Raw genomic sequence first — 57,671 nt, 5'->3', positions numbered from 1 at the left:
GCAGGGGGTATCCCTGGTATCGGCAAAAGCCTTGATACGGGCAAAGGTCTCGGCGTCGTAGTAATCAGAGAGGATGGCGTTGGCAGACTCGGTCATGGATCGTGTTTCCCTCCACGGGCAAACAGACAAAAAAAGGCACCACAACAACGCTGCAGTACCCGTCAATCGCGCGATCATCGGTTCTTTTCCCGGGGCAGGATATGAGCATATCTACCCATAAACACTCGCCGCTCAATCGCTCAGGATCGTGACGATGGTTTCAACCGTGTCGCATTCATCGGTGGTTTTGTTACGGTCTGCTACGGGTGGCTGGAAGCGCCAAATCGATGTGGTAGAGTGACTACTTAATCACCAGACTGTTGGAGGCCCCTATGTCTGATGTCGCATCCCTGGCGGCCAGCGCTACCCAGATGAGCCAGCAGAATGTGCGCGAGCAGGCGCAGATCGCTGTGCTGAAACAGTCCATCGATATGGCCAGTCAAGGTGCCCTTCAACTACTCGAAGGCGTGACGGACACCGCTGTCGCCACCACTGGCGCGAATCCGTCGGACAATGTCGGTAGCATGGTCGACGTCAGGGCCTGAACCCCAAGCCCCCGATCCCCACCAAAAGCCCCAGTCCTATCTATAGCCAACGACCAGAACCAGACTCATCGAACAGGACGCTTCTTAGTCCCCTGACTCGCATCCGCCGTCAGGGGATCTTCCGGCCAGGGATGCTTGGGATAACGACCGCGCATGTCCTTGCGGACGTCCGGGTAGGCGTTCTGCCAGAAGCTCGCCAGGTCGGCCGTAACAGCCAGCGGGCGTTGGGCCGGAGATAGCAGGTGGATGACCACCGGCACCTGGCCTCGGGCAACCGTAGGGGTTCTGGTCCAGCCAAACAGAGCCTGGAGTTTGGCCGCCAGTACAGGGCCGTTTTCTGCGGTGTAATCCAGCGCCACGGACTGGCCGGTGGGAATCGTCAGGCGGGTGGGAGCCAGTTCTTCCAGAGCCTGTTGTTGCGGGTAATCCAGCAGGCTGGCAAGGGACTGGTTCAGATTGAGTTTGTCCAGGTCACGCCAGCGGGTCATCCCTGCCAGGAACGGACCCAGCCAGGTTTCCAGGTTGTCTGTCAGCCAGCGCTCGCTAACCGTTGGCCATTCGCCGGGAAAGCGTTCCGCCAGCAGGGTGATGCGGGCCAGCCATTGCTCCGCCGCCGACGTCCACGGCAGGCTCCCAAGGCCTTTTTTGCGCACGGCTGCCAGCAACCCCTGCTGTACCAGTTCCGGTGGCGGGGCCGGCAGAGCTGTTTCTTCCAGTACCAGTTGCCCCAGTGTTCGCAAGCGACGGGCCACGACGGTTCCGCGTCGTTCGTCCCAGATGGCCTCTTCATACTCTTCAATGTGACCAACCAAATCCTGTTCCAGCATCGCTGGATCAACCGGCGCGGCAAGATAAATCGTGGCCTCCCTGGCTTTGCCGTCCAGTTCAGCAGCAACCAGCCATTCATAGCGAGCCAGCCGGTCGGCATGACGAAGGGCTGCGCCGCGACCGTTACTGAGCAGGTATCGAGGTGCCTCGCCCTGTCGTTTACGGGCGATCCGGTCCGGATACGCCAGTGCCAGTATGCGTCCTACCTCATCGTCGGTGGGCAATGCCTGTGGTCGCTCAAGACCGGCCGCCAGGCGGGACACCGATTTGGCGATGGATGTCACCCTGGCGGCGTCCACACCCGGCCTGGCTCCCAAGCCCCGCAGTATCCGGACACGCTCCTGCATGTCCGCCCCAGCTGATCGGCCAGCCAGATCACGCTCTTCCAGCAGGGCCGCGAGCTCGGCTGCAAGATAGCCCTGGCCGATATCGCGCCCACGAAGAATCATGTGCGCCAGCCGTGGGTGAACACCCATATCCCGGGCCGCCTTGCCATGGTCGGTGATCACACTGTCGGCATCCAGCATGTCCAGCCACTGCAACAACGCCACAGCTTGCTGCCAGTGCGCGACGGGAGGTAGGTCAATCCAGTCGAGCTGCTCTGGTGACCGCGCGCCCCATTGCGCCAGTTCCAGCACCAGGGGTGCCAGGTCCGCTTCCTGTATTTCCGGCGGGGTGAACTCGGCCAGACCGAACTGGGCGGATTCACTCCACAACCGGTAACAGATGCCAGGTTCAATACGCCCGGCCCGCCCCTTACGCTGCTCCGCAGACGCTTTCGAGACCCAGCCCGTCACCAGCCGTGTCATACCACTGTTGGCATCAAACACCGCTCGGCGTTGCTGGCCGCTGTCGATGACGACGCGCACGCCTTCAATGGTGAGGCTGGATTCCGCAATAGCGGTGGCCAGGACCACTTTGCGATAGCCTTCAGGTGCCGGCGCGATGGCCCGGTCCTGCTCCTCGCTCTTCAGGTTTCCATACAGTGGCGCCACAACCACATGGCTGTCTGTCTGGTCCTGAAGCTGGCGCTCTACCCTGCGGATCTCGCCAGCACCTGGAAGAAACACCAGCAACGACCCGGTCTGCTGCTCCAGCGCCTCATGAATAACGGATACCACCTGTTCCTCAACCCGGCCATTGCGAGGAACGGGGCGGTAGGCCACCTCGACGGGAAACGCCCGGCCTTCGCTACTCAGCACAGGCACATCACCCAGTAACCGGGCAATGGGGGCGGTATCCAGCGTGGCAGACATCACGATGACCCGCAGATCCTCCCGCAATGCCTCGCGAGATTCCCGCACCAGCGCCAGACCAAGATCAGCCTGCAGTGACCGTTCGTGAAACTCATCAAAAATCACAACGGCGTAGTCTTCCAGCGCCGGATCGTTCTGAATCAACCGCGTGAGAATGCCTTCAGTGACCACTTCGACCACCGTCTCCGACGTCACCCGGGTATCCAGCCGCGTGCGGTAACCCACCGTCTGGCCCGGCTTCTCTCCCATCTGCCCGGCCATGTACCTTGCCGCCGACCTCGCCGCCAACCGTCTTGGCTCCAACATCAGGATCTTGCGACCTTCACGCCAGGGAGCATCCATCAGAGCCAGTGGCACCCTGGTGGTTTTACCGGCGCCCGGTGGTGCCTGTAGCAGGATGGTTGTTTGGGACTCCAGGTTGTTCAGGAGGTCCGGGATGATGTTGTTGATTGGGAGCATTTGTTTGCTTTGTTTAGGACTGGTCGGGTTGGGGGAGGGGCGTGGTGGGATATTTTATCCGCCAGGAATGGGTGTCTGAGCGCAGCGAGTTCCATTCCCAAGGAAAAATATCCCACCACCCCGCTCATGCACCCTAACGATCAGTCCTGCCAGGATCTCCAGGCAAAGGCACAAAGAACGCAAACACCGCTCCAAGAGCCAACGCCACCACCCCGATGCCAAAGGCCGTAGTCAGGGTACCACCGGCGTCCAGCCATTGCTTGGTGAGCCAGGGGCCGGCCATCTGGGTGAAGCCGTAGACCGACACCATTGCCGCTGACAGTCGCGGCCCCTGGTGCGGATGCAGGGCCCGGCCAATGCGTTGGGTGAGCATTACCGTACCCACGAACGTGCTGCCCACCAGCGCTGCGCAAACAGCCAGACCTAAGGCACCGGGCAAGACCACCGCAGCCAGGACGCCGGCAAGCTGTACAACGAAGTTCAGCCGTAATGCAGGAAGATCGCCGATTTTCGCACCCAGATGGTTCCAGATCGATGGCGCCAGGATCGTCGCCAGGGCCGCCAGGAACCAGGCGCCATCCAGCAGCCAGTGGTCGGCCGGTAACTGGTCCTTGGCCAGCAATGGCAGGAACGTCATCGGCAGTATGTAACCGAGACCAGCCCCGGCGTATGAGAGAAACAGGGGCACACTTGCCCGGTCAAACAGGGGCGATTTTCCCGGAGGGGTTTCACCGTCGCTTTGTGCCCTCACCGGTACGTCCAGTCGGAGCAACCGCGCCGTGGCCCACCAGGCCAGGGGAATCGAGAGAACCACCGCCGGCCACCAGCGCTCAGTCCCTTCAAGCCAGTGGGCGCTGGAGCTGACCAGGCCACTTGATACCAGGAGGCCCAGACCTACACCGATATAGAGATGCCCACTCAGGGTTGCGCGGTTGCGCAGTACCAGCCACTCCAGAATCAAGGCCGGGGCCTGGACAAAGACAATGCCGTTGGCGATGCCATTGAACAGGCGGGCGGTGGACATGGCGACAAGATTGTCTGTCTGAGTCATCGCGAGGGTGGTCAACAAGTGAACTGCCAGGGAGGCGGGCAGCAGCATGCGAATGTGGCTGATGGTGTGCCAGCGGATGGCCAACAAGGCACCGAGCAGATAGCCAAGGTAATTCCAGGTGGCCACAGCAGCACCCTGCCCGGCGCTGATCTGGCCATCGTCCACCAGATATGGCATCAGTGGCGTATAGATAAAGCGGCCCAGGCCATGGGTGACCAGCAACAGGATGGCACCCGCTACCACGACCAGATAAAGATCCCGCGGCGGAGTGCAGGAAGGGTGGGAATTTGGCATCACAGAACCCCAAGGGAAAGCCGGTGGGCAGTCTAAGCCAGCATGAGCAGGAAGTCAGCCGTACTTAAGGCGCAGGAGTATAATGTTAAGACTGGGACGCCCTTGGATGATTTTCCCGGGCCCACTGATAGATCTCACGATAGGCCTCAACCAGATTTTCCGGTTTGTGGGGCGGCTGAAGGACGGCGGCCATTTCTCCATCCGGGTTGATCAGTGTGAAGTGCCCGCTGTGTTCTACCAGCCGCTCACCATCCACTTCACGATGGGAGAATACCGCGTTCATGTTTCTGGCAAGTTCTCTCAGTGTTTCAATGTCGCCAGTCAGGCCGTGAAAGTCGTCGCCGAAAAAACCCACATAGTCGTTCAGTCTCTGGGGTGTATCGTGCTCGGGATCGGCGGAAATCAGCAGGAACTCTGGCTGTGGCAGCTCCTCCGGCAGCATCTTGTCGGTTTTGCGCAGGGTCGCCATGGCGGCGGGGCAAATATCCGGGCAGTTGGTGTAGCCTACGAAGGCGAACGTCCATTTGCCCTGAAGGCTCTCCCGAGTGACGGTTTCGCCCTTTTCGTTAAGTAACTCGAAGTCGGCGAGTTTACGACTTTTTTCATACACGTAGGCATTGATCTCGCTGAGTTCCGGCGGGGGTGAAGGCTGGTCATTTTCGACCAAAAACGTCTGCCGCCCAACCACCAGCCCGAAGACCAGCACGACAACCAATAGCAGCAGGATCAGCGTCAGGCGAATTGAACGGTTCATGAAATCTCCGGTAAATCAGCATTCAGAAAAACACAAAGTGGTCGACCAGCAGCACCACAAACAGGGCCATCAGATAGGTGATGGAATATTTGAAAGTCTTGAGTGCAACCCGGCGGTCGTCCCCCCTGAGCAAACGTACGGCATACTGCAGGAAACGCAGGCCAAGGGCCAGTGCACCTGCCAGATAGATAATGCCGGACATGCCGGTGACAAACGGCAACAGGCTGACGGCGAGCAACATCAGGGTGTAGAGCAGAATATGCAGCTCAGTGTACTTGTTGCCATGGGTCACGGGCAGCATGGGAATACCGGCCTTGGCGTACTCTTCCTTGCGATGGATTGCCAGCGCCCAGAAGTGTGGCGGTGTCCAGGCGAAGATAATCAACACCAGCAGCAGGGCGTGGCCTTCCACCTGTCCGGTGACCGCGGTCCAGCCCAGCAGTGGCGGCATGGCGCCGGCCAGGCCACCGATAACAATGTTTTGGGGAGTCATACGCTTGAGAAACAGGGTGTAGACACCCGCGTATCCCACCAGCGAAGCCAGGGTCAGCCAGGCCGTTAACGTATTCACCTGCCATACCAGAATCACCATGCCGGCAACCGCCAGCGTGGTGGCGAAGAGCAGCGCGTCCAGCGGCGAGATTTTCCCGGTGGCTACGGGCCGCTTGCGGGTGCGGGCCATGACGGTGTCGATTTTCTGGTCCACCACGTGATTGACAACCGCAGCCGCGCCAGCCAACAGGGCGATGCCCAGGTTGCCGTAGAGCATCACTTCCCAGCCTGGAACCCCCGGCGTGGCCAGCAGCATGCCAATGACCGAGGTGAGAATCATCATCGCCACCACGGTGGGCTTGGTCAATTCCAGAAAGTCCCGCCAGGAAATGCCCGCAGCTGCGGACTCATCGGTCGTTCCCTGCGCCGGCAGTGCCTTTACATGCTCGCTCATGCCGTCACCTCTCGCTCGGTTATTGTTGTAGGTTTTGTTCTCGCTGCCTCTGGCAGGGCTTGTTGGTGAAATCGCCAGAGCAGGTTGATCACTGCCAGCAAAAGCCCTGCGCCCATCGCGTTGTGCGCCACCGCCACTGACAGGGGTATGTGAAACACAATGTTGGCCAGGCCCAGCGCAATCTGCGCAATCAGGGCCATGGCCACCAGCTGCACATGCCACGCCAGTGGTGTTCGTCGTGTCCTGCGCCACAGTAATGCCAGAAAAACCGTGAAGTACGCAAGCACTATCATCGCACCCAGCCGGTGACTGACATGAATGGCGACACGACCATCAGCTGTCAGCTGCCCGCCCAGATAATTCGGCCCCACATGCTGGGTCACATCGAACCCATGCTGAAAGTCCATGTCAGCCGGCCACCATTCACCCTGGCAGGTGGGCAGGTCGGTACAGGCCACGGCCGCGTAGTTGGCCGCGGTCCAGGCACCCAGGGCGATCTGTATAACAATCAGAGCCAAGCCACCGTATAGCCACGGCCGGAAACGGCCCAGCCCGGGGGGGCGGTGATCTGTGCCGGACACGGCCCCGTTGAGTTGTCGTTTACCGCGCAGACGAAGCGTGAGCAACGTCAGCAGGCTCAGGGTGGTAAAGCCTCCTAACAGGTGCAAGGCAACCACTTGTGGCCAGAGCTTCAGGGTGACGGTCCACATGCCAAAGGCGCCCTGGAGCAGAATGAAGGCCGCAATAAACAGGGGCAGCCGAAGAGGTACACCTTCACGACGATGTCGGAACGCGTATATTGCCAGGCCAAATACCACCAGCCCCAGCGTGCCGGCGGCGTAGCGGTGGATCATCTCAGGCCAGCCTTTCTCCACGTCAACCGGTGTGTCGGGAAAGCGCGCGTTGGCGATGGCCATCCGCGACTCATCATGGGGCACCGTCAGAAACCCGTAACAACCAGGCCAGTCCGGACAGCCAAGACCCGCGTCCACCAGTCGGGTCCAGGCCCCAAGCATGATGACAACCACCGCCAGCAGGGTTGCCAATACCGACCAGCGCGCCATGCGGTGGGCAGGGCGGAAAAGACGGGTTTGGGTGGTGTTCAACGAGGCGCCTCCGGTTACTGATCGTCAGCCGATCTGTGACAGCTTCAACAGGTGTTTCAGATCTTTCAGCATATCCTTTCCCGTGTGTTCAGTGCCGTAGTGCATGATCACGTTACCAAAGGGATCCACCAGCAGTATCCGTGGCTGATGCTCCGGGTTAATGCCGGACGGCCATTTCGGAGCACCGCCCTCCATGACACTCAGCCGTTCCATGGAACTGTATTCGTTGCTCCATCGGGCCGAAAGCTCGTCAGGGACGGTGCCAAGCCAGGCGGAACGATTTACCCGGTTAGCGTTCTTGCCCAGGGCAATATTGACCTGGCGCGCCAGATACAGAAGTTCTTCACACTCCGAGGCGCATTTGTCGGAAACCACCACCATCATCCATTCAGCGTCAGGGTCGTCGGGGCCAAAACGGTCGACAAACGGGTTGCCGCTGGCTCCCTGAAGCTGCATTTGGGCCAGAGGTGCCGGCGGCTGGATCAGTTCGCCATGATTGCTATTGCCGGAGGGATTCAGCCAGCCGGTGTAGTACATGATGGTAGCGAAGATCATCGGGCCAAAACCGATGGCAAACAGCAAAAGAGCGGTTCGCCTGCCGCGACGTACCTGCTCGGGAGAAACGTTGTCGTCCGGGTCTTTCTGGTCCATGCGTTCAGCCGTTGTCATTGTGGTTACGGGTTCCTGTTTTGCGATAGCTCGCTACGACCGTCAATATAACCAGCGCGATGGCCAGTGAAAACCATTGCACCGCATATCCGTAATGGGTTTGTGGCCCCATCCTGTCTGGAGTCCAGTCGGCGCGGTAGGCACCTGATTGTTCCGGCCCGGAAAGCCTGAGTACCAGACTGGCGACATTTCTTTCGATTTCCCGAGCCTGGGCGTGGGACAGGGACTGCGCTCGCTTCGGCCAGCCCGCTTGATCGGATGGCACGGACTTAAGCACCGGGGGTTCCGGAAACTCACTCAAACGCCCCTCAATGCGAAGCTCTCCGGACGGATGACCAACATCGGGCAGTTGATCACGGCGCCGGGGCGCTTGCACCCAGCCGCGATTCACAACCACCGGGCGCCCCTGAACCGGGTAGAACAGGGTCAATACCTCATAACCCGGCGCGCCATCGCGTGTGCGGTTATCGAGGAGCCAGGATACCTCGCTGAAACGGCCCGACAATGTCACCGGTTGCCCCGCTTCAAGGCCTGCCGCCAGATGTTGCGACCAATCCAGATTTCCTGCCTGTTGCTGCCACTGTTCAAGCTGGACCTGCTTCTCTTCAGCCCGCTCCAGCTGCCAGACGCCCAACCCCACCAGTACAGGCAGAAAGAAACCGGCAAACACCAACAGACGCCAGTCAAAATGCCATTGGCGACGAGAACGGCCGGTCGGATCAGACATGCTCTGCTATAGTGGGCTCTGAATCTACATTCCCGTTTACAGGATTTCCCATGCTGAAAATTCTCATCGTCGTACTCATGCTGGCCGTTCTGGTGAGCCTGTTCAGCGGTCTGTTCTTCCTGATCCGGGATGGCGGGAAAACGAACCGGGTCCTGAATTCCCTGGCGTTGCGGGTCGCTCTGAGTGTAATGCTGCTGGCAGTCATTCTGATTGCATTGTGGCAAGGGGGCCTGACCCTGAATCCGACCCCCTGACGCGCACCGTCAGAGCACGTAAACGAAGACGAACAGCCCGAGCCAAACCACATCCACGAAGTGCCAGTACCACGCCGACGCTTCGAATCCGAAGTGATAGTCGCCCGTGAAATGGCCTTTATTTATGCGGATTAACATGATTGTGAGCATCAAGGTACCCAGTATCACGTGAGCGCCGTGAAAACCGGTCAACATGAAGAAGGTGCTGCCATAGATGCCCGACTGCAGGGTCAGGTTCAGGTCCTGATAGGCATGAGCGTATTCATAACCCTGGACACAAACAAAGACCAGGGCCAGAGCGATGGTGGCGCCCAGCCAGAGTTTGACCTTTTTACGGTTGTCTTCCTTGAGGGCGTGGTGGGCAACCGTGACCGTGAAGGACGACGTCACCAGCAGAATGGTGTTAATCAGCGGCAAACCCCAGGGACCGATTATGCCTTCCGGTGCCGGATAGGCATCGGGGTCAGGGTTGTTGATCAGCGGCCATGTCGCCTGGAAACCTTCCCAAAGCATGTTGGAACTGCCACGGTCGCCTTCACCCCCAAGCCAGGGCACCGCGAACATCCGGGTGTAGAACAGAGCCCCGAAAAAAGCCGCAAAGAACATCACCTCGGAAAAAATGAACCAGCTCATGCCCCAGCGGAAGGAACGATCCATCTGTGGGCTGTACAGGCCTGAACGGCTTTCCTTGATGACCGTGCCGAACCATCCGAACAGCATGTAGGCCATTATCAGGGAACCTATCAGGAACATCACCCAGGAACCGGTGGTGCTCTCACCCTGCTGGCCGTTCACCATAATGGCAGCCGCGCCGTAGAGGGTAACCCCCAGGCCAACGGTGGCGACAATCGGCCACTTGCTCTGTTCCGGAACGTAGTACGTCTGGTTTTCCGCCATGACAATCTCCGATGGCTTATCCGTTATCGTTTGTTGTTGTGGGCGCCAGTCAGCCTCTGTTTCACTTCACTTCCGGCGGCGTGGCAAAGGTGTGGTAGGGCGCCGGAGAAGGCACCGTCCACTCAAGGCCTTCGGCACCATCCCACGGCTGGGCAGAGGCCTTTTCACCACCTTTCACGCACTTGACCACAATTACCAGGAACAGGATCTGACTGGCACCAAACATGAATGCGCCAATACTGGACACCATGTTGAAATCGGCAAATTGCAACGCGTAATCCGGAATACGCCGCGGCATACCCGCCAGCCCGAGGAAGTGCATCGGGAAGAACGCCAGGTTCATGCCAATGAACGACAACCAGAAATGCGTCTTACCCAGTGTTTCGTCGTACATATGACCGGTCCACTTGGGCAGCCAGAAATACGCCGAGGCAAAAATGCCGAAGATGGCGCCCGGCACCAGCACATAGTGGAAGTGGGCGACCACGAAATAAGTGTCGTGATATTGGAAATCAGCCGGTGCAATGGCCAGCATCAGGCCTGAGAATCCGCCAATGGTGAACAGGATGACAAACGCCACCGCAAACAACATCGGCGCTTCGAAGGTCAACGATCCCCGGAACATGGTCGCCACCCAGTTGAACACCTTCACCCCCGTGGGCACGGCAATCAGCATGGTGGCGTACATGAAGAACAGCTGGCCGGCGATGGGGATACCCACAGTGAACATGTGGTGGGCCCAGACCACGAATGACAGCAGAGCAATGGCGCCCACCGCATAAACCATAGAGGCGTAACCGAACAGGGGCTTACGGGAAAACGCCGGAATGATGTGAGACACCGCGCCGAACGCCGGCAGAATCATGATGTAGACCTCGGGATGCCCGAAGAACCAGAACACATGCTGGAATAGTACCGGATCACCACCACCGGAAGCGTCGAAGAAGCTGGTGCCGAAGTTGATGTCCATCAGCATCATGGTGACCACACCCGCCAGAACTGGCATCACGGCGATCAACAGGAACGCGGTGATCAGCCAGGTCCAGACGAACAGAGGCATTTTCATCAGGGTCATGCCGGGGGCACGCATATTCAGGATAGTGGCAATTACGTTGATGGCCCCCATGATCGACGACACACCCATGATGTGAATGGCGAAAATAAAGAACGTGGTGCTTGGCGGGCCATAGGTCGTCGACAACGGCGCGTAGAAAGTCCAGCCAAAGTTGGGCGCACCACCCTGCATGAACAGTGTGGATACCAGAATCAGGAAGGCGCAGGGCAGGAGCCAGAAGCTCCAGTTATTCATTCGTGGCAGCGCCATGTCCGGGGCGCCCACCATCAGCGGAATCATCCAGTTGGCAAGGCCAACGAAGGCCGGCATTACTGCACCAAACACCATGATAAGACCATGCATGGTGGTCATCTGGTTGAAGAATTCCGGTTCCACAATCTGCAGACCAGGCTGGAACAGTTCGGCCCGGATCACCATGGCCATGGTGCCGCCGAGCAGGAACATCGTGAAACTGAATATCAGGTACATGGTCCCGATATCTTTGTGGTTGGTCGTCAGCAGCCACCGAGAAAAACCCTTTGCGGGGCCGTGGTGATGATCGTCCTGGGCGTGGGTATCTGCAACCGCACTCATGAAAAACCCCCGTTACCGCCGTATATTCAGGCTGGTGATGTCATTAATCTGGCGTCATTGGATAGGGTGCGCTGAAGCCTTCGCTCCAACCCACCCGGTTCATCATTCCTGATTCTTGTACTCAAAGACTTCTTTTGGCGTCACCATTTCACCGGTGTCATTACCCCAGGCATTCCGCTCATAGGTGATGACCGCAGCGAGATCGACTTCGCTCAGCTGTCCGCCAAACGCTTGCATGGCAGTGCCGGAAACGCCGTTTACAACAATGTCCAGATGCGCCTGCATGTCCTCAGTCGCGACTTTGCTTCCCTTCAAGGCCGGGAACGCTGGCGGCGCACCGCTACCATCCGCCTGGTGGCAGGCAGCACACGCGCTGGCGTATGCTTTCTCGCCACGTGCCATCAACTCTTCGAGGGTCCAGTCCTTCTCGGTCAGTTCACGCTCACGCTGGGCCGCTTCCTTCTGTTCAGCCACCCAGGCGTCGTACTCGTCCTGCGGAACCGCCTTCACAACCACCGGCATGAAACCGTGTTTTACGCCACACAGCTCGGTGCATTGACCACGATAGATGCCCGGCTCGTCGACCCTGGTCCAGGTTTCGTTTACAAAGCCAGGAATAGCGTCTTTCTTAACGCCAAAGGCAGGCACCCACCAGGAGTGAATAACGTCATTGGCAGTGACCAACAGGCGGATCTTAGCCCCTACGGGCACTACCATCGGATTGTCCACTTCCAGCAGATAGTTTTCGGTTTTCTCGGTGCGGTTGTAGATTTCGTCGTCGCTGGTAGTGATGTTCGAGAAATAGCCGAACTCCTCATCGACGTAATCATACTTCCAGCGCCACTGATAGCCGGTGACCTTGATATCGACGTCAGCCTCAGTGGTGTCGTACATGTCCACCAGCGTCGCGGTGGCAGGAATGGCCATCACGACGAGTATGACGAGGGGAATGATGGTCCAGAGAATCTCGACCAGGGTATTTTCGTGGAAGTTTGCCGGTTTCCGGCCCGGGGACTTGCGATGGGCGAAAATTGACCAGAACATGACCCCGAATACCACGATGCCGATGACAACGCAGATCCAGAAGATCGTCATGTGAAGGCTGAAGATTTCATTACTGGTACCGGTGACCCCGGGACTCATGTTCAGCGTCCAGTCCGCCATGGACAACGCTGGCGTCATAAGCCCGCCCAAGAGGACACCTGCCCGCTTAGCGTGCACGCGCATAATACTGTGTCTCCACAGAGTGTTATTCTTGTCGGATTTTGCGTTCAATCCCCCCTGATCAAGATAGTGCTCGCACACACTATTCAAGCTAGGGTGGAAGTCTGCTATGGATAATACACGACCCAGTATAGACACAGATCAAAAAAATGCGAAAGTCCGTCCACCCATAAATGTACTAAAGAAGGAAGACTGCTCATCCCCATAGAATCCACTCCGCAACTCGCCACCACCGATCGCAGGCTCTGGGCGCTGGCCTGGCCACTGATGCTCACCAATCTTACGGTGCCGCTTTTGGGGCTTGTGGATACCGCTGTGCTGGGGCACCTCGATACACCGGAATATCTGGGTGCTGTCGCGGTGGGTGCAAACCTGTTCAGTATTCTCTACTGGACCTTCGGCTTCATGCGCATGGGCACAACAGGGCTGGCCGCCCAGGCCTGGGGCAAGCGCGATGAATTCGCGCAGATTGCCCTGCTGCTGCGCTCGGTGCTGCTGGCCTTCGGTATCGGCCTGTTGCTGATTCTGTTTCATCAGCCACTGATCAAACTGGGCCTGACCCTGATGAACCCCAGTGAACGTGTTGCCGCGCTGGCGGCGGAGTACGCCAGCATTCGTATCTGGAGCGCTCCGGCCGTGCTCTGCCAATACACGCTGGTGGGCTGGCTGATAGGAACCCAGTATGCGCGGGGTCCCATGGTCATGTTGATTGTGGCCAACGGGCTCAACATTGTTCTCGATGTGCTCTTTGTGAGTGGTTTTGGCTGGAACAGTCGTGGCGTCGCCATGGCAACAGTGATAGCGGAGTACTCGGCGGCCATCATCGGATTTTACATGGTGCTGAAACGGATGCCGGACGGCCAGGGGTTCGAACGTGCATTGTTCGGGCAGTTGCGGGATTACCTCAGGATACTGCAAGTGAACCGCTATATTATGGTGCGCACCATTGCCCTGCTTCTGGTGCTGGCCTTCTTCACCGCTCAGGGCGCGCGACAGGGCGACACCATACTGGCCGCCAACGCGGTGCTGATTACCTTTCTACTGATCATTTCCAACGGCCTTGACGGCTTTGCCAATGCCGCAGAAGCGTTGGTTGGTGAGGCCGTGGGGAAAAACAGTCGGCGCCAGTTCAAAAACGTATTCCGGGTAGCGTTCCGGTGGTCGTTGTGGGGCTCGGTGCTGTTTACCGTCGCCTTTGTTCTGGGCGGACGCTTTCTGATTGGCTTGCTAACAGGTATCGAGGAAGTGCGCGCAACCGCGTGGGATTATCTACCGTGGCTGTGGATGCTACCGCTGGCCTCGGTGTGGGGCTTCCTTCTGGATGGCGTGTTTATCGGCGCAACCCGAACACGGGACATGCAGAACACCATGCTGTTTTCGGCGCTGGTGGTCTTCCTGCCAGTCTGGTGGCTGACGACCGGGTGGGGTAATCATGGACTGTGGTTCTCGCTGATCTGCCTGATGCTGGCACGGGCAATTTCCATGGGTTGGCTGTTTGTGAGCCATTCACGGCACGATCGCTGGTTTTCAGAACAGTGAGGGCGTCCGCGGGTAGGCCGGCTACAACCTGTTCAGGTTTAATGTGCACACCACAGCAGCCTGTCAAAACTCGTCTACACTTGTGAGAAAAGGCAGGCATGTTGCGGTAGCCAGCCGCTTCCCCATGCCCCTGACGATCCCAAGCGTATAACGGGAGGCGCCTTGCGACCCCATTCCGTTCAGAGACCGGCATCTCCTGAAATGACACCAAAGGTAGTTCTCGACATCATTGATCAGGCCCGAAGGCAGGAAGCTCGCTCCGGCACCTTTCTCAAACAGATGCGGGAAAGGGCCTCGTCGTTGCCTGCCACCATCACCATTGACGGCTACCAGCCGGCGACCTGCCTGTTCCAGTTCACCATTGAGTACATCGAAATGGCGCCCCGACTGATTGAGTGCGTGGAAGCCTGCGCGAGAGAAGCCGGCAAGGCCGAGCTGTTTGCGCCTTTTGTGAATGCAGCAATCGGCTACTTTACCCAACCATCGGTTCTTCTGGTACGTTATGATGGCCTCGACGGGCTTCTTATACGGGCCTACCTCTGTCACCGGCTGATGGAGGAGATGTGCGAGAACAACCGCTCCACCCGCGCCAGCGAACTGGTCGATGTGGAGGCAACACGGGCAAACCTGCTGGCGCATCAGTTGATTGGCGAACCGTTCGCCAACGAACTGGACCAGTCCATCACCGTCACCATGTTGCAGATCGCCGGTTCACCGGACTATTACGAACTGAATCTGGATCCGTTCGTAGAACAGACAAGGAACGCTGCATGGGACTGGATGAGACACTATTGGGAAAACCTGCTAGTCCGTAACCACATACATTTGTCGTTGGGAGCGGGTCTGTAGAAAACACGGATGAACAACATTGATGTACAAGCTGACCGTTACCCTGTTTCTGTTGCTTGCAGGCTCTCTCTGCGACGGCGCCGAGACCAACACAATGCCTCTTCAACTGACCGACAGCCTGTCAGGAGAACCGGTCGTCAATGCCGTGGTGATTCTGGAAAACGGCCTCTCGGAAGCCCCCATAGAAACTGAAATTGTTCAAAAAAATCGCAATTTTCACCCCCACACGTTGATCATACCCAAACATTCCAAGGTAAATTTTCCCAACCAGGACAACACTCAGCACCACGTCTACTCATTCTCACCCGCCAAGGCCTTCAACATCGAGCTTTACGCCGGACGTCCGACGGAACCGGTTGTCTTCGACAAGACCGGTGTGGTGGAAATTGGCTGCAACATCCATGACCACATGCAGGCGTTTATCCTGGTCACCGACAGTACTCCCTCCGGCCGAACCGATGAACAGGGCCGATTGCCGATTGAGATTCCACCGTCGGCAGACAGTGATTCGGGTAAAGAGATCGAGTTGCTGGTCTGGCACCCGCGACTGAGAGACAACACCCGTATGGCTCGATTCACCGTTGAGCAACCTTATCCAGAATCGCTCGAACTGTCGGTGGAGTTGTCTCCTGAACCCGCGAGTGATGACAGGCTGGATGGCCTGCAAGAACGATTCCGGGAGCTTTGATGGCGGTCGCTAGCCGAATAGGGTTTCGTGGACGCCTGGTGACGGTCATGGTCACCATGGTCGCCATCGTCAGCGTGAGCATCGGCGCACTGTTGATGCTTTACCTGTTCGAGGATGAAAAAGCGCGCGCGCTTGAACAGCTGAGTCTCGGTGAGCGAGTTGCAGAGGAGGTGCTGGAGCGTCGCACCAGCCTGATTCTTTCCCGGCTGGATGTTGTGGTCCGTGATTTTGGCTTCCGCTCCGCCGTTGCCAGTGGCGACCGCACCACCGCAGACAGCGCATTGACCAATCAGGCCCAGCGGGTGAATGCCGATTTCGCACTCTTACTTGGTAGCGACGGCCATATCCTTGCCGACACCTCCGGGCTGCCCGATTCGTTAACCAATAGCCCACTGGCAACAGAGTTGCTGTCCGAGGCGCGACAATCAGGCTTTGCCCGCCAGATGAGCGTGTTCGGTGCCGACGGCTTTGAATTGCTCACCATTCCGGTGGAAGCACCCGGATTAAGGGCATGGTTGATTGCCGGTTTCAACATCAACAGTGATCTTACCAACCTTATCGGTCGGCTAAGCGGAACCGAAGTGTTGTTCCGGGCCTCCTCCGGTATGGGCGATGGCTATCAGATTCTTACCGGTCCGGGTGCCATCAACCCGTCCAGGCTGGACGAACTGAACAGTGCCATGGCCAGGACCTCCGGCAAGGACCAGTTTCTTGAGAGTAAACACTACTTCACCCGCATCATAAGCCTGACCGGAGACGAAACGCCGGCCCTGCAGCTGCTGCTATTAATCAACCGCGAGGCCCGTCTCAGCAACTACTATGAGCGTGCTTTGGAGATTCTGCTTCTGGTCAGTGCCGTTCTTGTACTGGCTGCCCTGATTGCGCTGATTATCGCTCGCAACATGGGGCGACCGGTGTTGCAACTGGCCGATTATGCAAAGGCCATCGGCGATGGCGATACGCCTACACCTCCCCACATTCGTGCCGGCGGTGAACTGGCCGAATTGCGCCAGGCGCTCGGCGACATGCTGAGTAAACTGCGGGACCGCGAAAACCAGATACACTACGCCGCCAGCCACGACGAAATTACCGGGCTACCCAATCGAAATGCCTTCCTGGCGTGTCTGCGGGAGCAATTCAACAACCGCCGCCCCTGCAGTCTGATGGGCCTGCGCCTCAACGATATCTCTGACGTCAATGACACCCTTGGGCTCGAGTTCGGAGACAAGGTTCTACGGGCGGTATCGGCAAGACTGGAGGAATCACTGCCCGGCAGCTCGACACTGGCGAGGACCGGCGGCGCCGAATTCCTGATGATGGCCGAGCCAAGGTCACAATCCGAACTTGATAAACTTGCCATGAGACTCAGTGCCATCGTGGAGTCGCCCTTATTCATCGACAACACTCCGTTCTCCCTTCGTTGCACCATGGTGACGCTACAGCTACCCCAGGACGCCATCGACACTGATCAGGTTCGCAGGCGACTGAATCTAACGTTCGAACAGGCGCAGAAAAGCCGGCTGCCCGTGACTCACTATCAGCCAGGACATGATGAAAACCACCTGAGAGAGCTTCAGCTAATCTCTGATCTGCATCACGCCATTGCCAGCAATGGCTTGCATATGAACTATCAGCCCAAACTTGATATGGCCTCCGCCAGCTTCCATCAGGCCGAAGCGCTGGTGCGATGGATTCACCCGGACCTGGGCTTCATTTCGCCGGAGGAATTTATTTTCCTGGCAGAGCAATCCGGCCAGATCACCGACCTGACCCGACACATACTCCGCCGTGTTGCCAACGATGCGGGCAAGTGGCACGCCGCTGGCTTGAATATCGGGGTTGCCATCAACCTGTCAGCGCTCGACCTGACTCGCCCGGAACTCGCTAAGGAAGTTGCAGAGGCGTTTTCCCAATGGCAATTACCCATGTCCAGCATCACCTTGGAGGTGACCGAGAGTGCCCTGATGGAAGAGCCCGAAACAGCCTTTGAAACCCTGAGGCGCTTACGCCAGCTCGGCGTCACACTGTCGGTGGACGACTTTGGCACGGGCTATTCCTCGCTGTCGCAATTGCGCAATCTGCCGGTGCAGGAACTCAAGATCGACAAATCCTTCGTCCTGCGCCTGAATACCGAACCCCAGGACCAGCTCATCGTTCGTTCCACCATTGATATGGCCCACGGCCTGGGGTTACGGGTTGTCGCGGAAGGGATCGAGAATGCAGAGAGCTGGGCGTTGCTGCGGGACTGGGGCTGTGAGATCGGGCAGGGGTTCTTCCTCAGCCGCCCCGTCGCCGCAGGCGACCTGAAGGATACAGCACAGTCGTTGATGAGCCGTCAGCAGGAACTCAGATACACAGGAGAAACAACGTCATGACACGCATGGCCCGAGTACTCAGCACCGGTTTACTGGCATTAACGGTATCGGCGAACCTGTCCGCAGACACGGGCAGCAGGCTCTGGGCCACAGGCGGGGTGACCTCCGTCGGGGGCGGCGCCGGTGGCGGTCTGTCACCCTGGGCCCTGCTTGGCGGCTATGCCAGCGATGAAGAGTGGGGGGGCACACTGACCCTATCCCGCGCCGAAACCGACGATTATACCCTGTCGGTGGTCGGGGCCGGCGTCACCTGGAACAATCGTGTCGAGCTGACATTTGCACGCCAGACCCTGGATCTGGACAGCCTGGTGTTCACCCTGAAAAACGGCTTTGGCCTTGAAGAGGACGAATTGGTGCAGGACGTTTTCGGCCTCAAGGTGAGGCTCGCCGGCGACGCCCTCTACAGCCCCTGGGGGCAATGGTCAGCCGGGCTTCTGCACAAGCGCAACCGCGAGTTCACGGTACCCGACGCCATCGGCGCCAAAGACGACAGTGGCACGGACTTTTACGTTGGCGGCAGCAAACTCTTCTTCGCAGCGGTGATGGACCGGAATCTTCTGGTCAATGCCACCGTTCGCGGGACCAAAGCCAATCAGGGCGGTCTTTTGGGTTTCGGTGGCGATCGCAACGACAGCTACGAGGCCATGTTTGAAGGTAGCGTGGGGTTGTTTTTAACCCGCCAGTGGCTGGTGGGCACCGAGTATCGCCAGAAGCCGGACAACCTGGGTTTTGCCACCGAGGACGACTGGTGGGACGTCTTCGTTGCCTGGGTACCCGACAGGCGCTTGTCAGTCACGGCCGCCCTGGTCAATCTTGGTGATGTCGCCACTCTGGAAAACCAGCGCGGCGCCTACCTTTCACTGCAGGCCAGTTTCTGACACCCGGGAGGATACTATGAAACATTCCGTCATCATCATGGTTCTGTTACCCCTGCTGGCTCTCTCCGGTTGCCAATCCATGACTGAAACCAACCAACAGAACTCATCTCTCTATCAACAGCTGGGGGAACGTTCCGGCATTGCCGATATCGTCGAAGACCTGCTCTACCGGATCGTCGACGACGAGCGCATCAACGAACAGTTTCGCGGCATTGACGTGCGCCAGTTCCACACCAACCTTACGGATCAACTCTGTGAACTCAGTGGTGGCCCTTGCACCTATTCCGGCCGCGGAATGCGCGAAAGCCACGCCGATATGAATGTGACAGACACCCAGTTCAATGCCCTGGCTGAAAACCTCATCCTGGCCATGGAAGAAAACGGCATTCCCACCGGTGCACAGAACCGGCTGATCAAAAAACTGGTGCCGCTTTACCCCCAGATCCGCAACCTTTGAGCCAGGCGATAAACCGGTTAAGCTTGCCCGCCTACTGATACACCTTAACTGACGGGAGAAAAACCTTGATCGACAACCCGGATCTGGGAAAACTGATTGTTCGACTGACTCTTGGTGGCCTGCTGCTGTTTCATGGCATCGCCAAGCTGTTCCATGGCGTGGGCTTCATCGAAGGACAGTTAGCCAGCCATGGGATTCCCGCCTTTTTCGCGTGGGGCGTGTTCATTGGTGAGTTGCTGGCACCACTGATGGTAATCCTGGGCTACCAGACTCGTATTGGTGCCTTGCTGATCGCCTTCAACATGCTGGTGGCCATTGCACTGGTACACAGCCACGAACTGTTGTCACTGGGTGGCAGTGGCGGCTGGGCGCTTGAGCTTCAGGGTTTCTTCCTGTTCATCGCGGTGGCCGTTATCTTCCTCGGCCCTGGCCGCTACAAGCTCAAAAGCTGACGCTACGAACTGGCGATGACCTGGGCGCCGGATTCCCGGAATACCATCACCTGGTTACGTCCGGCGCCCTTAGCGGCATACAAAGCCTCATCGGCCCTACTGATGAGCTCCGCAGGCCGGCTGCCCGGTTCGGGCAGGATGGTGGCTACCCCCGCGCTCACCGACAGATTCACCGGGCTGACGTGGTCACCAACGTAAACCGGTGTGCCCGCCACCACCACCCGCAGACGTTCGGCGACACTGGCGGCCCCGGCTTCCGGTGTCGCTGGCAGGAGCACACTGAATTCCTCACCGCCGTATCGCGCCAGTAAATCTCCTGAACGCTGGATTTCGGAAGCACAGACCCACGCGACACTGACCAGGCAGTCGTCCCCCGCCAGATGGCCGAAGTTGTCGTTTACCCGTTTGAAGTAATCAATATCCAACAAAACCAGACTGAGAGGATGTCCATGTCGCAGCGCGCGGTGCCATTCTGCCTCTAGCTTTTCGTCAAACTGGCGGCGATTGGCAATCCCCGTCAGGCCGTCGGTAACAGAAACCGCCTTGAGTTGTTCGTTGACTTGCTCCAGTTCTTCGGTGCGTGCCTGAACGCGGGCTTCCAACGTCTGGTTGGCCTGCCGATGTATGTCCAGGGCATGATCCTGAGCCTCAATTCTGAGCTGACGTTCAAGGTTGATCCTATATGCCAGGGCAAACGACATCAGAATGACCTCTAACGCCACACCGGTCTGGGGCGCTAGCTCCGTTAACGTGCTGATAGGGATAAGGCCGATTTTACTGATCGACATCACCAGATGCCCGAGCAGCAACGGGGTCCATGCCACCACGTAGAACCCCGCCAGTACCTGGCCCTTTCGCCAGATGATCAAGCCAAGAATCCACGTAAGGGGAGTGATCACCGCCCCGAATACGCTGATAATGACTGTCGAACTCTGGTACGACCCGAAAAGGCCGTACACAAAACTGCACCCACTGACCAATGCCACCAGTTGCAACACGCGGTACGACACCCGGCTGAACTTCCTGACGACCAGAAAGTTCAGTGCAAACATGACCGCAAACAGGATATTTGCCGCTATGGCCGGCGTCGGGAAGTAACGGTTCAGAATCGGTACATCCGGCCAGAGCCACTGGAACACCAGACCGTTGAAGTTCAGCAACACCAGCGCGGAAGCAACCACGGTCAACACGTACCACAGATAGGCCTGCTGCCGGACGATAACGAATACAAACAGGTTGTACAGGGCCATGGCGATCATGATGCCCAGGAAAACCGCCTGCCAGCCGTAGTCCAGTTGCTCACGCGCCAGAAAGTCCGCTGACTCGATGACCTGCGTTGGGACCTGCACCGCCCCCTCACTCTGGACACGGACATACGCTGTGGTGGGCTCGCTGTTCGAGGGCACCGGGAAAACAAAGTTACGGTGGTAAATCGGGCGGGAGCCGAACTTGCGACTGTCCCCGGTGGAGTGACTTTCCACCTGTTCACCCCCGACAAACCAGTAGACCCGCACATCGTCCAACAGGGGATAGCCAATTTCCAGCACCCGGTTAACCGGCTTGGCAGGCACTTCAACTCGTAGCCAATAGGTGCTTTTGGTGAAACCAAAGTTCAGAGTTTGTTTACGGGCAACCGGTTGCCATTGCGCTTCCGCCAGACCACGGATATCCTCCACATCCGTCTCTGGGCCCGACGCTTCAAACCAGGCAAACGATGCGCTTTCACCGTAGGCCGGGCCAGTTGCCATGGCCAACGCCAGCAACAGTATCCGCACCCACCGGCAAGTAAAAAAAACGCTCATAGTAGCCATGTTACCCGGAACAGGAAAACTCAACTAAACTGTCGACGCCAACAGTCACTCCCAATGCCTCCTTGCGCTCACTTCCTACCAGTCTAGACGTTTATAGGGAGTAAGTCCGCCCCCAAAAATACGTAGTAATCAAGTACGTATGGAGAAGAATACGATGACCGATAAAAAATCAGAGCTACGGCCAGGCCGTTACCGCCACTACAAAGGCAGGGACTATGACGTCATCGGCGTGGCCCGTCACAGCGAAACCGAGGAACCGATGGTTGTTTATCGCTGCCTGTACGGTGACTACAGCCTATGGGTGCGACCATTGGCGATGTTCCAGGAGACGGTGGAAGTCGCTGGCGAGGATGTTCCCCGGTTTACCTACGTGGCGGACGACCACCGGTAAGCACGATTTTTGACTGCAGCACGCGTTTCCGGCACATTAGCGCGCTTTCCTGAACCGCCCCACCTCCGGGGCGCTGAAAGTCATCCCCGAAATCCCGGAGTTTGCCATGAATGCCGTTGTTGCTGCGGTGGCGATCATGCTCGTGCTGAGCTTGTGCCGCATCCACGTAGTTGTTGCCCTGATTGTTGGCGCCGTCGCCGGCGGCCTGCTCAGCGGGCTATCACTGGACGCGACCATTGCCGCGTTTAACGAGGGCCTAGGGGGCGGTGCTACCGTCGCCCTGTCCTACGCCACCCTAGGCGCCTTCGCCGTCGCCATCGGCAAATCCGGCCTCGCCCACGCCCTGGCCGACAAAGCCCTGAACCTGGTGGGTCGGCAGGACGATGGCAAAGCCGCTGGTGGAATCCGCCTGCTGATCGTTGGCCTGCTACTGGCCATCGCCATGTCGTCCCAGAACATCCTGCCGATTCACATCGCCTTCATCCCGCTGGTGGTACCGCCACTGCTGTACGTGATGGCCAAACTGAACATGGACCGACGCCTGGTAGCCTGCGTGCTGACGTTCGGCCTGATCACACCCTACATGTTCCTGCCTGTAGGCTTCGGCGGTATCTATCTCAACGAAATCCTGCTGGCGAATGTCGGCGAGAACGGCATCGACGCCACCAACCTCAATGTCATGTCCGCCATGGCACTGCCGGCGCTCGGCATGCTCTGTGGTCTTCTCATTGCGGTCTTTTTCAGCTATCGCGGCGACCGACACTACAACCTGGATGCCATCGCCCGCACGGAACGGGTGGATGTTACCTACAACAGCGGAACGCTGCTCATGGCCCTGGTCGCCATCGTGGCAGCGTTCGTGGTCCAGCTATGGCTGGGCTCAATGATTCTCGGCGCATTGGCGGGCTTTGTACTGTTCAACCTGTCCGGCGTGGTGAAATGGAAAGAAGCCGACGATCTGTTCACCGAAGGCATGAAAATGCTGGCAATGATCGGCTTCATCATGATCACCGCCTCCGGGTTTGCGGAAGTCATGCGCGAAACCGGTGACATTGCCACCCTGGTGGAAGGCTCCGTCTCCGCCATCGGCGACAACAAGGCCCTGGCAGCACTACTGATGCTGGTCGTCGGCCTGCTGATCACCATGGGCATCGGTTCGTCGTTCTCCACCATCCCCATTATCGCCGCCCTCTATGTGCCTCTGGCTCTGGAGTTGGGCTTCAGCCCCCTGGCCATCGTGGCCCTGGTAGGCACCGCCGGCGCCCTGGGCGATGCCGGCTCCCCGGCCTCGGATTCCACCCTCGGCCCCACCGCCGGCCTCAACGTCGACGGCCAGCACAACCACATCTGGGATACGGTGGTGCCGACGTTCCTGCACTACAACCTGCCGTTGTTGGGCTTTGGGTGGTTGGCGGCTATGGTTCTTTGAGGCTGGGAGTTGCCTGCTTTTTTGTAGCCTGCTGGTTTGTGGGGGCCTGGACGGCGTCGTGATGCTTTCTTCTGGGAAAAAGAACTCGCTGCGCTCAGACACCTTTTCCCGGCAGAAAGCACCCCAACACCCTCCGGATTAAACCAGAAAGATATCGCCGTGCGGGACGAGCCCTCGGCGTTTGCCTGGCGATATCGACGTGGTTCGTTCGTGAGGGGGTAGGGGGATTTTTACTCGCCAGAAATGGGTGTCTGAGCGCAGCGAGTTCCATTTCAAGAGTAAAAACTCCCCCTGCCCCCTCGCAGCCCCAATCCAGACAGGCTACAAAAAGAGGGCAAACTCCCGACCATCAGTCGTCCTTGGAAGAAAAGAACACCACCTGCTTAACGGTATGATCATCTTCGTTGTCGCGCTTGTTCACGCGGGTTTCCAGCTCAGGGTTGGTCGGCTCCGGGGTATCAGACACCGCATCCGTGAAACCGCAGGCCACGCACTCGCGAACCTGATCATCGTCGTCGGTGGTAAACATCATGATCTTGTCCATCTCCGCACAACGGGGACAAACAGCGCCGGCGATAAAACGTTTGGGGGTCGCCATGGTAAAGACTCCAACAATTCGAAAGCCCGGCCGATCCGAAGACGGCCGGGCAGTAGCGGATTACGCCGCGTCTTCAGTGATACCTGTCTGTTTCAGCAAAGCACCCACCTCCGGTTCACGACCACGGAACGCCTTGAACAGTTCCATCGGTTCCTGGGAACCGCCTTTTTCAAGGATGCTCTGCAGGAACGCCCTGCCAGTTTGCGGATCGAAGATACCGTTTTCCTCGAACAGCGAAAACGCATCCGCCGCCAGCACCTCGGCCCATTTGTAACTGTAATAGCCCGCTGCGTAACCGCCGGCGAAGATATGGGAGAAACTGTTGGGGAAGCGGTTGAATGGCGGCGCTTCCACCACAGCGATTTCGCTCCGTACCGTGCGGTGCATGTCCAGCGGGTTGGTGGGGGCATCCGGGGTGAATTCCGCGTGTAGGCGGAAATCAAACAGCGAGAACTCCAGCTGCCGCACCATCGCCATGCCGGACTGGAAGTTCTTGGCCGCCAGCAGCTTTTGCAGCAGGTCATCCGGCAACGGCTCACCGGTTTCATGGTGCGAGGCGATCAGGGCCAGGGACTCCGGATTCCAGCACCAGTTTTCCAGGAACTGACTGGGCAGTTCCACCGCATCCCAGGCAACGCCGTTGATACCGGATACATCCAGCACGTCCACTTGGGTCAGCATGTGGTGCAGGCCGTGGCCGAATTCGTGAAACAGCGTGGTGACTTCGTCGTGGGTCAGCAGTGACGGCTTACCGTTTACTGGCGGCGTGAAGTTACAGGTCAGGAAGGCCACCGGCAGCTGTAGCTGGCCACGCAGGTTGCGCCAACGCACCCGGCAGTCGGCCATCCAGGCCCCACCACGCTTGCCCTGGCGTGCAAACAGGTCAAGATAGAACCAGGCCAACGGCTCGCCATTGCGGCTGATGCAATAGGCGGTCGCGTCCGGGTGCCAGGTTTCCACCTCCTGTTTGGCTTCAATCTGTACGTCGAACAGCTTCTCGGCCACGGCAAACAGGCCCGGAATCACCTTGTCGACTGGGAACCACGGGCGCAGGGTTTCCGGGGAAATGTCGTAGCGTTCCTGGCGCAGTTTCTCGCTGTAATACCCGATATCCCAAGCCTGCAGGTCGTCAACACCGTGGGTGTCCTTGGCGAACGCCTTCAACTCGGCAAATTCCCGCTCAGCGATGGGTTTGGACTTGGCCGCCAGCTGGTTCAGGAAGTCCAGCACCTCGTCCACATTGCGGGCCATCTTGGTCGCCAGCGAACGCTCGGCGTAGTTGTTGAATCCGAGCAACTGAGCCATTGCATGACGACGCTTGAGGATTTCCGCCATCACCGGGGTGTTGTCCCAGGTGCCGGCATCCGGGCCCATGTCGGAAGCACGGGTTACAAAGGCTTCGTAGACTTCACGACGCAGGTCGCGGTTGTCACCGTAAGTCATGACCGGATAGAAACTGGGAAAATCCAGGGTGATGACGTAGCCATCCAGATCTTTCTGCTGCGCCGCCTGCTTCGCACCCTCGATCGCGGATTCAGGAACACCCGCCAGTTCGTCCACATCGGTGATATGCTTGAACCAGTGCTGGGTAGCATCCAGGACGTTGTCACTGAAGCGGTTGGACAGCTCAGACAGCTCCATGGACAAGTTAGCATACTGCTCTTTCTTCTCCTGCGGCAGATCGACACCACCAAGGTGGAAATCCCGCAGTGTGTTGTCCACGGATTTACGCTGAGCCTCGTTCAGCTCGTTAAATTGGTCGCTTGCCGCCAGCTTCTTATACGCTTCGCAAAGTTCAGCATTCTGGCTCAGCTCGGTGCTGTACTCGGTGAGCTTTTCCAGGCAGTTCTTGTACACCTTACGCAGGTCATCGCTGTTCATCACACCATTCAGGTGCGAGATCACGGACCATGCTCTTTCCAACCGGTCCTCGGTTGCCTGCATCGGTTGCGCCAGGGTTTCCCACGTGGGCTCGTCCTGCTGCGCCAGTTGTGAGATTTTCACGCGGTTTTCGCTGAGAATCTGGTCGATTGCCGGTTCCATGTGCTCGGTGCGAACATGGTCAAACTTCGGCAACAGGTCGTCGGTCAATAACGGGTTATTCATAAGTCCCCTTCTCAGCTCCGGATGTCTGATGTAATTTGAAGTAACTCCAACGCTTGGGGAGTCTCTGGGGGAGGTCTTTCCAAAACTGTGCGGAGCCATGGATGGCGGAGCTCAAGCGTCACATGGATGTGCTTGAGCGTGTTTTGGAAAGACCTCCCCCAGAGACTCCTTCCCCACAAGCTTTAATCCACTTAAAGAGTATATGTAATGTCGAATGTACGAACACACAAGGGTAACACGCCAAAATTTGGAGAACGCGCCTGGATTGATCCCAGTGCGGTGGTCATTGGGGATGTTCAGACAGGGGATGATGTCTCAATCTGGCCAATGACGGTCGTGCGCGGTGACATGCACAAAATCCGCATTGGCAATCGCTGCAGTATCCAGGATGGGTCAGTACTCCACATCACCCACGCCAGTGATTATAACCCGGGCGGCTATCCACTGCTGATAGGGGACGACGTGACCGTTGGCCACAAGGCGTTGCTGCACGGCTGCACCGTAGGCAACCGGGTGCTGGTGGGTATGGGCTGCATCATCATGGACGGCGCCGTGGTGGAGGACGAGGTGATTGTCGCCGCTGGTTGCCTGGTACCACCGGGAAAAACATTGGAGTCCGGGTACCTGTACGTTGGGTCGCCCTGCAAACAGGCCCGGGCGTTATCGGATAAGGAAAAGACCTTCTTCAAGTACACAGCGGCCAATTACGTCAAACTCAAGGACGACTATCTGAATGAAGTTTAGTGGAGAGATTCGCCATTGAAGCGACTGCTGTTCACCACCATCCTGCTGAACGTTTTGTTTCTGGCGTTGCTGCTACCTCACTATTCCCAGGCACCCTGGTTGGCAGCGGAAGCTCTATTGGTAAGTGGACTGTTTGCCCTGCTGCCTGAGAGCACAGGAAAGCGTGTCGGAGCAGCAATTGTCGGTTCTCTCTTCAGCTTGCTCGCATTCTTTGCATTAAGTGATGTCCTGGTTCGCCACAGTCTCGGACGGCCTTTCAATCTCTATCTCGAGTTGGGCCTTGCCAGTTCGGTGTTTAACCTGTTGCAGAGCAACCTGGGAATGACGCTGTCGCTGACGCTGATCGTCATGGCCCTGGCTATCTTCGTGGGGTTGGGCATCTGCGTAAGCCGGTTACTCCGGCAGGTTGACTCAAACCGCTCCCGTACCTCGGCAACGGCTGTTGCGACCCTGGGCGTCGTTGCCATTGGGATAGCGTTTCTGCCGCAACCATTCGTGGGGCTGACAGCAGCCCGAGCAGCCACCCAGCAGGCTGAACTGGCCGCTGATACCTATCAGTCAACGGCTTCTTTCCAGCAGCACTTGATGGATAACCCGGACGCCAGGCAATCCAGACCACTGCAGGCATTTGCGCAAACCGACGTGATCCTGGGGTTCATTGAGTCCTATGGCATCTCTTCAGTCACCAACCCGCGGTATCGGCCCCTGATTCAGTCTCGGCTCCAGCAAATGGAGCAGGTGCTGGCGACCGCAGGCCTTCATATTGTCACGGGCCGCTTGCAATCCCCCGTTCAGGGTGGCCAATCCTGGCTGGCGCATACCACGCTGCTCAGCGGCCAATGGATCGACACCCAGCTCGATTACGACACTTTCCTGGCCAGTGACTATCCCACACTGATTGATGATATGGGCGCGACTGGCCATGACACGGTGGCCGTTATGCCCGCCATTACCCAGGAGTGGCCGGAGGGTCTTGCGTTCGGCTACAACCGGATCTATCACTCCACCACCATGGGGTATCGTGGACCCACCCTGAACTGGGTCACCATGCCGGACCAATACACCTGGTCATGGTTTCAGCGCCAGGTACGAGAACGGTCGGAGAAACCGGTCTTCACGGAAGTGGCACTGATCAGCAGTCACGCGCCCTGGGTGCCGATATTGCCGGTGCTGGAGGACTGGGACAAGATTGGGAACGGAGAAACCTTCAACCGTTGGAAGGGGGCAGGCGAAGCACCCGCAAGCCTGTGGCGAGATCCTGACCGCGTACGCGATCACTACGCACGCTCGCTGGATTATGCGCTGAACGTGGCCACCGAATACGCCAAACGTCATGTGGACGACCAGACACTGCTAGTGCTGACAGGCGATCATCAAGCGGCTCCGTTGATCACAGGCGACGACGCCAGCCGCGACGTCATCGTTCATTTGATCAGTGCCGACCCTGACTTACTGAGTCCGTTTGTTAGCGACAGAAACAAACTGGGTGGACTTCATGGGTTTCGCTGGGGCGCGCACCCCCATTCGGATCAACAGGGGCCTTCAATGGCCCGCTTCAGGCCATTTCTTCATCGGTCTTTCAGCCCTGTTCGCATCCCGGTAAAAATTTCGGCTTCGGGCGACATTGAGCAGTAACCGGTAAGAAGGAGAGTGATGGGCCTCAGTTCCCGGTCTCTGCGGTTGTTTTTGCGCCCGCTTTCCGAAGTGTTTCTATGTATGCGGTGCTGCGACGGTGCCGCGACACCAGGTCCAGGATGGTCTCACCATTTTCATCGACAGCGTTGAGATCCCGCCCCGCTTCCACAAAGAAACCGACGAAACGGTCAAAGTCTTCGGCAATCATGGCCTGGTAGGCCTTAATCAGGGCGTTGAAGTCGGCATTGATACGGCTGTCGTAGGGTGTGATGGCCAGAAACCCCTTTACCCGTTCATCACTCCACTCCTCACCAATGACTTTCGGCTTGTCTGGTCCACTCATAATCGCTCTCTGATCCTGTTAATTCGGCATATGTGTTGGCGTTGGGCTGCACAGTATAAAGATCTAAAAGCGTCGGGGTTATATAAATTGACTATGAGGAGCTTCCCGGCAGGTATATGCGCGTTTCAGGGGTTAATTTCCACCGGTAGCTGGTCCGTCTCCACGCTGTCGTCGCATTGCGGGTTGCGGATGGAAATCTCCACCCTCCGGTTCTTGGCCCGGTTCTCCGGGCTGTCGTTGGGCGCCAGTGGGTTCGTTTCCGCCCGGCCCGCCGCGACGACCCGCTCCGCCGGCACCTGACGATTCAACACCAGCTCGTGCACCACCGACACGGCACGCGCAGCGGACAGATCCCAGTTGGAGCGATAGCGGCCACTGGCAATCGGGCGGTCATCCGTGTAACCCGCCACCAGAACATCACCGGTGCAACCGGACAGCACCTCTACCACCCGCTCGATGATCGGCACCATTCCCGGCTTGATTGCCGCTTCTCCTGAGCGGAATGTGGCTTCTTCCGAAAATCGGATCACCACCCGGCTTTCATCGTAGTTGACGCTCAATGCGTCAGAAGCCACTTCCGGTTCAAGCTCTTCGATCATTCGGCTGGCCAGATCGATCACACCCGCCGGAATCTTGGTCGGGGCATCCGCTTCCGCGCGCTCATCAATGAATTCTGGCTCGTCGGTCTCTGTATCCATCGGCTCCGGCAGGGAAACCGTATCCGACTCTATCAGTGTCAGCGGCGAGCCCCCAACCGCATCGCCGAGCACCTGGTTGCTGCCAAAGGCCACCGCCATGGAGTTGGCCATGGCACGGTACTTTTCAACATCCATTTCCGCGAAGGACAACAACAGGATAAAAAAGGTCAGCAGCAGGGTGGCCAGATCGGCAAAGGTGACGATCCAGGCCGGGGAGCCACGGCCATGCTTCTTCTTTTTGACGGGCTGGCGGACCACCAAAACTTACGACTCCCGCTCCGGCGTAAGACCATTGCGCTGTTCCGGCGTCACAAAAGAAGACAGCAGTTCAGTCATCACCCGGGGATTCTCGCCGCGCATGATAGTGCGCATGGACGTGGTGATCAGCACCTGGTTGCGTGCCTCATCTTCGGCTTTGAGCTGCAGCTTGTCGGCCAGGGGCAGGGCGATCAGTTGGGCGATGAAGGCCCCATAGAGCGTGGTCAGCAGGGCGATCGCCATGGCCGGGCCAATGGAGGACGGATCGTCGAGGGTGTTGAGCATCTGCACCAGGCCAACCAGTGTGCCCAGCATACCGATGGCCGGGGCGGATTCACCAATACCGCGAAATACCCGTTCTGAGACTTCGTAGCGCTCGGCCGTCTGCTGGGTTTCCTGGGCCAGAGCTTCTTCAACCAACTCGGGTGGGTGGCCGTCCACACACAGATTGATGGCTTTTTGCAGAAACTCGTTCTTGGCGGTGTGGTTTTCCAGGCCCAGGATACCTTCCTTGCGAACTACAAGAGCCAGTGTACCAACTTCGCGGATCAGCTCCGCAGGCCGTTCGACACGATCTTTAAACGCCGCTGCAAACGCCAGCCTAAAAGCACTCATCACCGAAGACAGACGAAACTTGATCAGGGTGACGGCAAAAGTGCCACCCAGCACAATCGCCAGCCCCGGAAGGTTGAAAAAGGTAAGTATCGACGCGTTGGCTAGCATCGCGAGCACGACAATCAGTACGCCTGCCACCAGCCCGACAAGGGTGAGAATATCCATCAGAGACCTTTAATCAGCGACCTTCGGGAACCGTTTACACCTGCGAAGCATAGCCCATTCATCCGGGTTGGGCTCAGTCGTTTCGCAATTCTTCAATGACCGGACGGGTGTCCGGGGTTTTTCCACGCCATATCCGGAACGCCTCCGCCGCCTGTTCCACCAGCATGCCCAGGCCGTCGAACACCCGGGTGGCCCCCTGTTCCAGCGCCCATTCGTTGAAGGTGGTGGTCTGCAGAGAATACATCATGTCGTAAATCACCGTGTCGGCACCGATCACACTTGCGGAGATTGGTGGCAAATCTCCCTGCAGGCTGGCACTGGTGCCATTGATGATGACGTCGAAAGCGTCGGCCGGCTGTTCGAACCCGCAGGCCTCCAGGTACGTATCGCCGGCCACGGGTTCGAAAAAACTGACCAGCCCCTCAGCTTTCGCCAGGGTGCGGTTGGCAATCGTCAGAGCGGCAGGTTCTTCTGCGAGAATCGGCCCCAGAACACCACGAACGGCCCCGCCGGCGCCCAACACCAGCAGGCGCTTACCCGCCAGGCGAACGCCATGGTTGATCATGAGGTCGGTAACCAGTCCTTTGCCATCCGTGTTGTCGGCGGTAAGTGAGCCTTTACTGTCCTTGTAGAGCGTGTTCGCCGCACCCGCTCGCTCGGCGCGTTGGGTTCGCAGGTCCGCCAGCTGCCAGGCCTGCTCCTTGAAAGGCACGGTGACATTCAACCCCTTACCACCGCGCTCGAAAAAGCCTTTGACGGTACCCGCAAAATCGTCTTCTGGCGCCTGTATGGCCGTGTATTCCAGCTGCTCGCCGGTCTGGCGGGCAAACAGGCTATGAATGCGGGGGGACTTGCTGTGACTGATGGGGTTACCCACCACGGCGTAAAGATCGTTATGCATCGGCACTCTCCATCCCCTTCCCCAGCCGATCCCCCAGCCAATCCCTTCCGGTAAGAAAGTAGTCCGTCAACCGTGCCTCTTCCGAGCCGGGCTTCGGCACGAAGTCGTACTCCCAGCGCACCAGCGGTGGCAGCGACATCAGGATGGATTCCGTGCGGCCACCGGACTGCAGGCCAAACAGGGTGCCCCGGTCGTACACCAGGTTGAATTCCACGTAGCGGCCGCGGCGATACAGCTGGAAATCACGCTCGCGATCGCCCCAGGCCAGGGCCTTGCGACGCGCAACAATGGGCTCATAGGCATCAATGAAGCTGTCTCCGACAGACTGCATCAACGCAAAATCACGACTGAAGTCCCCGGTATTATGGTCGTCGAAAAACAACCCTCCCACACCCCGGGGTTCGTCCCGATGTTTGAGGTAAAAATAGTTGTCACACCAGTGTTTGTACTCGCGATACAGGTGATCGCCGAACGGATCACAGGCGGCTTTCGCAACCTGATGCCAATGGACGCAATCCTCGTCGAAGCCGTAATAGGGGGTAAGATCATAGCCCCCTCCAAACCAATAGACTGGCTCTGCGTCCTCGGGGGTTGCAACGAAAAACCGTACGTTGGCATGGGACGTGGGAACATAAGGGTTTGTAGGATGCATTACCAGAGACACCCCCATGGCCTGCCAAGGCGCACCCGCCAGGTGAGGCCGATGCGCGGTGGCTGACGCAGGCATGGTCTCGCCCATCACATGGGAGAAGTTCACACCGCCTTTCTCGAACACCGCACCGTCGTTGATTACCCGGCTGATGCCGCCCCCGCCTTCGGGCCGGTCCCAGGCATCGGTCTCGAAAACGCCCTTGCCATCGACCGCTGACAGCCGTTCGCAGATCTGATCCTGAAGGCCTAGCAGGTACTGTTTCACGGCATGGGTGTCGGGGTGCTGAAAAGGATGCTGAGACATGGGAACTCCTAGCGCAGTTGCTTTCCGCTGACGATATCGATGATACGGCTGGGTTGACGGTTACCGCCCAGTTCGCCCGGCACCAGCCAATCCAGTTGGCCCTCGAAATAACGACGCACCTGCCAGGAGGTACGGGCCGGCTGACGCCCTGCCGGGTTACAGGAGGTTGAGACCAGGGGGAAGCCGGTCGTCTCGCACAGCGCGCGCGCAATCGGATGGTCACTGACCCTGACGGCAATAGAGCTGTGACGACCCCGAACCTGCTGTGGGATTTGCATCCGGACATCCGGCAGAAGACAGGTGACCGGGCCGGGCCAATGACTCATCGCCTGGCGTTGCTGCTCCTTCGGCAAAGGGTCGAGCAGGAACCGTACCTGATCGACAGACGACGCCACAAGGATCAGCCCTTTTTCCACCGGACGCTGCTTGAGCACCAGAATGCGTTCAACGGCGTCCTGATCCCAGGGGTCACAACCCAGGCCCCAGACGGCTTCTGTAGGATAGGCAATGACACCGCCACCAAGGATGGTGCGGCGGGCGCAGTGAAGGTGCCAGTCGGACAAAGGTTGCTGTGGTGGTTTCATGAAATCTTCAAGTCTTTAAACGCGGCTCAGGCAATCCGTTGAAACCCTCCCGGCGCAGAATCCACCAACCCCTGTAACTCCAGGAGAAGCAGCGACTGCATCAACTGATCGGCGGGAAGGCCGGTCACTGAACACAAATCATCGGTTGACTGCGGATCATACCCTAAAGCCTCCAGCACCGCGATTTCCCGGGAATCCAGGCCTTCAGTGGCCGGCCTTTGCACGACCACCGAAGACGGATAGCCCTCGCTCTGACCGGTCCACCAACCGCCCAGCTCCTCACAGACATCATCCACCGTCTCCACCAGCTTTGCGCCCTGGCGTATCAGGTGATGGCAGCCATGGGCCAGGGGATTGTGCACGGAGCCGGGAATGGCAAACACCTCACGCCCCTGTTCCAGCGCCAGGCGCGCGGTGATCAAAGAGCCGCTTTTAAGTCCCGCCTCTACCACCAGGATGCCGCGGCTGAGGCCACTGATAATCCGGTTTCGGCGGGGAAAGTGGCCCGCCTTGGCGGAGGTGCCCGGCGGGTATTCGGACACAATCACCCCCTCACCGGCGATGCGTTCACTGAGGGTGCGGTGGCGATAGGGGTAGGGCTTATCAACACCATTACCAATCACCGCGACGGTCGGGAAGCCGGCATCCAGGGCACCAGCATGGGCGGCGCCGTCCACCCCCAGAGCCAACCCGCTGGTCACCAGCAAGCCTTTTCGGCCCAGCGCAGCGGCAAAGGAACGGGCGTGCTCCAGCCCGGCCCGGGTAGCATTGCGGCTGCCCACAATGCCGATCTGCTCACGCCCGAGCAGGGAGCGATCACCGCGCACGTAGAGCACCAGCGGCCCGTCGTGAATATGCCTTAGGGGTTCAGGGTAGTCAGCATCGGCCATGGTCAGGATATCCGTGCCTGTCCTCAGGCAATCCCGGTATATAACGTCGGCACTGGCGACAACAGGGTGGGCGCTATCCTGGCGGCGCCATGCTTCGAGGGCTTCGACCGTTTCCGTCACCAAACCCAGTGCTTTCAGCGTGGCGGCATTATGGGTCAGGAGCTGCTGAAAATCCGGAAGCTGTTCGAGAATCGCCTGCTGACGACGGGCTCCGAATTTCGGCAGACAGGAGAGGAATATCCAGAATCCGTGACCCGACTGGAACAGGTTCGGGACAGACGGGGAGTCGGTAGAGAGGGGCATGGCATCCTTCCGTGGATCAGGGTTGGGTAACGGAGCTTGCCTTCCTGGCAGGCTGAAGGTGAATTATGCCATAAAAAAAGGAGCCGGCGATGCGGCTCCCTTTCTACAGGCGTATTTACGTCGTTCTAACCTCAGGGATTGGTCACCTTGTCACCAACCGACAACGGACGGGTCGCCTGCAGGATCAGGCCATAGCTCATTTTCTCATAGGTCTGGAACACCATCATCAGCCCGGCACGCTCGGAGGGCAGTTCGATGGTTTCATCAGTGATTGGGTCCCGAACCAGGTTGCCGCTCTTCAGCACAGCCATGACATTGCCCGGCTTCAAGCCTTCCCGTTCACCACGGTTAATGGCCACTACATCAAACTGCCCGATCTGGCTCACACCACCATCGACCGAAATCATCTGGGCCTCGATGTCACTGTCGGGAGAACTGGGCACAAAACTGGTGGTGATGCGACGCTCTTCGCCCACCAGCAGTCGGTCCCCGATGCGCACTTCCTCGTTGGATTGCTTCAGTCGGAGTGTCAGAACGTCTTTATTCTCGGCAATGACTTCACCGCGGGCGATACTCCGGGCCTCAAGGCCAAGGAACTCGCCAGTTTCCGGATCGCGGAATTCCTTGCTGCGGCGGAAGACGCCCACATTGTCAGCCGGCTTCTCACCACGGGCGTAAATCCGATCACCCGCGCCGGTAATAATCCGGCCGTCCTCGCCTTCCAGCACGTAAGGCGCGCCATTGAGTGCCTCAACGTCAACGATACGCGTGTCGGTCAGGAAACTGCTGATCGCATCCAGGGGAATAGCCGGAATCGGCGTGTCGATTGGCTCGGAACGCACTTTTGGCGAGAGCTTCACCACCCGGTCACTGGAAACCTTGGTAACACGCGGCTTGCCGTCGATGTAGACAAGCGCCAGTTCGTCACCCGGATAGATAAGGTGTGGGTTTGCAACCTGTGGATTCACGTGCCAGATTTCCGGCCAGTACCAGGGGTTATTCAGGAAGCGGGCGGAAATATCCCACAGGGTGTCACCCTTCACGACAGTGTAACGCTCGGGATGATCGGACCTCAGTTCCGGGGCGGCGTGGGCCCAGGAGGTTAGCAGCAGCATGCTTGCTGCCAGAGCGTACAGCAGTTTCCTCATTGTTTAAGTCCTTGATCGCGTGCCTTGAATCGATAGATTCTGTTCTTGGTATGCAGCCGGTACTCTGCCTTTTATACCACTACTATAGAAGATGTCTCGCAAATTGTGATGTTATCTTTTGTTCTTCCAGTAATTTCTACGCTATGGTCAAAAGCTTTTGACTATCAACTGATCAGTTTGTACTCAATGAGCGAGTTGAGGGATAATAGCATTATAAACGGCAACAACCCGTTGAAACCGGCTCTTTCATCCCGATCATAATAGTCACGGGATGGAAAAATGCGCAGTACGCTGTCGCATTTCGGAGACAGTATTCACACCGTTACAAAAGATAACGGTGAAAGCCAGAATCAGACACCAAAAGTACGAGCGCCATGATACTAGATATTCTCGAATACCCGGATCCCCGCTTGCGCACCATTGCCAAGCCTGTGGATCAGGTGACCGACGAGACCCGCAAACTGATCGACGACATGTTTGAGACCATGTACGATGCGCCCGGCATTGGCCTGGCTGCCAGCCAGGTCAACGTGCACAAGCAGATCATCGTCATGGACCTGTCCGAGGACAAAAGTGAACCGCGGGTATTTATCAACCCGGAAGTGGAAGTACTTGATGGCGAGCTTGAAGACATGCAGGAAGGCTGCCTGTCAGTGCCGGGTTTCTACGAGGACGTCTCCCGTATTGAACACTGCATGATCAGGGCCGTTGGCCGTGACGGAAAGCCGTTTGAGCTGGAAGCCCGTGGCCTGTTGGCGGTGTGTATCCAGCATGAGATGGACCATCTCAACGGCAAGCTGTTCGTGGACTATCTGAGTTCACTGAAGCGCACCCGTATTCGCAAGAAGCTGGAAAAGCTTCACAAAAAAAGCGCCTGAAGCCGCCAGAACAGCGTAAACCGGGACCGGGTGACAACCCGGTCTTTTCGTATTCAACGGACCAGGAAGCGATACCCCGTGCGACTTGTTTTTGCCGGCACCCCCGATTTCGCAGCCACTGCGCTGAAGGCCTTGCTTGCGACCCACCATCAGTTGGTTGGCGTTTACTCCCAACCCGACCGGCCTGCGGGCCGAGGCCGCAAACTGACACCCAGCCCGGTCAAACAGGTTGCCGTTGAGGCGGGCATTCCCGTGTTCCAACCGGAGTCCCTGAAATCGCCCGAAGCGCAGGAACAGCTCCGCAACCTGAACGCAGACGTGATGATCGTCGCAGCATACGGCCTGATACTGCCGCAGTCGGTGCTGGATATCCCCCGCCACGGCTGCCTGAACATCCATGCATCGTTACTGCCTCGCTGGCGCGGTGCCGCGCCTATTCAGCGCGCGATTGCGGCGGGTGACCGGGAAACCGGTATTACCATCATGCAAATGGACGCCGGCCTGGACACCGGCGCAATGTTGCTGAAAGCCATCACCCCGATCGAAGACACCGATACCGGCGGCAGCCTTCACGACCGCCTGGCAGGCCTGGGTGGCGAAGCCATCGTCAAGACACTGGAGCAGCTTGAGAAAGGCAAGCTGCAGGGCGAAACCCAGGACGAGGCCCGAGCCTGCTATGCCCGTAAACTCAGTAAGGAAGAAGGGCATATCGACTGGACCCGGGACGCCCCCGCCATCAGCCGTCTGATTCGCGCCTTTAATCCCTGGCCCGGTACTTACACCGACCTCGAGGATCTGCGCATCCGCATTCACCAGACGGAGATTCTGGACGACACCAGCGACAAACACCCGGGTACCGTGATCCGCCGCGACCGCACAGGGATCGACATTGCATGCGGCCTGGAATCCCTGAGGATCACCCGTTTGCAGTTGGCCGGCTCGCGGCCACAGTCGGTGAACGACCTGATCAACGGCGGCAAAGACATACTGATGCCCGGCCAGGAGCTGAACTGAATGAGCCAGCAGGGCCAGCCACTGCGGGCGGTTGCTGCCCGGGTTTTGCAATCCGTTGAGAACGGCCAGTCGCTGTCCCAATGCCTGCCCCACGCCATGGGTGATGTGGCAGACAGCGAACGACCACCACTACAGGCACTGTGTTATGGCACCTCCCGCTGGTTTCATCGGCTCGATGCCGAATTGCAGGCGCGCCTGAAAAAGCCGCTGCGCAAACCGGACCGGGTGGTGCACCACCTGATGCTGGTGGCGCTGTTCCAGCTTCGCTTCAGCCAGCAGGCCATCTACGCAGTGCTGAATGAAACCGTGGAAGCCTGCCGCGCCCTCGACAAACCACACCTGACGGGGCTGGTAAACGGCGTGTTGCGGGCGGCGGAACGGGAAGGTGAACCATCCATAACGGACGACGTGGCGCGTTTCAGCCATCCCCACTGGATGCTCGAAAAGCTACGCCATAACTGGCCCCACGACTGGCAGGCCATACTCGAGGCTAATAACACTCAGGCTCCCATGACCCTACGGGTGAACGCCCTCCGCTTCCGCCGCGGCGACTATCTGCAGTTGCTGTCCGAAGCCGGCATCGATGCCAAAGCGACCCTGTTTGCGCCCCACGGTATTCAACTGGCCACCCCGGTGCCGGTGGACTACCTGCCATGGTTCGCAGAAGGCGCAGTCAGCGTTCAGGACGAGGCCGCCCAGCTTTGCACCACCCTGATGGATCTGGCTCCCGGCCAGCGAGTGCTGGATGCCTGTGCTGCTCCGGGCGGCAAAACCTGCGCTATTCTTGAAAGCTGCGGGCAGTTGGAAGAAGTGGTGGCCATCGACGAATCCGCTGATCGACTACCAAGGGTGCAGGAAAACCTGGAGCGGCTGGACCTCGTGGCCACGCTGAAGCAGGCAGATGCCGCCGACATTGACCAATGGTGGGACCAGAAGCCGTTCGATCGCATCCTGCTGGACGTTCCCTGCAGCGCCACCGGCGTGATTCGCCGCCATCCGGACATCAAGCTGCTGCGTCGGGAATCAGACATTGTTCCGCTCGCCAGCATTCAACTGGGCCTGCTCGCGTCGATGTGGCAAGTGCTCGCGCCCGGAGGGCGCCTGGTCTATGCCACCTGTTCGGTGTTTCCGCAGGAAAATCACCGTATAATCCGTCGATTCCTGAAACAGCAGGATGACGCCGCCCTGGTGGAGCCCGACGTCCTGTGGGGGCGCGATATGGAAACCGGCCGCCAAATGCTGCCTGTTCCCGAAAGCCACGATGGATTTTTCTACGCCGTGCTGGAGAAACCCGAACCATGAAAATCCTGATTCTCGGTGCCGGCCAGGTGGGCGGGACCCTAGCGGAAAACCTCGCCAACGAAGCCAACGATATCACTGTGATCGACAGCGACAGTGCCCGCCTGCGAGAGCTTCAGGACCGCCTTGATATCCGCACAGTCCAGGGCAAGGCGTCGTTTCCCACGGTATTACGACAGGCCGGTGCGGAAGACGGCGACATGATCATCGCCGTTACCAACAGCGACGAGACCAACATGGTCGCCTGCCAGGTCGCCAAATTGCTGTACAAGACCCCCACAACGATATGCCGAGTCAGGGCCAACGCCTATCTGGCGAAGCCAGAGTTGTTCTACCAGCGAGAGCAGAAGAAGGACCTCGACAGTCTACGCGGGTTCCCCATTGATGTACTGATCAGCCCCGAACACCTCGTGACCAAACACATCACCCGACTGATTGAATACCCGGGCGCGCTGCAGGTACTGGAGTTTTCGAAAGGCCTTACCCAGCTTGTCGCGATTCGCGCGACAGAGGGCGGGCCGTTGGTAGGTCACGAGTTATCCTACCTGCGTAGCCACATGCCCAAAATCGAAACCCGGGTGGCGGCGATCTTCAGAAAAGGCCGGGCCATCATGCCTCAGGGGGATACGGTGATCGAAGACGGCGACGAGGTCTTCTTCATCGCCGCTTCCGACCATATCCGCTCGGTGATGAGTGAGTTGCAGCCGCTGGAGAAGCCCTACAAACGCATCTTCATCTGTGGCGGTGGCAACATCGGCCAGCGCCTGGCTCACACCCTGGAATCCCGCTACCAGGTGAAGCTGCTGGAACGGGGCCACGAACGGTGCGTAATGCTGTCCGAGAATCTGCGCAAAACCGTGGTACTGGAGGGCAACGCCGCTAACAAGGACATCCTGCTGGAAGAGAACATCGAAAACACCGATGTCTTCTGCGCCGTCACCAACGATGACGAAGCCAACATCATGGCGTCATTGCTGGCCAAACGCCTGGGTGCCCGTAAGGTACTGACCCTAATCAACAACCCGGACTATGTTGACCTGATCCAGGGGGGAGACATCGACGTCGCCATTTCGCCCCAGCAAACCACCATCGGCAGCCTGCTCACTCATATTCGTCGCGGCGATGTAGTAAATGTTCACTCACTGCGCAGGGGCGCTGCCGAAGCCATCGAGGCCATCGCCCACGGCGATCATCGATCCTCCCGGGTGGTGGGTAAGCGGCTTGACGAAATCAACCTGCCGGAAGGCACCACCATCGGCGCCATCGTCCGCCACAGCGAAGTCCTTATCGCCCACGACCACCTGCGGGTGCAGCCCGATGACCACGTTATCCTGTTTCTGGTGGACAAGTCGCGGATACGGGATGTCGAGAAACTGTTCCAGGTGGGGCTGACGTTCTTCTAGCGCAAAATCAATCTCCTGAACCCAACTTAGAAATACGCGATTGGCAGGCGTATAATGCCCCTTTTTTCCGGAGTGCCCCGGCCGAATGCCCGGGCGCCACACACAGACTGACCAGCAGGCAAACGTCGTGACAGACAAGGCAACTTCCGCAAACACGCCGGATATCAAAACCTTCCAGGGCCTGATTCTCGCCCTGCAGAATTTCTGGGCGCAGCACGGCTGCGTGGTCCTCCAGCCCCTGGATATGGAGGTGGGCGCCGGTACCTTCCACCCGGCCACCTTCCTGCGCTCCATTGGCCCGGAAACCTGGAACGCCGCTTACGTTCAACCCAGCCGCCGCCCTACCGATGGCCGCTATGGGGAAAACCCCAACCGCCTGCAACACTACTACCAGTTCCAGGTGGTGCTGAAGCCGTCTCCGGACAACATTCAGGAGCTGTACCTGGACTCCCTGAAAGCCCTTGGGCTGGACCCGCTGGTACACGACATCCGCTTCGTGGAAGACAATTGGGAATCACCCACGCTTGGCGCCTGGGGCCTTGGTTGGGAAATCTGGCTGAACGGTATGGAAGTGACCCAGTTCACGTACTTTCAGCAAGTGGGTGGCCTGGAGTGTTACCCGGTCACCGGCGAGCTTACCTACGGGCTTGAGCGCATTGCCATGTACCTGCAGGGAGTAGACAGCGTCTACGACCTGGTGTGGACCGAAGGCCCGGATGGTGTGGTCACTTACGGCGACGTGTTCCACCAGCAGGAAGTGGAGATGTCCACTTACAACTTCGAGCACGCCGATACCGAGTTCCTGTTTCACAGCTTCGATGTGCACGAACGCGAAAGCGCACGTCTGATTGAAGCAGGCCTGGCATTGCCTGCCTATGAGCAGGTGCTCAAAGCTTCACATACTTTCAACCTGCTTGACGCCCGTCACGCCATCTCCGTGACCGAGCGCCAACGTTTTATCCTGCGGGTTCGCACCCTGGCCCGGGCCGTTGCCCAGGCGTATTTCGACAGCCGCCGCAAGCTTGGTTTCCCGCTGGCACCGGACGCCCTGCGCAAAGAGGTATTGGCTGCCACCGAGACCGCCGCCGAAAAGGCGAATGGCAAGAAGGGTAAGAAAGCGAAAAAAGCTCAGCAGGAACAGGGGAACGCATAACCATGGCAACACAGGATTTTCTGGTCGAACTGGGCACCGAAGAGCTGCCTCCCAAGGCCCTCAATACACTGTCGGACGCGTTTACCCGTGGCATTACCAATGGCCTGGAAGAAGCCGGTATTCAATTCGGCAAGGTGGAAGCCTTTGCCGCACCACGCCGGCTTGCCGTCAGGGTCCGTGACCTGGAAGACGCCCAGCCGGACAAACCGGTGGAAAAACGCGGCCCCGCCGTGAAAGCCGCGTTCGACGACTCCGGCAACCCCACCCGGGCACTGACCGGCTTCGCCACCTCTCTGGGCGTCACACCGGACCAGCTCGATACGATGGAAACCGACAAGGGCGCCTGGGTAGTCTATCGCACCATCGAAAAAGGCCGTCCGACCGTCGAATTGATGCCGGAACTGGTGGACCAGTCCCTGGCCGCGCTGCCCATCCCCAAACGCATGCGTTGGGGTGCGCACAGGACAGAGTTCGTGCGTCCGGTGCACTGGGCCATCCTGCTGTTCGGCAACAAGGTGATCGACACCCCGATCATGGGGCTGACCCCGGGCAACAAGACCCGCGGCCACCGCTTCCATTGCCCGAAATCATTGATCGTGCCCACACCCGGCGACTACGAAGTGGTGCTGCGCCAGGAAGGGTATGTGATCGCTGACTTCGCCGAACGCCGCGAACAGATCCGTGACGGCGTCACCGCCATTGCCAGGAAGGAAGCAGGCGGCCAGGCGGTTATCGATGAAGACCTGCTGGACGAAGTCACCGCCCTCAACGAGTGGCCCGTGCCTCTCATGGGCCGTTTCGAGGAACGCTTCCTGGAGGTTCCCGCCGAGGCGCTGATTTCCTCCATGAAGGAACACCAGAAGTATTTTCACGTGGTCTCCGCCGACGGCCGGATGCTGCCGCTGTTCATCACCGTCGCCAACCTGGAAAGCAAGGACCCGGAACAGGTCATTTCCGGCAACGAGAAGGTCATTCGCCCACGCCTGTCCGATGCAGCCTTCTTCTATGACACCGACCGCAAGACCAGACTGGAAGACCGCATCGAGAGGCTCAAACCGATCGTGTTCCAGGACAAACTGGGCAGCATCTATGACAAGTCCGTGCGGGTGGCCGCACTGGCAAGGAAGATCGCCGACGCCATTGGCAGCGACCCCGTTCTGGCCGAGCGCGCCGCCATGCTTGCCAAGACCGACCTGGTCACCGAGATGGTGCTGGAGTTCACTGACCTGCAGGGCATTATGGGCCAATACTATGCTGCCAACGACGGTGAGAACGAGGACGTGGCCAGTGCACTGAACGAGCAGTACATGCCGCGCTTTGCCGGTGACGACCTGCCCGCAACACTGACCGGCTGTGCTGTGGCCATTGCCGACCGCATCGATTCCCTGGTCGGCCTGTTCGGCATCAACCAGCCACCGTCCGGTACCCGTGACCCGTTCGGGCTGCGCCGAGCCTCTCTGGGGGTGTTGCGCATCATCATCGAGCGGGAGCTGCCGCTCGACCTGCAAACCCTGTGCGAGTGGGCGGTAGAGGAACACAACAGCATCACCGAATCGAATGTTGCCAACACGGTGGTGGATTACATGCTCGAGCGTTTCCGTGCGCACTATGAAGAGCAGGGCATCAGTGCCGAGGTCTATCTCGCGGTGCATGCCCGTCGCCCCACGCGCCCGCTGGACTTCGACCGCCGGGTGAAGGCCGTGGAGGCCTTCCGCCAATTGCCGGAGGCCCTGGCCCTGGCCGGCGCCAACAAACGGGTGTCGAACATCCTCACCAAACAGGGTGGCGACAGCATTGGTGAAAGCATCGACAGTGAGTTGTTGCAGGACAAGGCTGAAATAACATTGGCCGACCAAATCCGCCAGCAGGCTGATAAGGCCCTGCCACTGTTTGAAAAAGGCGATTACGCCACCGCCCTGAGTTCCCTGGCCAGCTTGCGGGAGCCGGTGGATAACTTCTTTGATGAGGTCATGGTGATGGCCGACGACGAGGCCGTGCGCAATAACCGCCTGGCCATGCTCAACCTGCTGCGAAACCTGTTCTTGCGGGTCGCGGATATCTCGGTATTGCCCACCTCCAGTGGGCAGTGAAAATCTTACGGGGGCTGGTAAACAACCAGCCAATCCGTATAATACCGGCCGTTGATCGGCGTGTGGCGCAGCTTGGTAGCGCACTTCGTTCGGGACGAAGGGGTCGCAGGTTCGAATCCTGCCACGCCGACCAGATTATCCCGCAGTATCAGTAGCTTAAAATCCCTTCTTCTTTGTTCGCCAAACATCAGATTCCGCTAACCACCAGTCTCCATCTTTTTCTTTCCTTGCCTTCGAACTAGGCCACAAAGGTTTAAGAATACTCCCACTCAGATTTCGCAATGCAAATAGGCAACAGAGTAGCTAGACTGCCTTCTCTGATCCAAGAAGGACCTGATGTGAACGACGTTTCCCAAATTCACAGAGAGCGACTGGAATTTCTCAAGGAATACATTCTGGCCATGGACATGGGACGCCGCTTTGCCGGTGACCAACTCGTTGCCAGAAAAACGGCAGAGCTGGAGGCGGCAGGCTTTTTACACGGGGGCTCAGAAAAGGACGATCATTCTTGGGCCCGCAATGAAATTGGATACGTGCAACTTTTCGCTTTGCAAACCAGGGAGATGCTTTGGGCTCAGATGACGTTAATCATCTGGACTTTTCTCGAGCAACTTTTTTCCGATGCGATGCCTTCTCTGGCGATGAGCCTGGGGATAGAGGAGAAGTTTGATAAAGACAAGGGTAATCAAAATTTAGTTAGAAAGTGGGAAGCGTATTTCCAAAAGACTCTGAATTTAAAGCCCAATCTAAAAAAAGATGACTGGCAGGATCTTGAAGCTTTTCTTCGCATCCGAAACTTCATAAGCCACTCAACTCATAGACCCGGACGTCCCCCGACTGGCGCTCAGTTCAAAGCCGCCAAACGATTACAAGGACTGACAGTAGAACATGATGGTTTAGGAATTTCAGCCCAGTTCGTGCAGTCTTCATACGGACTGGCCAAACGCTGTCTCCATGCTTTAGCTGGAGAGCACTGGCTTGAAAGTGAGAAACTCGACTTCTCTTAAAATAACCAACGGGTTCTCAAAATAGTTGGCGGGTAACTACATCTAATAAGCGAACAGAATCATCAAGGCGCAGAATCGCCATGCGATGCTACCAATAGATAACCACCTTGGATATTTTCGTAAGTCTGCTAATGTTCCAAGGTAATTCTAGGTTGGTGAACACGCCGAGCGGAGACAGCATGTTGGCCTTCGAGTGAGCCAATCCCTGTCCTGAAAGTACCTTAGTATTTTGAAAGCCAAATTCATCGGAGAATAAGGACATCCCTTTGGCTGGGAACCCCACAACTGGCAATCAAGAAACACATGATCACTGGGAAGATGACCAGCTCGGCCGAAAGGACCAGGCAAAGCTCTTGACCAGCTTTCTCGAGCAGCAATATAACCGTATGCTCACAGAAGAAAGGCCTCGACATTTTGTTCTAAACATCAATTCCTCTTGGGGTTTTGGTAAAACTTTCTTCCTTGATCGATGGCAAATAGATTTGGAGGACAAGCATCATTTCGTACTGAGTTTCAACGCTTGGGAAAACGACTATGCTAAAGATCCTCTAATGTCTTTTCTTTACGAGGTCAGTACTCAACTAACAACACGCCTTCAAGAAATGGCAGAACAAGATGCAAACGCAAGAGCAATCGAGAACACAGCCAACTGCCAGGATGCCGGAAACAAACTGACCCAATTCATTCAGGAAAACGGTTACAAGCTCTTGCGGTCAGGCCTCTCGATAGCGACTGGCATTCAAATCCCCGAAGGCATGGGAATATCGGATCCATTTGAAGCCGAAAAACAGCGCAAGCACGCGATCGAAACATTTAAGGATAAACTTAGAAATGTAATTGATGCCATCGCTCGACATGAAGAAGCCGAAAACTCCTTCTTTAAATTGCCGCTCTTCATCTTCGTTGACGAGCTAGATCGCTGCCGACCTGACTTCACGATCGAGCTAATCGAAGTCGTCAAACACATCTTCAACGTCGACGGCATTTTCTTTGTTTTTGCCACGGATGGAGATCAACTTCAGGCATCTCTTCAGGGTATGTATGGGAGTGGCTTCGAAGCAGAAGTCTATTTCAACCGGATCTTCTCGAGGGAAGTGCACCTCCGTCTCCCTGATAACTTTCAGTTTGCTCAAGCTTTGGCAGGTAAGTACACCATGTTTGCAAACTCGGAAGATCTAAACGCACTTATTACAGCTTCTATTACTGAAGGAGGCTCTGAAGCAGATTCCTTTTGCCGAGACTTCGAGTGGGTTTCCGATGTGTTTGGCCTCACTATGCGTGACCAGCATCAGATGGCTGCAGCTTTTGACGTACTGCATAAGACGCGTGTTATTAATGGGGAGAAGACGTTCACAATAGCGGCCCTTGTACTTATCTTTTTGTGGCAACACAGAAAGCGGCTGTTTCGAGAGCTTATTTCAGATCCTGAAAAATATTCAAGTGGTGAAGCTCTATCCTCTAAATTAGGGGAGTTGAATGTCTTTGAGAAAAATCGGACGCAGTTAATTGCTTGCCCCTCTGACGACAGTTTTTTCTATGATCAGATTCCAGTTACAGAGGTAATTGCTGGCTTCCTATCTCTGATGACTTGCGAAGCGGAACAAGTAAAAAATATACGCTTCGGCGAATCTCGAACATATCTGTTCATCCACCATATCTGTGAGTCTGCTCGTCAGCCCAACAGAAATGAACCTCAGCGAGGTATTCCGTCTCTTCGCACAATGATCGATCAAATCTTGTTGGCAGCATGAATTTCTGTAGTTCGATCCTGAATTTAGAGCCTTTGTAAAGCGCTGTAACCTCCAACGTTGCGGCACACAAAAGGTCAGGGAGTTTCCCGTATCCGTCGATATATCGACTTTGAACTTAGGTGTTCCTATGAACACGACCCGCTGTTCGTGAAACTTACCAACTCTGCCGAATGGTTTTCCCAGCGCCCCTCTTGTTAGACTCCGCCCGCTAGGCGAGGCTCTGGCACAGCAACTTGCCGATCTTTCTGGCATTGTCTTTGACCAACAAACTGGCCGGTCAGATCTGCTCTATCGCTATTACACCCCCTCCCTAGCAACGATATTCCTAACTATCTGATTTATTTCCCGCAGTTGACATAAAGCTTTAACAAAGGACATGTACAACGGTGCTCTCATCCCAACGGAGCAGCAGTAATGTCCGACCAATCCTCCCTTTTGGTAGAGAAACTCTGGCGACTCAAACGCCGCATCGATAAGGGCCAGTGCCCGAGCGTCGACTTTGTCCATCTCAACGTCCTGCTGAGAGAGCCTAACTACCGCAATGACGTTCTGATGCGCGTGGAAGCCAATGGCACACCTGAGCTTCAGGCGCTGGCGCGCGAGATCATGGCCAATGATGATGGCCGTCCGCTGATGGCCAAATCGTCGAACCAGAAACTTCAGGCCAGTCCCGTCGCGCCCCAAAAAAGACGCAGTTGGTTTGCCCGTCACGCACTGATACTGGTTCCCGTCATTGGCGCTGTTGTCGCAACGGTCGCAGGCTTTACCGAGTTCGAGAACCGTAACGTGCGTATCAACGCCGACATTACCGCAGACACTGTCTGGGAAAGCGGCCACCGATACACCCTTGAAAAGACCATTTTTGTCGAAGGCGCGAACCTGACCATCGAACCCGGTGTAACCATAGAAGGCGACCCCGGCTCCGCACTGATCGTAACCCCCGGTGCCAAACTGTTTGCCCGTGGCAGCCGGAATCAACCAGTAGTCTTCACCAGCAGCAAGGAATCCGGCCAACGGGCTCGCGGTGACTGGGGGGGCGTGGTACTTCTGGGCAAGGCGCCGGTTAACGAACCGAATGCGCGAATAGAAGGCGTGCCTGAAAACGACACCCGAGGACAATTCGGAGGCAGTGACAAGCAACACAGCTGCGGCGTGGTGCAATACACCCGCATCGAGTTCGCCGGATTTGAGGTTTATCAGAACAACGAACTGAACGGGCTAACACTGGGCGGCTGTGGTTCCAACACCATTATTCAGAATGTGCAGGTTCACCGCGCACTGGACGACGGCATCGAGATGTTCGGTGGCACCGTCGACTTGAAAAACATCCTCGTGACCGGCGCCGCCGATGACTCCGTCGACTGGGACTGGGGCTGGAGAGGTCGGGTACAGTTTGCCATCGTCCAGCAGTACCGAGATATTGGCGATAACGCCTTTGAGGGAGACAGCAACGGCTCCAGCCACTCGGCTGTGCCACGGTCCGAACCCACTTTCTACAACGTGACCCTGTATGGCAGCGGCCGTTCCGCGAAGGAACATCGTGCAATACTGTTGCGTGAAGGTTCCGGCGGGCATTTCCACAACATGATCATCGACAGCTACGCCATTGAAGCCCTGGATACACGGGACGAAGTCACCGCACTGGTGGGTATGAATGCCCTGACGTTCAGCCACAACCTGCTCGCCAACAACGGCAGGCTTGGCAACCTCAACATCGTCAACGAAGCAGACGATGATGACTTCGGATTCAACGAGGAGTTGTGGATACGAAGCCCCGAACAGCAGAACACCGTCCAGGTTGAAACCGGCTTGCAACCCTCGGTCACCAGCGAGTCGTCGCCGCATTTCCGCCCCAGAAGTGCAGTGCGAGCCATGACCGCGAAACGCCCGCCGAAAGCCGAGTTCTTTGATGAGTCGGCGATGTACCAGGGCGCTGTTAACCCCAGGGCCACATCGACTTGGCTGGATGACTGGACAGCATTTCCGGAATCCTGACGAGCTTATCAGTACCCGGGAGGGCGACTCCTTACGCAAGCAAGGGAAGGGAATGCAGACGTCTGACTTTTTCTGTACCCTGCGCGGCTCTTCGCGAAAGGAACAACCATGACGTCCCAGAAAGACTCTCTTCCCGACACCGAACGACCGGGCACTTTTTCCGATAGTGACCCGGTCGTTCTGACTCTTACGATTGGCTTCATCCTGTTATTCGTTGGCGCTTCCATTTTTGATAGCAGCGCCGTCGCTAAAGCGATTGGCGCCGGGTTTACCTGGACAGCAAAGTACCTGGGGTCGTTCTTCCAACTACTCCTGCTGGCTACCTTTTTTATTTCGCTCGGAACGGCGCTCAGTAAGGCGGGTAATGCAAGGATTGGCGGCCTGGACCAGCCGGAAATCAGCCGTTTTCGTTGGCTATCAATGATCATGTGTACTTTGCTGGCCGGCGGTGGGGTATTTTTCGCGGCCGGGGAACCCGTCTATCACTTTGTGGTAACACCACCGGCGTTTGATACCGAAGCCGGGACTGCTGCGGCCACCGCTCCGGCCATGGCACAGTCATTCACGCACTGGGGCTTCCTTGCCTGGGCAGTGCTCGGCTCGCTGACCGCACTGGTTCTCAGCAGAGCTCATTATGATCAGGGCAAACCGCTGCAACCCCGTACGCTGCTGTATCCAGTGTTTGGAGAGAACGCGGTTCGGGGCAAGCTCGGTGGCGTCATTGATGCCCTGTGCGTTATTGCCGTGGTGGCTGGAACCGTGGGCCCCATTGGTTTCCTGGCAACTCAGGTGAGTTTTGGCTTGCATGAACTGTTTGGTGTCACGAACGGTTATGGCACCCAGCTCGTGGTACTGATCATTCTGGCCGGTGTGTACATGACATCCGCGATGACAGGCCTGCACAAAGGCATTCAGGTGCTCAGCCGGTTCAATGTGATTCTCGCTCTGGCCATTGCTGGTGTGATCTTTTTGTTCGGTCCCACCCTGTTTCTTGTCAACACCTTTACCCAGTCATTCGGCGAATATCTGACCTCCTTTATGGCCATGTCGACCATGACCGCCGAGACGGCACCGGATTGGTGGATGAAATGGTGGACGGTGTTTTTCTTTGCCTGGTTTATTGGCTACACCCCATTGATGGCCGTATTTGTGGCGCGGATCTCCCGCGGGCGCACGGTTCGGGAAATGATCCTTGCGGTTGCTGTCCTTGCGCCCATTGCGACCACGATCTGGTTCACGCTGCTGGGTGGCTCCGGAATCTATCATCAACTGGCCGGCACCTTTGATCTGACCGACGCCCTGAACAATTTCCGTTTTGATGTCGCCACCCTGACAGTTGCACAGGCTCTGCCAGGAGGCACCTGGATGGCTGCGGCAATACTGCTGCTCACCACCATTTTTGTCGCCACCACCGGTGACTCCATGAGCTATTCCATTGCCATGGTAGGCGCGGGCCATGATGAGCCAAATCCTTGGATCCGGGTCTTCTGGGGCGGTGCCATGGCCCTGATGGCCGCCATTCTGCTCTATATGGGATCAGGGCAGATTGGCGTGCTTCAGCAGTTTATTGTGCTGACCGCCATACCGGTATCGTTCATCATTCTGCCTTCGCTCTGGACAGGACCGAAAGCGGCGATGGCCATGGCCCGGGAACAGGGTCTGACCTGACACCAGGGCCGACTTCCAGCCGGCCGGGATTCATTTTTCCCGTTCGGTGCCGGCAGGATGACCGCCATCCCGATGCTGCTGCTCCCAGAGCCTGGCATAATGCCCGTTCTGGCCCAGCAGCTCGACGTGGTTCCCGCTCTCGACGATATGGCCACCATCCATTACCAGTATGGTATCCGCATCCCGTATGGTGGACAGGCGATGCGCAATCACCAGTGACGTGCGCTGACGGCTGACTTCCTTCAAGGCCCCCAGAATGGCCTGTTCAGATAGCGAATCCAGGGAGGAGGTGGCTTCGTCCAGGATCAACAGAGGCGGGTTCTTCAGGATCACCCGGGCGATCGCCACCCGCTGTTTCTCACCACCGGAGAGTTTCAGGCCCCGTTCCCCCACTTGCGTGTCGTAGCCATCGGGGAGGCTGTGGATAAAGTGTTCCAGATGCGCCATTCGAGCGGCCTGATAGACATCTTCGTCACTGGCATCAGGCCGACCATAGGCCAGGTTGCGAAAAAGCGTATCGTTGAAAAGCACGGTATCCTGAGGCACCACACCAATGGCGGAACGCAAGCTGTCCTGGGTGACCGCGCGGATATCCTGACCATCAATGGTGATACCGCCCTGATTCACATCGTAAAACCGGAACAGCAGGCGGGCGAGCGTGGATTTGCCGGCACCGCTGGCGCCCACCACAGCCACGGTGTGCCCGGCGGGAATCGAGAAAGCGACATCCCGGAGGATCTGGCGGTCCTGGCGATAGGCAAAGTGCACATGGTTAAAGCGAACATCGCCTTTTTCCACCACCAGCGCTCTGGCGTCCGGTGCGTCCTCGATGACCGGTTCGTCGCCCAGCAGTCCGAACAGCCGTTCCACATTCACCAGCGCCTGACGGATTTCGCGGTAAACGAACCCCAGGGCGTTCAGAGGGATAAACAGCTGCAGCAGGTAGGCGTTGATCATGGTGAAATCCCCCAGGGTAATCTCACCACTGGCCACTTCCTGCACCGCCATGGCCATGATCACAATCATCGCCACGCCAATGATCAGGGCCTGACCCGAGTTCAGGGCTGCCAGTGACAGCCGGTTTTTGAGCCGTGCCTGCTCCCAATCGTCCAGATCTTTGTCGTAGAGCTCGGACTCGAAACGTTCGTTATTGAAGTACTTCACGGTCTCGTAGTTGAGCAAACTGTCTACCGCCCGGGAGTTGGACTGGTTGTCACGGGCATTGGCTTCCCGTACGTATTTCGTGCGCCACTCGGTCACCTTGATGGAAAACACGATATACACCACCACCGCCACCAAGATCGCCAGCACGTAGCCCACGTTGAACACTACGAAGAGAATACCGGCCACCAGCAGGATTTCGAGGAGGGTGGGTACAATATTGAAAAGGGTGAAACGCAGCAGAAAGCTGATGCCATTGGTGCCCCGTTCAATGTCTCGGGCCAGCCCACCGGTCTTCCGGTCCAGGTGAAAGGCCAGCTCCCGGTTGTGCAGATGTTCGAAGACCCGCAGTGACACTCGCCGCATGGCCCGTTCCGCCACGCGAGCAAACACCGCGTCCCGCAGTTCGCTGAACAGGGTACTGCCAAATCGGAGCAAGCCGTAGGCCACCACCAGCAAGACCGGAATCCACAACAGCACTTCGCCACCCTGGTTTTGGTCCAGGTAGTCGACGATGTATTTCAAGGCGACGGGTGTGGCGACCGTGGCCAGTTTGGAGAAAATCAGAAACCCCAGTGCCAGCATGACTCGACCACGGAATTCGGCCAGATAGGGCCATAGGCCGCCAATGACTTTCCAGTCCGGTTTATGGTCAGCTGGGTAATCGTTATCTGCGTAGGCGCGCACTTGGTTTTCCTGTCAGAATCGGGCGTTGTCCAGTGGTGGCTAAAGTCTACAGTACCCCGCATTCAGGAGGCACATCATTAACACCCGTCATCGGAAAGCCTTGAAACTGGTTGTCGATTTTATCAGTCCCTACAAAAGGGCCGTTGCTGGCGCTCTCGTGGCCCTGGTTATTACGGCTGGAATCACACTTGGACTTGGTCAGGGCCTACGAATTCTTGTGGACCAGGGCCTTGCTACTCAGTCTCCCGCCATGTTGTCCAAAGCAGTAGGGCTATTTTTTGTGCTGGTGATCGGGTTGGCTATCGGGTCCTTCGCTCGCTTCTACCTTGTGTCCTGGATTGGCGAACGAGTGGTCGCGGACATTCGCAAGCAGGTGTTCAATCACCTGATCGACCTTCACCCCGGCTTCTATGAAAAAAACCGAAGCCTGGAGATCCAATCGAGGTTTACGGCCGATACCACCGTACTGCAATCCGTCATCGGCTCCACGGTATCCATCGCGCTGCGCAACACATTGATGCTGATGGGGGGACTGATCCTGCTGTTCATCACCAATGCCAAACTCGCCAGCATCATCATCCTCGGCTTTCCGCTAGTGATCATTCCCATCCTGATTTACGGGCGCCGTGTCAGGCAACTTTCCAGGCTGAGCCAGGACCGGGTCGCGGAAGTAGGCAGCTACGTCGGGGAGAACCTCACCCAGATCAAGACGGTGCAGGCGTTCAATCATCAGCCCCATGACCGCCGGTTCTTCTCACAGGTGGCGGAAAACGCCTTCGACATCGCCCGGGTAAGGATTCGCCAGCGGGCCTGGCTGACCACCATCGCCATTACCCTGGTGATGGGCGCCATTGGTGTGGTGATCTGGATTGGCGGGCTGGATGTGATCTCCGGCCGCACCAGTCCCGGTGAGTTGGCGGCATTCGTGTTCTACAGCCTGCTGGTAGGCTTGTCCGCAGGGGCGATCAGTGAAGTGATAGGCGAGTTACAGAGGGCAGCCGGGGCGGCGGCGCGGATCTTCGAGCTGCTGCAGACACCCAGCGAGATTCACATTGAGACCGTCGCCACCCAGGCTCTGCCTGACAGTCTTCGCGGCGACATCGAGATCAGTGATCTAACCTTTTCCTATCCGGCTCGCCGCGATATCGAGGTTTTGAAAAGCCTTTCACTTCGCATTCAGGCAGGAGAAACCGTGGCACTGGTAGGCCCTTCTGGTGCAGGGAAGTCTACGCTATTCGACCTACTCTTGAGGTTCTATGACCCAGACACGGGGCATATTCTCATCGACGGCGTCGATAGTCGTCAGGTGGCGCTTGAAGCGTTGCGCCAATGCTTTGCGCTGGTGCCCCAGAACCCCGCTCTGTTTCACGGCACCATTGCCGATAACATTCGCTACGCCCGCCCCGATGCCAGTGATGAAGCCATGGTGGAGGCCGCCCGAATTGCCCATGCCGATGAGTTTATCCGCAAACTGCCACAGGGTTATGAAACGCCGTTGGGCGACACTGGTCTCGGGCTATCGGGAGGGCAGAAGCAGCGGCTGGCCATTGCGCGGGCACTACTCGCGGATGCGCCTATACTGTTATTGGACGAGGCGACCAGCGCCCTGGATGCTGAAAGCGAGCATCTGATCCAGCAGGCGATGCCGGGGTTGATGTCGGACCGGACCACACTGGTCATCGCACATCGGCTGGCGACCGTCAGGCACGCCGATCGTATCATTGTGATGGACGCCGGGATTATTCAGGATATCGGGAAACACGATGAGCTTGTCGAGCGAAATCCGCTGTACCGGAGGCTATCCGAACTCCAGTTCCAGGAGGACATTGGCGGCCGTCGTACGTAGAAACAACAGGGCCGGGTTTTCAAACCGGGCTGTCATTTCGTGTATGCTGACAGGACCAAACCGAATTCGAGGAGAGGCAAAGTGACGAACAAAGAACTGCAGGCACTCAAAGAACGTTATGTCGCGGCCGGTGCTGCCAGCCCCAATGAGCAGTTTGCTGACCATGCGACCAATGCCGAGCTCTGGGATGCCGATGGCAAGCGTATGATCGACTTCGCCGGCGGTATTGGTGTACTGAATATCGGCCATCGTCACCCCAAAGTGGTTGAAGCGGTGAAAGCACAGTTGGACAAGCTGATGCATACCTGCCAGACCGTCATGCCCTATGAGGGCTATGTGAAGCTGGCCCAGAAACTCAGCGAAGTTGTACCGGTAAAGGGCAACGCCAAAGTGATGCTGGCCAACTCCGGCGCAGAGGCCCTGGAGAACGCCATGAAAATCGCCCGAGCGGCGACCGGTAAAACCAACGTCATCTGTTTCGACGGTGGCTATCATGGCCGGACGTTCTACACCATGGCCATGAACGGTAAGGCAGCACCTTACCAGACAGACTTCGGGCCAATGCCCGGCACTGTGTTTCGCGCTCCCTATCCAGTCCCTTATCACGGTGTCAGTGAGGAAGAGGCGCTTCGCGGCCTGAAGATGGCCATGAAGGCCGATTCACCCGCCAGTGACACCGCCGCCATCGTGATTGAGCCGGTGTTGGGTGAGGGTGGTTTCTACGCCGCACCAGCCAGCTTCCTCAAAGAGATCCGCAAGATCTGCGATGAGAACGGCATCCTGATGATCGCGGATGAGGTTCAGAGTGGCTTTGGCCGGACCGGCAAGATGTTCGCCATTGAGCACAGTGGTGTTGAGCCCGACATGATGACCATGGCCAAGAGCATGGCCGATGGTATGCCGATTTCGGCTATCGTCGGCACCGATAAGGTTATGGACTCATCTGGCCCGAACTCCCTGGGCGGCACCTACACCGGCAGCCCGACAGCCTGTGCGGCAGCCCTTGCGGTGTTTGACGTGTTCAAGGAAGAAGACATTCTGGGCAAGAGCCAGCGCCTGGGTGACAAGCTACGCAAACGCTTTGATCAGTGGCAGGAGCAGTTCCCTCACGTGGACAATGTTCGCAACATGGGCCCCATGGCTGCCATTGAACTGGTCAGTGACAAGACCAGCAAGGAACCAAGGGCAGACCTGGCGGCGGCCGTTACCAAGAAAGCCAAGGAAAATGGCCTTATCCTGCTGAGTTGCGGCATGTACGGCAATACCTTGCGTTTCCTGATGCCGGTGACCATTGAGGACAATATTCTTGAGGAAGGCATGGCGATCGTTGAGCAGGCGCTGAAAGAGGTGGGTTGAAACCACTATCAGGCAGGGTAATTAACAAACCTGCCCCTGCGTACCGGAACGCTGGTCGGTGTAAGCTGGCCAGCGTTTTTTTATGGTTTCTAACCATTAGATCAACTTCCTGATTTCCTTCCACAAGCGCCGATAGGCATCGGCAGCCGCTGATGACCGGTCCATCAATTCCACCGGCTGGCCACTCTCACCCATTCTCTCCACCACACTGGCATTGGGAATCAGGGCGTTCAACCCATTCTCGAGGCGCTGTTTGCGATTGATCACCATCTCTCGATGCAGACTCTTGCGGCGGTCCACTATGGAGAAAAACGGGTGCAAACGGCCGGGTTTGAGCTTCTTGTCCTTGGCAAACGTCTGGAGCTGTTGCCAACTGTTCAGAGCAAGCCAGGTCGGAACCACCGGCACAAAAACGCCATCGGCGGTTTTCAACACCTGCTCGGATAGCCGCGACATCGAAGGCGGGCAGTCCAGCACAACCAGACTGGTTTCTTCCGATAACGGCGACAGCCAGCTTTTGAGGGTATTGGTGCTGTCGTCCTTATCCAGCCGGACATCAAGGTTGCGAAAACTGTTATGGGCCGGGATAAAATCGAGGTCAGGGTAGGCGCTGGCCCGGATAAATTTGCCGATGGGGGTCTTGCCATCCATCAATGCGGCCAGTTTCCTACCCTTGATCTCGTCGGTTCCCGCCAGGTACCAGCTGGCCGCGCCCTGAGGGTCGAGATCCCATAGCAGGGTGGGAATGCCAGCCTGGCTGGCCAGGTAAGCAATGTTTACAGCCGCAGCGGTTTTACCGACACCGCCTTTCAGACTGTAAAACGCAATGATCTTCATGCTTCCTCCTAAAGCCCCATTGAGATACGGCTGCAAGCTTAACCGATCCTATTGGTAAGCGTGTTTCAGTTTAATGACACGTCCTTTATCGCAACACAAATATCGGAACTCCTCCCCCTGACTACTCCCCGCAAACTGCCTGAAAGGATGTTTTGGCTAACGATTGAACACTTCATGTTGAAGATGGACATCCACAACTGCCGTCAACAAGCGGCATTGGCCATTGGATAGTCTCCACAACAAATACAAGACAGGAGCACACAATGATTCCTATACAACGCTTGGTAACCGGTGTCAGTCTCGGCCTGACACTTGCGTTGCCCATTAACAACGCCCACGCCGGTACCTTTGTCCATCTGTTCGAATGGAAGTGGAGCGATGTCGCCACCGAATGTGAGCAGTTTCTTGGGCCTAAGGGATACAGTGCGGTTCAGGTATCACCGCCGCAGGAACACATTCAGGGCAGCGCCTGGTGGACGCGCTATCAACCCGTCAGCTACCAGCTCCAGAGCCGCAGTGGCAATGCCAGCCAGTTCGCCGACATGGTTTCGCGCTGCAACTCGGCCGGGGTTGATGTTTATGTGGATGCGGTGGTCAACCATACCGCCAATGGAACGGGAACCGGTACCGCTGGGTCCTATTACAGCAGCGATTCCCTGACGTACCCCATCTACAGTGGCAACGATTTCCACGCTGAATGCAGTATCAACGGCTCGGACTACAGTTCGGATGCCTGGCGCGTGCGCAATTGTCGCCTCGTCGGCTTGCCGGACCTCGATACCGGAAGCAGCTACGTGCGCAACACTCTGGCCGGCTACCTCAATCAACTCACCTCTCTGGGTGTGAAGGGTATTCGAGTCGACGCCGCCAAACACATGTCTCCCAGTGATATCGGCGCAATCATCAATCAGGCCAGCGACCCACTGTACGTCTTCCAGGAGGTGATCGACCTGGGTGGTGAAGCCGTCAGTGCCACTGAGTACAGCGGTACATCAGACGTCACCGAGTTCCGCTACAGCGCGTCCATTGGCAACGTCTTCAAGAACCAGCAACTGGCCAACCTCAACGCCTTTGGTGAGAGTTGGGGATTTCTGGCGGGAAGCGATGCTGTGGTCTTCACCGACAACCACGACAATCAGCGCGGCCACGGTGCTGGCGGCAGCAATGTGTTGACCTACAAGGATGGCGCTCTCTACAACCTAGCCAACGTATTCATGCTGGGCTGGCCCTATGGCTACCCCAAGGTGATGTCGAGCTATGCGTTTTCCAACGGCGACCAGGGGCCGCCTGCCCAGACGGTCTACCAGAACGGATCAGCTCAGTGCGGCGCCGCCTGGGTGTGCGAACATCGCTGGGACTCCATTGCCAACATGGTTGCCTTCCGGGCCGAGACCGACGGCCAGGGCGTGAACAACTGGTGGGACAACGGCAACAACCAGATTGCGTTCAGCCGGGGCAACAAAGGGTTTGTCGCCATCAACCGTGAAGGCAGCACACTGTCACGCACCTTTGGCACCGGGCTGGCCGATGGTGACTATCGCAATGTCGCTGGCAACGGTGCTTGCGTTACGGTGCAGAATGGCCAGGTGGCACTGACGGTACCGGCGATGGAGGCAGCGGCACTTCATAGCGGTGCCCCCTGTGACGGAAGCGATCCCAATCCGCCAACAGCAGGGACGGCATCCGTCACTTTCCAGTGCCAGAACGGCACTACCACCATGGGGCAAAGCGTGTACGTTACCGGCAACAACAATGCTCTGGGCAACTGGTCACCTGCCGATGCGGTAAAACTGAACCCAACAGCCTACCCAACCTGGAGTGGGACGATGGCTGTTCTAGCAGAAACCTCCATAAAGTGGAAATGCCTCAAGCGCAGCGAAACCGATCCAGACGCGCAGCAGCAGTGGCAGTCAGGGGACAACAACCTGGTACAGACCGCAGGTGAGGGCACCAGCAGTGTCACTTCTGGTTCGTTCTAAAGCGCACCTGCCACTTTCCCCCAACTGACAAGCGGCCC

At 57.6% G+C, this 57,671-nt stretch carries 50 protein-coding genes and 1 tRNA gene (1 of these 51 running past the window's edge); 27 read left to right on the top strand and 24 right to left on the bottom strand.

Annotated features, from left to right (window positions below; translation table 11 throughout):
• Window positions 1-96 carry the 5' end (the start) of a type III PLP-dependent enzyme gene (locus AC0B60_RS04620; RefSeq protein ID WP_465084412.1) on the bottom strand. Its footprint begins 1,080 nt before the window's first position, so the window shows 96 of its 1,176 coding nt (coding positions 1-96); its start codon is at window positions 94-96; its stop codon lies off the left edge, out of view.
• Between the two features lie 275 nt (window positions 97-371).
• Here AC0B60_RS04620 and AC0B60_RS04615 point away from each other — a divergent pair, with 275 nt between their 5' ends.
• Complete coding sequence (locus AC0B60_RS04615; protein ID WP_465084411.1) at window positions 372-584, top strand: YjfB family protein; 213 nt, start codon at window positions 372-374, stop codon at window positions 582-584.
• A 65-nt stretch (window positions 585-649) separates the two neighbouring features.
• On the opposite strand, the gene hrpB is transcribed toward AC0B60_RS04615, so the two are convergent.
• From hrpB to AC0B60_RS04580, 7 genes are all read right to left on the bottom strand, one after another.
• Window positions 650-3,127 (bottom strand): ATP-dependent helicase HrpB, encoded by a 2,478-nt coding sequence (gene hrpB, locus AC0B60_RS04610; RefSeq protein WP_465084410.1) that lies wholly within the window; start codon window positions 3,125-3,127, stop codon window positions 650-652.
• 133 nt (window positions 3,128-3,260) lie between these two features.
• A complete protein-coding gene (locus AC0B60_RS04605; RefSeq protein ID WP_465084409.1) occupies window positions 3,261-4,472 on the bottom strand; it encodes a YbfB/YjiJ family MFS transporter in 1,212 nt (403 codons plus the stop codon).
• Window positions 4,473-4,557: 85 nt separating this feature from the next.
• Window positions 4,558-5,226 (bottom strand): SCO family protein, encoded by a 669-nt coding sequence (locus AC0B60_RS04600; RefSeq protein WP_465084407.1) that lies wholly within the window; start codon window positions 5,224-5,226, stop codon window positions 4,558-4,560.
• 22 nt (window positions 5,227-5,248) lie between these two features.
• Window positions 5,249-6,172: a heme o synthase gene (gene cyoE, locus AC0B60_RS04595; RefSeq protein WP_465084405.1), complete on the bottom strand. Its 924-nt coding sequence runs from the start codon at window positions 6,170-6,172 to the stop codon at window positions 5,249-5,251.
• A complete protein-coding gene (locus AC0B60_RS04590) occupies window positions 6,169-7,236 on the bottom strand; it encodes a COX15/CtaA family protein (RefSeq protein WP_465084689.1) in 1,068 nt (355 codons plus the stop codon). The genes cyoE and AC0B60_RS04590 overlap by 4 nt, the downstream gene beginning before the upstream one ends.
• A 66-nt stretch (window positions 7,237-7,302) precedes the next feature.
• Window positions 7,303-7,947, bottom strand: a complete 645-nt coding sequence (locus AC0B60_RS04585; RefSeq protein ID WP_465084403.1) for a hypothetical protein — start codon at window positions 7,945-7,947, stop codon at window positions 7,303-7,305.
• Entirely contained in the window at window positions 7,934-8,674 is a 741-nt protein-coding gene (locus tag AC0B60_RS04580) for an SURF1 family protein (protein WP_465084401.1), read from the bottom strand. The genes AC0B60_RS04585 and AC0B60_RS04580 overlap by 14 nt, the downstream gene beginning before the upstream one ends.
• Window positions 8,675-8,724: 50 nt before the next feature.
• On the opposite strand from AC0B60_RS04580, the gene AC0B60_RS04575 reads away from it, so the two are divergent.
• On the top strand, window positions 8,725-8,928 hold the full coding sequence (locus AC0B60_RS04575; protein WP_465084399.1) for a twin transmembrane helix small protein: 204 nt from the start codon (window positions 8,725-8,727) through the stop codon (window positions 8,926-8,928).
• A 9-nt stretch (window positions 8,929-8,937) separates the two neighbouring features.
• Here the strand turns inward: AC0B60_RS04575 and AC0B60_RS04570 are convergent, their stop codons facing one another.
• The 3 genes from AC0B60_RS04570 to coxB all read right to left on the bottom strand — a co-directional run bounded on the left by AC0B60_RS04570 (window position 8,938) and on the right by coxB (window position 12,700).
• On the bottom strand, window positions 8,938-9,825 hold the full coding sequence (locus tag AC0B60_RS04570) for a cytochrome c oxidase subunit 3 (protein WP_465084397.1): 888 nt from the start codon (window positions 9,823-9,825) through the stop codon (window positions 8,938-8,940).
• A 61-nt stretch (window positions 9,826-9,886) separates the two neighbouring features.
• A complete protein-coding gene (gene ctaD, locus AC0B60_RS04565; protein WP_465084395.1) occupies window positions 9,887-11,473 on the bottom strand; it encodes a cytochrome c oxidase subunit I in 1,587 nt (528 codons plus the stop codon).
• 102 nt (window positions 11,474-11,575) lie between these two features.
• Window positions 11,576-12,700 carry a cytochrome c oxidase subunit II gene (gene coxB, locus AC0B60_RS04560; protein ID WP_465084394.1) on the bottom strand — a complete coding sequence of 375 codons (1,125 nt, stop codon included), beginning with the start codon at window positions 12,698-12,700 and terminating at the stop codon, window positions 11,576-11,578.
• A gap of 264 nt (window positions 12,701-12,964) precedes the next feature.
• Here coxB and AC0B60_RS04555 point away from each other — a divergent pair, with 264 nt between their 5' ends.
• The 7 genes from AC0B60_RS04555 to AC0B60_RS04525 all read left to right on the top strand — a co-directional run bounded on the left by AC0B60_RS04555 (window position 12,965) and on the right by AC0B60_RS04525 (window position 19,935).
• Window positions 12,965-14,236 carry an MATE family efflux transporter gene (locus AC0B60_RS04555; protein ID WP_465084392.1) on the top strand — a complete coding sequence of 424 codons (1,272 nt, stop codon included), beginning with the start codon at window positions 12,965-12,967 and terminating at the stop codon, window positions 14,234-14,236.
• A gap of 201 nt (window positions 14,237-14,437) precedes the next feature.
• Window positions 14,438-15,085: a hypothetical protein gene (locus tag AC0B60_RS04550; protein ID WP_465084390.1), complete on the top strand. Its 648-nt coding sequence runs from the start codon at window positions 14,438-14,440 to the stop codon at window positions 15,083-15,085.
• Window positions 15,086-15,107: 22 nt separating this feature from the next.
• Window positions 15,108-15,773, top strand: coding sequence for a methylamine utilization protein (locus AC0B60_RS04545; protein WP_465084388.1), 666 nt, complete (start codon window positions 15,108-15,110; stop codon window positions 15,771-15,773).
• Complete coding sequence (locus AC0B60_RS04540; RefSeq protein WP_465084387.1) at window positions 15,773-18,148, top strand: putative bifunctional diguanylate cyclase/phosphodiesterase; 2,376 nt, start codon at window positions 15,773-15,775, stop codon at window positions 18,146-18,148. Before AC0B60_RS04545 ends, AC0B60_RS04540 begins: the two co-directional genes overlap by 1 nt.
• Before the next feature lie 5 nt (window positions 18,149-18,153).
• The gene (locus tag AC0B60_RS04535; RefSeq protein ID WP_465084687.1) at window positions 18,154-19,026 is read left to right on the top strand and encodes a DUF3034 family protein; all 873 of its coding nucleotides are present in this window, start codon (window positions 18,154-18,156) and stop codon (window positions 19,024-19,026) included.
• 16 nt (window positions 19,027-19,042) lie between these two features.
• Window positions 19,043-19,483, top strand: coding sequence for a group I truncated hemoglobin (locus AC0B60_RS04530; protein ID WP_465084386.1), 441 nt, complete (start codon window positions 19,043-19,045; stop codon window positions 19,481-19,483).
• Between the two features lie 65 nt (window positions 19,484-19,548).
• Window positions 19,549-19,935 (top strand): DoxX family protein, encoded by a 387-nt coding sequence (locus AC0B60_RS04525; RefSeq protein ID WP_465084385.1) that lies wholly within the window; start codon window positions 19,549-19,551, stop codon window positions 19,933-19,935.
• 2 nt (window positions 19,936-19,937) lie between these two features.
• On the opposite strand, the gene AC0B60_RS04520 is transcribed toward AC0B60_RS04525, so the two are convergent.
• Window positions 19,938-21,737, bottom strand: a complete 1,800-nt coding sequence (locus tag AC0B60_RS04520) for a sensor domain-containing diguanylate cyclase (RefSeq protein ID WP_465084383.1) — start codon at window positions 21,735-21,737, stop codon at window positions 19,938-19,940.
• Between the two features lie 163 nt (window positions 21,738-21,900).
• Here AC0B60_RS04520 and AC0B60_RS04515 point away from each other — a divergent pair, with 163 nt between their 5' ends.
• Both AC0B60_RS04515 and AC0B60_RS04510 read left to right on the top strand, forming a co-directional pair.
• Window positions 21,901-22,137, top strand: a complete 237-nt coding sequence (locus tag AC0B60_RS04515) for a DUF1653 domain-containing protein (protein ID WP_465084382.1) — start codon at window positions 21,901-21,903, stop codon at window positions 22,135-22,137.
• Between the two features lie 106 nt (window positions 22,138-22,243).
• Entirely contained in the window at window positions 22,244-23,566 is a 1,323-nt protein-coding gene (locus tag AC0B60_RS04510; protein WP_465084380.1) for a Na+/H+ antiporter family protein, read from the top strand.
• A 349-nt stretch (window positions 23,567-23,915) separates the two neighbouring features.
• Here the strand turns inward: AC0B60_RS04510 and AC0B60_RS04505 are convergent, their stop codons facing one another.
• Window positions 23,916-24,164: a YheV family putative zinc ribbon protein gene (locus AC0B60_RS04505; protein ID WP_465084378.1), complete on the bottom strand. Its 249-nt coding sequence runs from the start codon at window positions 24,162-24,164 to the stop codon at window positions 23,916-23,918.
• Window positions 24,165-24,224: 60 nt separating this feature from the next.
• Window positions 24,225-26,270: an oligopeptidase A gene (prlC, locus tag AC0B60_RS04500; protein ID WP_465084376.1), complete on the bottom strand. Its 2,046-nt coding sequence runs from the start codon at window positions 26,268-26,270 to the stop codon at window positions 24,225-24,227.
• Window positions 26,271-26,477: 207 nt separating this feature from the next.
• On the opposite strand from prlC, the gene AC0B60_RS04495 reads away from it, so the two are divergent.
• On the top strand, window positions 26,478-27,014 hold the full coding sequence (locus tag AC0B60_RS04495; RefSeq protein WP_465084374.1) for a gamma carbonic anhydrase family protein: 537 nt from the start codon (window positions 26,478-26,480) through the stop codon (window positions 27,012-27,014).
• A gap of 15 nt (window positions 27,015-27,029) precedes the next feature.
• A complete protein-coding gene (locus AC0B60_RS04490; RefSeq protein WP_465084372.1) occupies window positions 27,030-28,649 on the top strand; it encodes an alkaline phosphatase family protein in 1,620 nt (539 codons plus the stop codon).
• Between the two features lie 25 nt (window positions 28,650-28,674).
• On the opposite strand, the gene AC0B60_RS04485 is transcribed toward AC0B60_RS04490, so the two are convergent.
• From AC0B60_RS04485 to AC0B60_RS04450, 8 genes are all read right to left on the bottom strand, one after another.
• Window positions 28,675-28,992: a PA4642 family protein gene (locus AC0B60_RS04485; protein WP_465084371.1), complete on the bottom strand. Its 318-nt coding sequence runs from the start codon at window positions 28,990-28,992 to the stop codon at window positions 28,675-28,677.
• 125 nt (window positions 28,993-29,117) lie between these two features.
• Window positions 29,118-29,951 carry a flagellar motor protein MotB gene (locus AC0B60_RS04480; protein ID WP_465084369.1) on the bottom strand — a complete coding sequence of 278 codons (834 nt, stop codon included), beginning with the start codon at window positions 29,949-29,951 and terminating at the stop codon, window positions 29,118-29,120.
• A gap of 3 nt (window positions 29,952-29,954) precedes the next feature.
• Entirely contained in the window at window positions 29,955-30,728 is a 774-nt protein-coding gene (locus AC0B60_RS04475) for a MotA/TolQ/ExbB proton channel family protein (protein WP_465084368.1), read from the bottom strand.
• Window positions 30,729-30,801: 73 nt separating this feature from the next.
• On the bottom strand, window positions 30,802-31,629 hold the full coding sequence (gene aroE, locus AC0B60_RS04470; RefSeq protein WP_465084367.1) for a shikimate dehydrogenase: 828 nt from the start codon (window positions 31,627-31,629) through the stop codon (window positions 30,802-30,804).
• On the bottom strand, window positions 31,622-32,584 hold the full coding sequence (gene hemF, locus AC0B60_RS04465; protein ID WP_465084365.1) for an oxygen-dependent coproporphyrinogen oxidase: 963 nt from the start codon (window positions 32,582-32,584) through the stop codon (window positions 31,622-31,624). The genes aroE and hemF overlap by 8 nt, the downstream gene beginning before the upstream one ends.
• Window positions 32,585-32,592: 8 nt before the next feature.
• Window positions 32,593-33,168, bottom strand: coding sequence for an L-threonylcarbamoyladenylate synthase type 1 TsaC (gene tsaC / locus AC0B60_RS04460; protein WP_465084363.1), 576 nt, complete (start codon window positions 33,166-33,168; stop codon window positions 32,593-32,595).
• A 26-nt stretch (window positions 33,169-33,194) separates the two neighbouring features.
• Complete coding sequence (gene dprA / locus AC0B60_RS04455) at window positions 33,195-34,361, bottom strand: DNA-processing protein DprA (protein WP_465084362.1); 1,167 nt, start codon at window positions 34,359-34,361, stop codon at window positions 33,195-33,197.
• 131 nt (window positions 34,362-34,492) lie between these two features.
• Window positions 34,493-35,509, bottom strand: coding sequence for a LysM peptidoglycan-binding domain-containing protein (locus AC0B60_RS04450; RefSeq protein ID WP_465084361.1), 1,017 nt, complete (start codon window positions 35,507-35,509; stop codon window positions 34,493-34,495).
• Window positions 35,510-35,883: 374 nt separating this feature from the next.
• On the opposite strand from AC0B60_RS04450, the gene def reads away from it, so the two are divergent.
• From def to AC0B60_RS04395, 11 genes are all read left to right on the top strand, one after another.
• Entirely contained in the window at window positions 35,884-36,387 is a 504-nt protein-coding gene (def, locus tag AC0B60_RS04445) for a peptide deformylase (RefSeq protein ID WP_465084360.1), read from the top strand.
• A 78-nt stretch (window positions 36,388-36,465) separates the two neighbouring features.
• Window positions 36,466-37,401 carry a methionyl-tRNA formyltransferase gene (gene fmt, locus AC0B60_RS04440; RefSeq protein WP_465084358.1) on the top strand — a complete coding sequence of 312 codons (936 nt, stop codon included), beginning with the start codon at window positions 36,466-36,468 and terminating at the stop codon, window positions 37,399-37,401.
• The gene (gene rsmB / locus AC0B60_RS04435; protein WP_465084357.1) at window positions 37,402-38,703 is read left to right on the top strand and encodes a 16S rRNA (cytosine(967)-C(5))-methyltransferase RsmB; all 1,302 of its coding nucleotides are present in this window, start codon (window positions 37,402-37,404) and stop codon (window positions 38,701-38,703) included. It begins immediately after the preceding gene.
• Window positions 38,700-40,103: a Trk system potassium transporter TrkA gene (trkA, locus tag AC0B60_RS04430; RefSeq protein WP_465084356.1), complete on the top strand. Its 1,404-nt coding sequence runs from the start codon at window positions 38,700-38,702 to the stop codon at window positions 40,101-40,103. Before rsmB ends, trkA begins: the two co-directional genes overlap by 4 nt.
• A gap of 127 nt (window positions 40,104-40,230) precedes the next feature.
• On the top strand, window positions 40,231-41,256 hold the full coding sequence (gene glyQ / locus AC0B60_RS04425; RefSeq protein WP_465084354.1) for a glycine--tRNA ligase subunit alpha: 1,026 nt from the start codon (window positions 40,231-40,233) through the stop codon (window positions 41,254-41,256).
• Window positions 41,257-41,258: 2 nt separating this feature from the next.
• Window positions 41,259-43,346 (top strand): glycine--tRNA ligase subunit beta, encoded by a 2,088-nt coding sequence (gene glyS / locus AC0B60_RS04420; protein ID WP_465084352.1) that lies wholly within the window; start codon window positions 41,259-41,261, stop codon window positions 43,344-43,346.
• A gap of 56 nt (window positions 43,347-43,402) precedes the next feature.
• Window positions 43,403-43,479, top strand: a tRNA-Pro gene (locus tag AC0B60_RS04415).
• A gap of 205 nt (window positions 43,480-43,684) precedes the next feature.
• Window positions 43,685-44,353 (top strand): hypothetical protein, encoded by a 669-nt coding sequence (locus AC0B60_RS04410; protein WP_465084351.1) that lies wholly within the window; start codon window positions 43,685-43,687, stop codon window positions 44,351-44,353.
• Window positions 44,354-44,619: 266 nt separating this feature from the next.
• Complete coding sequence (locus AC0B60_RS04405) at window positions 44,620-46,104, top strand: KAP family P-loop NTPase fold protein (RefSeq protein ID WP_465084350.1); 1,485 nt, start codon at window positions 44,620-44,622, stop codon at window positions 46,102-46,104.
• A gap of 414 nt (window positions 46,105-46,518) precedes the next feature.
• Window positions 46,519-48,099, top strand: a complete 1,581-nt coding sequence (locus AC0B60_RS04400; protein ID WP_465084348.1) for a hypothetical protein — start codon at window positions 46,519-46,521, stop codon at window positions 48,097-48,099.
• 108 nt (window positions 48,100-48,207) lie between these two features.
• Window positions 48,208-49,767 carry a BCCT family transporter gene (locus AC0B60_RS04395; RefSeq protein ID WP_465084346.1) on the top strand — a complete coding sequence of 520 codons (1,560 nt, stop codon included), beginning with the start codon at window positions 48,208-48,210 and terminating at the stop codon, window positions 49,765-49,767.
• Between the two features lie 30 nt (window positions 49,768-49,797).
• Here AC0B60_RS04395 and AC0B60_RS04390 read toward each other — a convergent pair whose 3' ends face one another.
• Window positions 49,798-51,615, bottom strand: a complete 1,818-nt coding sequence (locus AC0B60_RS04390) for an ABCB family ABC transporter ATP-binding protein/permease (RefSeq protein WP_465084345.1) — start codon at window positions 51,613-51,615, stop codon at window positions 49,798-49,800.
• Window positions 51,616-51,715: 100 nt separating this feature from the next.
• Here AC0B60_RS04390 and AC0B60_RS04385 point away from each other — a divergent pair, with 100 nt between their 5' ends.
• Window positions 51,716-53,461 (top strand): ABC transporter transmembrane domain-containing protein, encoded by a 1,746-nt coding sequence (locus tag AC0B60_RS04385; RefSeq protein WP_465084343.1) that lies wholly within the window; start codon window positions 51,716-51,718, stop codon window positions 53,459-53,461.
• Window positions 53,462-53,542: 81 nt separating this feature from the next.
• On the top strand, window positions 53,543-54,817 hold the full coding sequence (gabT, locus tag AC0B60_RS04380; protein ID WP_465084341.1) for a 4-aminobutyrate--2-oxoglutarate transaminase: 1,275 nt from the start codon (window positions 53,543-53,545) through the stop codon (window positions 54,815-54,817).
• Window positions 54,818-54,913: 96 nt separating this feature from the next.
• On the opposite strand, the gene AC0B60_RS04375 is transcribed toward gabT, so the two are convergent.
• Window positions 54,914-55,654: a ParA family protein gene (locus AC0B60_RS04375; RefSeq protein WP_465084339.1), complete on the bottom strand. Its 741-nt coding sequence runs from the start codon at window positions 55,652-55,654 to the stop codon at window positions 54,914-54,916.
• A gap of 263 nt (window positions 55,655-55,917) precedes the next feature.
• On the opposite strand from AC0B60_RS04375, the gene AC0B60_RS04370 reads away from it, so the two are divergent.
• On the top strand, window positions 55,918-57,633 hold the full coding sequence (locus AC0B60_RS04370) for a carbohydrate-binding module family 20 domain-containing protein (RefSeq protein WP_465084337.1): 1,716 nt from the start codon (window positions 55,918-55,920) through the stop codon (window positions 57,631-57,633).
• Window positions 57,634-57,671: the final 38 nt, after the last annotated feature.

This window comes from Marinobacter sp. V34, from assembly GCF_055524115.1.
Note: the sequence above shows the minus strand (reverse complement) of the source record. Positions and strands in the feature narration are given on the sequence as shown.

Bases quoted from the DNA above. Each gene is read 5' to 3' on its own strand.
- AC0B60_RS04375 (WP_465084339.1), bottom strand. From the start codon at position 55,654: ATGAAGATCATTGCGTTTTACAGTCTGAAAGGCGGTGTCGGTAAAACC.
- glyS (WP_465084352.1), top strand. From the start codon at position 41,259: ATGGCAACACAGGATTTTCTGGTCGAACTGGGCACCGAAGAGCTGCCT.
- AC0B60_RS04585 (WP_465084403.1), bottom strand. From the start codon at position 7,947: ATGACAACGGCTGAACGCATGGACCAGAAAGACCCGGACGACAACGTT.
- AC0B60_RS04555 (WP_465084392.1), top strand. From the start codon at position 12,965: ATGCTCACCAATCTTACGGTGCCGCTTTTGGGGCTTGTGGATACCGCT.
- AC0B60_RS04530 (WP_465084386.1), top strand. From the start codon at position 19,043: ATGAAACATTCCGTCATCATCATGGTTCTGTTACCCCTGCTGGCTCTC.
- AC0B60_RS04600 (WP_465084407.1), bottom strand. From the start codon at position 5,226: ATGAACCGTTCAATTCGCCTGACGCTGATCCTGCTGCTATTGGTTGTC.
- hrpB (WP_465084410.1), bottom strand. From the start codon at position 3,127: ATGCTCCCAATCAACAACATCATCCCGGACCTCCTGAACAACCTGGAG.
- AC0B60_RS04545 (WP_465084388.1), top strand. From the start codon at position 15,108: ATGTACAAGCTGACCGTTACCCTGTTTCTGTTGCTTGCAGGCTCTCTC.
- AC0B60_RS04505 (WP_465084378.1), bottom strand. From the start codon at position 24,164: ATGGCGACCCCCAAACGTTTTATCGCCGGCGCTGTTTGTCCCCGTTGT.
- cyoE (WP_465084405.1), bottom strand. From the start codon at position 6,172: ATGAGCGAGCATGTAAAGGCACTGCCGGCGCAGGGAACGACCGATGAG.
- AC0B60_RS04485 (WP_465084371.1), bottom strand. From the start codon at position 28,992: ATGAGTGGACCAGACAAGCCGAAAGTCATTGGTGAGGAGTGGAGTGAT.
- hemF (WP_465084365.1), bottom strand. From the start codon at position 32,584: ATGTCTCAGCATCCTTTTCAGCACCCCGACACCCATGCCGTGAAACAG.
- tsaC (WP_465084363.1), bottom strand. From the start codon at position 33,168: ATGAAACCACCACAGCAACCTTTGTCCGACTGGCACCTTCACTGCGCC.
- AC0B60_RS04510 (WP_465084380.1), top strand. From the start codon at position 22,244: ATGAATGCCGTTGTTGCTGCGGTGGCGATCATGCTCGTGCTGAGCTTG.
- AC0B60_RS04615 (WP_465084411.1), top strand. From the start codon at position 372: ATGTCTGATGTCGCATCCCTGGCGGCCAGCGCTACCCAGATGAGCCAG.
- AC0B60_RS04515 (WP_465084382.1), top strand. From the start codon at position 21,901: ATGACCGATAAAAAATCAGAGCTACGGCCAGGCCGTTACCGCCACTAC.
- AC0B60_RS04535 (WP_465084687.1), top strand. From the start codon at position 18,154: ATGGCCCGAGTACTCAGCACCGGTTTACTGGCATTAACGGTATCGGCG.
- dprA (WP_465084362.1), bottom strand. From the start codon at position 34,361: ATGCCCCTCTCTACCGACTCCCCGTCTGTCCCGAACCTGTTCCAGTCG.
- AC0B60_RS04450 (WP_465084361.1), bottom strand. From the start codon at position 35,509: ATGAGGAAACTGCTGTACGCTCTGGCAGCAAGCATGCTGCTGCTAACC.
- AC0B60_RS04550 (WP_465084390.1), top strand. From the start codon at position 14,438: ATGACACCAAAGGTAGTTCTCGACATCATTGATCAGGCCCGAAGGCAG.
- AC0B60_RS04570 (WP_465084397.1), bottom strand. From the start codon at position 9,825: ATGGCGGAAAACCAGACGTACTACGTTCCGGAACAGAGCAAGTGGCCG.
- AC0B60_RS04520 (WP_465084383.1), bottom strand. From the start codon at position 21,737: ATGAGCGTTTTTTTTACTTGCCGGTGGGTGCGGATACTGTTGCTGGCG.
- AC0B60_RS04395 (WP_465084346.1), top strand. From the start codon at position 48,208: ATGACGTCCCAGAAAGACTCTCTTCCCGACACCGAACGACCGGGCACT.
- prlC (WP_465084376.1), bottom strand. From the start codon at position 26,270: ATGAATAACCCGTTATTGACCGACGACCTGTTGCCGAAGTTTGACCAT.
- AC0B60_RS04590 (WP_465084689.1), bottom strand. From the start codon at position 7,236: ATGGCGCGCTGGTCGGTATTGGCAACCCTGCTGGCGGTGGTTGTCATC.
- ctaD (WP_465084395.1), bottom strand. From the start codon at position 11,473: ATGAGTGCGGTTGCAGATACCCACGCCCAGGACGATCATCACCACGGC.
- AC0B60_RS04495 (WP_465084374.1), top strand. From the start codon at position 26,478: ATGTCGAATGTACGAACACACAAGGGTAACACGCCAAAATTTGGAGAA.
- aroE (WP_465084367.1), bottom strand. From the start codon at position 31,629: ATGCATAACGATCTTTACGCCGTGGTGGGTAACCCCATCAGTCACAGC.
- AC0B60_RS04540 (WP_465084387.1), top strand. From the start codon at position 15,773: ATGGCGGTCGCTAGCCGAATAGGGTTTCGTGGACGCCTGGTGACGGTC.
- coxB (WP_465084394.1), bottom strand. From the start codon at position 12,700: ATGCGCGTGCACGCTAAGCGGGCAGGTGTCCTCTTGGGCGGGCTTATG.
- rsmB (WP_465084357.1), top strand. From the start codon at position 37,402: ATGAGCCAGCAGGGCCAGCCACTGCGGGCGGTTGCTGCCCGGGTTTTG.
- trkA (WP_465084356.1), top strand. From the start codon at position 38,700: ATGAAAATCCTGATTCTCGGTGCCGGCCAGGTGGGCGGGACCCTAGCG.
- AC0B60_RS04580 (WP_465084401.1), bottom strand. From the start codon at position 8,674: ATGTCTGATCCGACCGGCCGTTCTCGTCGCCAATGGCATTTTGACTGG.
- AC0B60_RS04605 (WP_465084409.1), bottom strand. From the start codon at position 4,472: ATGCCAAATTCCCACCCTTCCTGCACTCCGCCGCGGGATCTTTATCTG.
- AC0B60_RS04475 (WP_465084368.1), bottom strand. From the start codon at position 30,728: ATGGATATTCTCACCCTTGTCGGGCTGGTGGCAGGCGTACTGATTGTC.
- def (WP_465084360.1), top strand. From the start codon at position 35,884: ATGATACTAGATATTCTCGAATACCCGGATCCCCGCTTGCGCACCATT.
- AC0B60_RS04370 (WP_465084337.1), top strand. From the start codon at position 55,918: ATGATTCCTATACAACGCTTGGTAACCGGTGTCAGTCTCGGCCTGACA.
- AC0B60_RS04575 (WP_465084399.1), top strand. From the start codon at position 8,725: ATGCTGAAAATTCTCATCGTCGTACTCATGCTGGCCGTTCTGGTGAGC.
- AC0B60_RS04400 (WP_465084348.1), top strand. From the start codon at position 46,519: ATGTCCGACCAATCCTCCCTTTTGGTAGAGAAACTCTGGCGACTCAAA.